This window comes from Nonomuraea sp. KM90 (assembly GCF_052246675.1).
GTDB lineage: Bacteria > Actinomycetota > Actinomycetes > Streptosporangiales > Streptosporangiaceae > Nonomuraea.
This window is the reverse complement of record NZ_JBQQCB010000058.1, coordinates 1-55,910: the sequence shown is the minus strand read 5'-3', so window position 1 is coordinate 55,910 and position 55,910 is coordinate 1. Positions and strand designations below refer to the sequence as shown.

Here is a 55,910-nt window from a genome sequence, read left to right as displayed (position 1 = left end):
GTCGTGACCCTCGCTTTCGACCGGAGGATCTGAATGTCGCTCGTATTGCTGCCCGCCGTGGATGTCGCCGACGGTCAGGCCGTACGCCTGGTGCAGGGCGAGGCCGGGACCGAGACCGGCTACGGCGAGCCCCTGGCCGCCGCGCTGGCCTGGCAGGAGGCGGGTGCCGAGTGGATCCATCTCGTCGATCTGGACGCCGCGTTCGGGCGGGGCGGCAACCGCGACCTGATCGCCGACGTGATCGGCCGGCTGGACGTCAACGTGGAGCTGTCGGGCGGCATCCGCGACGACGACTCCCTGGCCGCGGCCCTGGCCACCGGCTGCCGCCGGGTCAACATCGGCACCGCCGCGCTGGAGCGGCCCGAGTGGTGCCGGAAGATCATCGCCGAGCACGGTGACCGGATCGCGGTCGGGCTCGACGTGCGCGGCACCACGCTGGCCGCCCGCGGCTGGACCCAGGACTCCGGGGACCTGTGGGAGGTCCTCGACCGCCTCGAGTCCGACGGCTGCCCCCGCTACGTGGTCACCGACGTGACCAAGGACGGCATGCTGCAGGGCCCGAACCTCGACCTCTACCGGCAGATCTGCGCCCGCACCGACAAGCCGGTGGTGGCCAGCGGCGGCGTTTCCAGCCTCGATGACCTGCTGTCTCTCTCTTCCCTCGTCCCGGACGGACTGGAAGGCGCCATCGTGGGCAGGGCCCTGTACGCTCACGCGTTCACACTGGAAAACGCGCTGGCCGCGGTACGCGTGTAGCTCTTGCCGGGAGGGGGCGAGATGAGCGTCAGCAGCATCGGTATGGAAAGCACCGGCTACAGGGTGTTTTCGGGCGGCATCTGGGAGGAGAAATACGGCTACGCCCGCGCCGTGGTGGCGGGCGAGCGCGTGATCGTGTCCGGCTGCACGGCCACGGTCGACGGAGAGGTGCGCCATGTCGGCGACGCCTACCAGCAGAGCCTGACCGCGATCGGCATCGCCCTCGAGGCCGTCCTGATGGGCGGCCTGACGAGGGAGGACGTCATCATGGTCCGCTATTACGTGGTGGAGCAGCGCCACTTCGACCCCGTCGGGCGGGCCATCCACGAGGTCTTCTGCAAAGTACGCCCCGCCTGCACCGGGGTCCGGGTGGCCGGGCTGGTCGACCCGAGAATGCTGGTCGAGATCGAAATCGAGGCACTGCGAGCATGACCGTAGCGGTAAGAGTGATCCCCTGTCTCGACGTGGACGCCGGGCGTGTGGTCAAGGGCGTCAACTTCGAGAACCTGCGCGACGCGGGCGACCCGGTGGAGCTGGCCAGGCGCTATGACGAGGAGGGCGCCGACGAGCTGACCTTCCTGGACATCACCGCGTCCTCCGGCGAGCGGGAGACCATGCTCGACGTGGTGCGCAGGACCGCCGAGCAGGTGTTCATCCCGCTCACCGTCGGCGGTGGCGTGCGCGCGGTCGAGGACGTGGACCGGCTGCTGCGCGCCGGCGCCGACAAGGTGTCGCTCAACACGGCCGCCATCGCCCGGCCGGAGCTGCTCACCGAGGCGTCCAGGCGGTTCGGCGCGCAGTGCGTCGTGCTGTCCGTGGACGCCCGGCGGGCACCGGGCACCCCGAGCGGCTTCGAGGTGACCACCCACGGCGGGCGGCGCGGCACCGGGATCGACGCGGTGGAGTGGGCGGCCCGGGGCGAGGAGCTCGGCGTGGGCGAGATCCTGCTCAACTCGATGGACGGCGACGGGACGCTCGACGGCTACGACCTGGAGATGCTGCGCGCGGTCAGGGCGGCCGTGCGCGTGCCGGTGATCGCCAGCGGCGGTGCCGGCCGCCTGGAGGACTTCCCTCCGGCGGTGGCGGCGGGCGCCGACGCCGTCCTGGCGGCCAGCGTGTTCCACTTCGGCACGCTGAAGATCTCCGAGGTCAAGGACACGCTCCGGATGGCGGGCCACCCGGTGCGCTAGCCCGTCAGAACACCCGCAGGTGCTGGAAGAGCTCGTAGGGGACGTCCTTGGCGGCGAACGCGGCCGCCTCGGACCGCTTGACGGCGAGGTACGCGCTGCGCCGCAGCGGCCCCAGCGCCTCCATGAGCACCTCGTCCGCCTCCAGCGCGTCCAGCGCCTCGTCCAGCGAGGCGGGCAGGCGGGGGTAGCGGCCCGGCCGCGTGTCCGGGTCGACGTCCACGGCCTCGCCGGGGTCGAGCTTGCGCCGGATCCCGTCGAGGCCCGCGTGGATGACGGCGCCGAGCGACAGGTAGGGGTTGGCCGAGGAGTCGGAGGGTTTCAGCTCCAGGTTCGGCTCGCCGCTTTCGCCCAGCGGGGAGCACAGGCGGATCGCGGCCTCGCGGTTGTCGGGGCCGTACACCGCGTACGCGCTTGCCCACGTGCGGGGTGCCAGGCGGCGGAAGCTGTTGACGCTGCCGCAGGTCAATGCCGTGAGGGCGGGCAGGTGGGCGATCAGGCCGCCGAGGAAGCCGTCGCGCACCTCGTTCTCCTCGGCGAAGACGTTCTGCGTGTCGTTCCACAGCGACAGGTGCAGGTGGGCGCCGTTGCCGGCCTGGTCGGCCAGCGGTTTGGGGGCCAGCGAGGCCCACATCTGCATGCGCATGGCCACGCCGCGCACGGTCTCGCGGTAGATGACGTGGTTGTCGGCGGCGCGCAGGGCGGGCGCGTGGCGCACGGACAGCTCCTGCTGGCCGGGGCCGAGCTCGGGGTGGTAGTGCTCGACGCGCAGGCCCTGCGTCTCCAGGGCGCGGATCAGCTTGATCGTGTAGTCGTGGGCCGTGTCGAAGCCCGTGCCGGCATAGCAGAGCGAGTCGTCGAGCGGCACCAGCCGGTCGGGCCCTCCGGACGGGTCGGGCAGCCGCCGGCCGAGCGTGAACTCCGGCTCGAACGCGGCCACCACCGAGTAACCCTCGGTCCTCAGCTCCGCGATCGCGTTCTTGAGGAACGTCCGCGAGCACGCCTCCCACGGGGTGCCGTCGGGACGGCACAGGTCCGACAGCATCGCGGCCGCGCCGGGCGCGTGGGGCAACGGCACGTACGTGGCGGGGTCGGGGACGATGCGTACCTCGCCCACCGGACCCATGTGCTCGACGTCCTGGAGCTGGTCGAGCATGTTCATCGCCATCATGGCCACCGTGTGCCCGATGCCCGTGCTGAGCCGTTCGGCCAACCGGGACCGGGACGCCGCCTTCCCACGAATGACGCCACCGTGGTCGGCGTACAGAAAACGGATCAGCTCGATGCCCTCGAGCTCAGCTCGCTCGAGGATGCGCCGCGCGTCGGAACCGAGCTGATTGATCTTGGTGCCGCTGGGGCGATCTCTCATCCTGCCTGCGTAACACGATCTGGCAGCGCGGGGAAGCACCTGACGCAGACAGAACCATCCGTCAGGTCAGAACACTTGAGAAGAACACGGCCAACTGATTGGCTCCCTGAAGGATTCCGTCGAACACACCGTTGACCGCGGCGGCGGCTTGGGCCGGCCGGGTGAACAGGTAGAAGACCACGAACGCGACAGCCACGTAGGTGATCACCTTCTTGACCTGCATGGGGGGCCTCCTGCAGTCCATTCCCAGCCGTATATACCCGGATCTGGGCGATCACTAGGCATCTTGGGAAAGATGTACATGATCCTAACCGGGGGGCTTCTTTCCCATGCCATGGTACGGGCATGAGATTGCTCGCGAGCGCCTGCCGCGCCGGGATTTCCGGCGCGCACGCGGATGGCGGCGGGTGGATGGCCGGCGGATGGCGGGCGGCGGGTCCCGCTAGACGCCGAGCGTGGCCGCGCGCAACGCGCTGACGGCCTCCGGCTCGCCGGTGAGCTCCACCCTGGCGTGCCGCTGCCGGCCGAAGCAGAACATCAGCAGCTCGGCGGCCCTGCCGGTGACCTCCACCCGCGAGCCGCCCCGGGGCCCGCCGAGCGTCACGCCGCCGCCCAGGCGGTGCAGCACCACGCCCACGGGCGACCTGCGCAGCATGAGCCGGGCGCCGGCCGAGACCCGCTTCCAGATGAGCCGCTCGAAGTCGTCGGTCAGCTCGCGCGGCTCCCACGACGGCTGGGCGCGGCGGACGTCCTCGTGGTGCACGAAGTATTCCAGCGTGTTGACGGCCTCGTCGAGCGCGGGCAGCAGGCCGTAGACGCCGCCGGGCTTGCGGACGAGGCCGACCAGCTCGGGGTAGGGGTGGCGGGCCTTGAGGCCGTTCTGCACCGAGGCGGTGTAACCGGCCAGGGGCTTGAGCGCGATGCCGCCCATCGCGTCGGGTCTGCGCTCGCGCAGGACCAGGTGGGCGGCCAGGTCATAGGTGGTCCAGCCCGTGCACAGGGTCGGCGCGTCCGGGCCGAGCCGGTCGAGCAGGTCGCAGAGCGCGGCGCGTTCGCCACGAGCATGAGTCACGTGTTCAACCCTACCGGTGGGAATAACGGGATGATCAGGCGTGATAGTGACATACGTAGAAACGTCAGAGTTGAGAGGATACCTACCGAGTGGCGACCAAGGTCACCTCGGCCGTGATGCGCCAAGGGCTTCGTGTCCTTGGGGTGGCCATTCGTACGGAGAAGGCAGTGTTCGCGCTGGCCGTTCTCGCCAGCGCCGTCTACGGCGGCATGACCGTCGCCTCAGCCTGGGCCCTGGGCTGGGCGACGCAGAACGTGGTGCTGACCTCGTTCGGCGCGGGACAGGTCACGGCGGGCACGATGTGGACGGGCGTGCTGCTGATCCTCGGCACGGCCCTGCTCAAGGCGTTCGGCGTGGCGGGGCGGCGCATCCTGGCCGGCGTCATGCAGTACCGCATGCAGGCCAGGTCGCGCCGGGACGTGACCAAGCAGTATCTCCGGCTGCCGCTGTCGTGGCACCACCGCCATCCGACGGGGCAGCTGCTGTCGAACGCCAGCGCCGACGCCGAGGCCGCCTGGGCGCCGCTCGCGCCGCTGCCGATGGCCGTGGGCGTGATCGTCATGCTGTTCACCGCGGCGATCGCGATGCTGTTCACGGACCTCGTGCTCGCGCTGGTGGGCTTCCTCATCTTCCCGGCCATCGCCGTGCTCAACCTCGTCTACCAGCGCAGGCTCAGCCCGCTCGCCACCCGCGCGCAGCAACTGCGCGCCGAGGTCAGCGAGATCGCGCACGAGAGCTTCGACGGCGCGCTGGTCGTCAAGACGCTCGGCCGTGAGGACCTGGAGACCGACCGGTTCCGGCGCCGCGCCCACGAGCTGCGCGACGCCAACATCGCCGTCGGCCGGGTGCGCGGGCTGTTCGACCCGATGCTGGAGGCGCTGCCCACGCTCGGCGTGCTCGCGGTGCTGGCCGTGGGCGCCGTGCGCCTGACGGCGACCGCGATCGACGCCGGTGACCTGGTGCAGGTCGCCTACCTGTTCACCCTGCTGGCCTTCCCCATCAGGGCGCTGGGCTGGGTGCTGGCCGAGCTGCCGCGCAGCGTCGTCGGGTGGCAGCGGGTCGAGGCCGTGCTGGAGGCGTCCGGCTCCATGGAGTACGGCACCGCCCCCCTCACCTCGACCAGCCCCGCGAAGCTGGAGGTCTCCGGCGTCTCCTACGCCTACGGCGAGGCCGAGGTCCTGCACGACGTCACCTTCGAGGTGGCCGCCGGCCGCACCGTGGCCCTCGTCGGGCCCACCGGCTCCGGCAAGTCCACGCTCGTCCAGCTCCTCGTCCGCCTGGTCGACCCCGACTCCGGCCGGGTCCTGCTCGACGGCGTGGACCTGCGGGAGCTGCCCTACGGCGGGGTGGCCGAGTCGGTGGCGCTGGTGCCGCAGCAGACGTTCCTGTTCGACGACACCGTGGGCGGCAACGTCGCGCTCGGCGCCGACGCCGCCGAGGAGGACGTGTGGGCGGCCCTGCGGCTGGCCCAGGCCGACGGATTCGTCGGCCGCCTTCCCTCCGGCATCGACACCCGCGTCGGCGAGCGCGGCGCCTCCCTGTCCGGCGGCCAGCGCCAGCGCATCGCCCTGGCCCGCGCGGTCGTGCGCCGCCCGCGCCTGCTCATCCTCGACGACGCCACCTCCAGCGTGGACCCCCAGGTCGAGGCCAAGATCCTGTACGGCCTGCGCGACGCCGCCGAGGCGTCCACCGTCGTGGTCGTCGCCTACCGGATGGCCACGATCGCCCTGGCCGACGAGGTGGTCTACCTGGACCGGGGCCGCGTCGTGGACCGGGGGCCGCACGAGGAGCTGATCCGGCGCTGCGCCGGTTACCGGAACCTGGTGACCGCCTACGAGCGCGAGGAGGCCGAGCGGGCCGCCATCGACGTCCCCATCGAGGAAGAAGAGGTCAGCGCATGACGGCGCAGAGCATCCGGCGCGACTCGGACCGTTCCGCGATGGCCACGATCCGCCAGGGGCTCTCGCTCACCCCCGAGTTCCGCAAGGGCCTGGCAGGCACCCTGGCGCTGGCCGTCGTCGCCACCATCGGCAAGATCATCGTACCGATCGCGGTCCAGCAGACGATCGACAGGGGCCTCAAGACCGGCACCCCCGACCTCCCGTACATCACCACCGCCGTCCTGATCTGCGCCGCCGCGGTCGTCCTCACGGCCGTGGCCGCGTACGCCATGAACGTCCGCCTGTACAAGGCCACCGAGTCCTCCCTGGCCACCCTGCGCGTACGCGGCTTCCGGCACGTGCACGACCTGTCGGTGCTCACCCAGAACACCGAGCGCCGCGGCGCCCTGGTCTCCCGCGTCACCAACGACATCGACCAGATCAGCAACTTCATGCAGTGGGGCGGGCTGATGATCATCGTGGCGTTCGGCCAGCTCTTCGTGGCCACCGTCCTGATGTTCGTCTACTCCTGGCAGCTCACCCTGCTGGTCTGGGTCAGCTTCATCCCGCTGATGATCGCCCTGCCGCGCTTCCAGCGGCTGCTGTCGCGCGCCTACACCGTCGTACGCGAGCGCACCGGCGACATGCTGGCCGCGGTCAGCGAGTCCGTCGTCGGCGCCACCGTCATCAGGGCCTACGCCTCCGAGCGCCGCACCGCCGAGCGCATCGACACGGCCGTGGACGCCAACAGGAAGGCCCAGATCAGGGCGCAGACCATCGTCGGCTTCGTCTTCCCGCTGACCGAGATCGTGGCCGCCGTCGCCATCGCCGGCATCGTGCTGCTCGGCGTGCGGCTGGGTCTGTCGGGCGACATCACGCAGGGGCAGCTGGTGGCGTTCCTGTTCCTGGTGACGCTGTTCGTCTCGCCGCTGCAGACCGCCACCGAGGTGCTGAACGAGGCCCAGAACGCGGTCGCCGGCTGGCGCCGCATCCTCGGCGTCATCGACACCCCGCCCGACGTGGCCGACCCCGGCGACAAGGGCGTGGAGCTGCCCCGCGGCCCCATCGAGGTCGCCTTCGAGGACGTGCACTTCTCCTACCCCGGCGGCGTGCCCGTGCTGCGCGAGGTCTCGGTCGAGATCCCGCCCCGCTCCCGCGTCGCCGTGGTGGGGGAGACCGGGTCGGGCAAGACCACGTTCGCCAAGCTCCTGACGCGGCTCATGGACCCCGGCTCGGGGCGCGTCACGGTGGACGGCCACGACCTGCGCGACGTGCGCTTCTCCTCCCTGCGCGAGCGGATCGTGATGGTCCCGCAGGACGGCTTCCTGTTCGACGGGACGCTGGAGGAGAACATCCGCTACGGCAAGCCCTCGGCCACCACCGAGGAGATCAGGCTGGCCCTGACCGAGCTGGGCCTGACCGACTGGCTGGAGGGCCTGCCGGCCGGCCTGGACACGCCGGTCGGGCAGCGCGGCGAGTCGCTGTCGGCGGGCGAGCGCCAGCTCGTCGCCCTGGCCCGCGCCTACCTCGCCGACCCCGACCTGCTCCTGCTGGACGAGGCCACCTCGGCGGTCGACCCGGCCACGGAGGTACGCCTGGCACGCGCCCTGGAAGGCGTCACCCGGGGCCGCACGGCCGTCTCGATCGCGCACCGCCTGTCCACGGCGGAGAACGCCGACGAGGTCCTGGTCTTCGACGCCGGCCGCCTGGTGCAGCGGGGCCCGCACGCCGAGCTGGTCAAGAGCCCGGGCGTGTACGCCGACCTGCACGCCTCGTGGATCTCGGCGCGCTCCTGAGGCTCACTCCCTCAGGGCCGCGAAGGTCACGGTCGTGCCCCGGGGCCCGGACACGATCGTGACCTGATCGCACAACATGCTCGTCAGCCACAACCCCCGCCCGCGGAACTCGAACCCCGCGGGCGGCCGCATGTCGCCCACCCACCCCGCCGGCAGCCCCGGCCCCTCGTCGGTGACCTCGCACCACAGCCGCCCGCCGTGCGACCACAGCCGCAGCCGCCCGTACCCGCCGCCGTGCACGACCGCGTTCGTGACGACCTCGTTGACCGCCAGCACGAAGTCCTCCAGGTTCCGCCCGGCCAGCCCCTCGTACGCGGCGTGCTCGGCGACCGTCCTGCGCAGCATCGTGATGCGGCCGCGCGCGAAGCTCGCGCACAGCACCTGTCTACACATCGCCCACCCGGCGCACCGTGATGTACTCGTCCGCCCTGATCAGCCGGAGCACCCTGGCCATGGTGTCGCGGCACACGACCACGGTGCTCCCGCGCGGCCTGGCCATGGCCGTGACGGTCAGCAGCTGGGCCGAGCCGGCGTCGATGAAGTCGAGGCCGGAGGCGTCGATCACCACCTCACCCGGCTCCTCCTCCAGCCGCCCCAGCAACGAGGCGAACGCCGGGCGGTTGGTGAGGTCGATGTCGCCCCACACCTTCAGCCCCCGGGGCGAGCAGGTGTTGGCGAAGCGCAGCACCGCCTGCTCCGGCGAGATCGGGTGCACCGAGGCGGCCCGCTCGATGGCGTCGCGGGGGAAGAGCCGGCGGTCGTACTGGCACACGGCCGCCAGCCACCGCTCCCCGAACAGCTCGTTGGCCGCCGCCTCGAACGCCGCGTGCCCGGGTACGTCGCCCACCCCCCAGGAGGCGTCGACCAGCGCGTACACGCCGTGCTGCCCGTGCCTGCGGGCCCGGTCGTTGGCGTCGGCCAGCCCCGCGTACACCCGCCCCGGGTCCAAGGAGCCGTTGGTGAAGTGGGTGTCGGCGCAGGCCAGGATCTCCACCTGCCCGGCGGACTCGGCGTCGGCGAACCCCGGCACCAGCGGCGCCAGCCAGTCACGCGTCCGCTCGGGGCTGTCGGCGTGCGTGATGATCACTACTTTGGTACGGCGGCGCAGGCCGTTCATCGTGAACAGCCGTGTGGCCGTCATCCGCTCCCGCTCGTCCTCGAACGGCAGGCAGACGTGATCCCCCAGGTCGGGATCGAGGACAGAGCCCGCGACGTGGACCACGTTGGCGCCCTCCCTAGCACGCGTCAGGTCCGAAATTACTCCTCGCCATGCCATCACGTACCGCATTCTCTGCAAAACCCACCGTGACGAGCCGCAGGGCGGTGTACCTTTTCGGCGGAGCCACCCACGGGAGGGGTCGTGAGGACTATGGGCGTGGACGTGCTGGAGATGTCGCGGCGCCGGCACGGGGAGCTCGTCGTGGTCAGCCTGGCGGGCGAGGTGGACGCGGACAACGTCTCGAAGGTCCGCAGGTGCCTGGACGAGGCGGTGGAGACGCACGGGCCCCGGCTGGTGGTCGATCTCAGCGCGCTGACCTTCATCGACACGACCGGGCTCGGCGTCCTGGTGCGGCAGCTGGCCGCGTTGCGCGACAGGGACGGCACCATGGCGCTGGTCGCGCCCGACGGGCAGGTGCTGCGGCGCCTGCGGCGGACGAACCTGGCGCCGCTGTTCCCCATCTACGACACGCTCTCCCAGGCGCTCGGCTGACCTGGGCGCGCCCATGTGGCGGGGGCACGGGGCGCGGCTGGTTGAATGGCAGCATGTCCCTCGATCCGAAGATCGCCGCCCGGTTGAAGCGCGACTCCGCAGGCCTGGTCCCCGCGATCGCCCAGCAGTACGACACCGGCGAGGTGCTCATGCTGGCCTGGATGAACGACGAGGCCCTGCACCGGACGCTCACCACCGGCCGGGCCACCTACTGGTCCCGCAGCCGCCAGGAGTTCTGGGTCAAGGGCGACACCTCCGGCAACGTCCAGCACGTCAAGGCCGTGGCGCTCGACTGCGACGGCGACACGATCCTGGTCAGGGTCGACCAGAAGGGCGGGGCCTGCCACACGGGAGACCGCACCTGCTTCGACGCCGACCAGCTCGAGCTCCCGCTCGGCTAGGGACGGCGATGGAGACGGCGATGGAGACGGCGACAAGGCCCGCGGCGCGGCGCGGGGAGCTGTGGGGCTGGGTGGTGGCGACCGCCGCGGGCTGCCTGCTCGTGCTGATCGCGGCCGGCCAGTCCTGGGTGCGGGTGCTGCAGGGGCTCGACGCGACCGCGCCCACCGGCGGCGAGCTCAGCCCCGTCCTGACCCCTGTGGCGCTGGCCGGGCTGGCCGGGGTGGTGGCCGTGCTGGCGACCAAGGGCGCGGGCCGCCGCGCCGTCGGCGTGCTGCTCGCCCTGTGCGGGGCCGGCGCCGGTTTGGGGGTCTGGACGGCGCTCGGGGACGACAACGTCAGCGGCTGGCTGCGCGAGCAGAACGTGCTGCGCGGCGCCGCCGAGCTGCCCTGGGAGGTCGTGCCCCTGGGGCCCGTCGTCGCCTCCGCCGGGGCCGTGCTGATGGTCGCCGGGGGAGCGCTCGCGGTCGTGCGCGGGGGCAGGTGGGCCGGCATGTCGGCGCGCTACGACCGGGAGTCGGCTCCGGCCGCCGGAGCGGGGGCGCAGGTCAAGGACGACCGGGCGCTGTGGGACGCGCTCGACCGGGGTGACGACCCCACCGAATCCCGCTGAGACTCGATGGTGACGAATCCTCCACTGTTCTGAATCCTTGTCTGCTTGGCAAACGTTTCCTCAATAAGCTGCCGTTGCAACTCGCCACGAAGATATGAGGAGCCAGCTCATGAGCTACGGGGATCAGGGCGGTAACGGCGGCTATGGCGCGCAGCCTCCCGGAGGCGGATACGGCCAGCAGCCGCCGAGCTACGGCGGCGGCTACGGTCAGCAACCCCAGAGCGGGGGTGGGGGTTACGGCCAGCAGCCGCCGGGTGGCGGGGGCTACGGGCAGCAGCCGCCGAGCAGCGGCGGCTACGGCGAGCAGCCGGGCAGCCAGCCGCAGAACCTCGGCTACGGCCAGATGCCCCCGAGCGGCGGCTACGGTCAGCAGCCGCCCAGTTACGGCGGCTACGCGCAGCAGGGCTACGGGCAGCCGGGTTACGGGCAGCCGGGCTATGGGCAGCAGGGCTACGGCTACGGGCCGCCGCAGCAGCCCCGCTCCACCAACGGCATGGCGGTGGCCTCGCTCGTCCTGGGCATCATCGGCCTGATCTTCTGCGGCGTCACCAGTATCCCGGGCGTGATCCTCGGGCACATCGCGCTCAACCGGATCAAGCGGACCGGCGAGGAGGGTGCGGGCATGGCGGTGGGTGGGCTCGTCACCTCGTACATCACGGTCGTGATCTGGGTGTTGTGCTGGCTGATCTTCGGCGGCTTCTTCCTGACCCTGATGGGTCTGAGCGCCGGGGTGTCGTCCTCGTACGACTACTGACCCGTCAGTAACGTGCCGCGGGCGTAGCCGGGGCGTGACGACCCGCTTGCGTTCCGATTACGAATTGTCCGCAAAATGGACGTTGATCCACGTAGGAGATGGTTTCTCGCTAGGCTGCCGCGCGCAACTCGACTCAAAGATGACGACATGAGGGGTCATTAGCATGAGTTACGGTAACCAGGGCGACGGTGGCTACGGCGCCCAGCCGCCGGGCGGCGGCTACGGTCAGCAGCCCCCGAGCGGTGGCGGCGGCTACGGCGGTGGCTACGGTCAGCAGCCCCCCAGCGGCGGTGGCGGTTATGGTCAGCAGCCCCCGAGCGGCGGTGGCGGTTACGGCCAGCAGCCCCCCAGCGGCGGCGGCTACGGCGGTGGCTACGGTCAGCAGCCCCCGAGCGGTGGTGGCTACGGCGGCGGTTACGGCGGCGCACCCGGCGGCGGGACCCCGCCGGACAACCAGCTCGTCCCCGCCATCCTCACCACCCTGTTCTGCTGCCTCCCGCTGGGCATCGTGTCGATCGTCAAGTCGTCGCAGGTGAACCAGAAGTGGCAGGTCGGCGACTTCGGTGGCGCGCAGCAGGCGGCGGACGAGGCCAAGACCTGGTGGAAGCGCAGCCTGATCATCGGCGCGATCGGTTACGGCCTGATCGTCATCGCCTATGTCCTGTTCTTCGTGATCTTCGCCGCCAGCATGTCCACGTACTCGACGACGTACTAGGCCGTGGGCCGACGACCAGCACGAACCGGAAGGCGGATACTGGGAGCATGAGCATCGCAACGACTGAGCGGCGCGGCCGGCAACGCCTCAAGGGCCTGCTCGCGCCGCTCGGTGTTGCGGCGGCGACAGGCGCCGTCTTCGCGGTCGTCGGCACGGTGGACCCCAACGAGCCCGGGCACTACCCGACCTGCCCGTTCCTGTGGCTCACCGGCCTCTACTGCCCGGGTTGCGGCACGCTGCGCACCATCCACGCGCTGGCCCACCTCGACCCGGTCGCCGCGCTCGGCCTCAACCCCCTCGCCGTGGCCACCGTCCCGTTCCTGCTGTTCTGGTGGGGCAGGTGGGTGGTGCGGGCCTGGCAGGGCAGGCCTAGACGCACGACGCTGGCACATCCGGCGTGGCTCTGGGCGTTCATCGGGGTGGTCATGGTCTACTGGGTCGTCCGTAATCTGCCTTTCGGGGCGTTCCTCGCCCCCTAGGCGGCGTCCACCATGGGGACCGGTGGTGAGGTGACCACACAGGGGCCGATACCATCGCAGGACAAGGCAGAGAGCGGACGCGACGCGAACTCTCCGCCACCCCCAGAAGCCGACCGGAGGGACCCCAAGCGCGTGAGTGAGCGGACGGAAGGGCCGAGTGTCCTCGACGACATCCTCGACGGGGTGCGCGCCGACCTCGCCGCACGTCAGCAGGCCGTCTCCATGGACGAGCTCAAGCAGCGGGCCGAACGGGCGCAGCCGCCCAGAGACGCGATGGCCGCGCTCGGGGGTGACCGGATCTCGGTGATCGCCGAGGTCAAGCGCTCCAGCCCGTCGAAGGGCGCGCTCGCCGCGATCGCCGACCCGGCGGCGCTGGCGGCCGACTACGAGGCGGGTGGCGCCCACGTCATCAGCGTGCTGACCGAGCGGCGCAAGTTCGGCGGCAGCCTCGAAGACCTGGCCGCGGTGCGCGCCCGGGTCGACATCCCGATCCTGCGCAAAGACTTCATCCTCACCTCCTACCAGCTCTGGGAGGCCCGCGCCCACGGCGCGGACCTGGCGCTGCTCATGGTGGTCTGCCTGGAGCAGCCGGCCCTGGTGTCGCTGATCGAGCGGGCCGAGTCGATCGGGCTCACCCCGCTGGTCGAGGTGCACACCGAGGAGGAGCTCGAGCGGGCCGTGGCCGCCGGCGCCCGGGTCATCGGGGTCAACGCGCGCAATCTGAAGACACTCCAGGTCGACCGCGATGTCTTCGCGAAGCTGGCGCCGAAGATCCCCGATAATGTGATCAAGATTGCCGAGTCGGGCGTGCGCGGCCCGCACGACCTGCTCGCCTACGCCCGTGGCGGCGCCGACGCCGTCCTGGTGGGGGAGAGCCTGGTCACCGGCAAGGACCCGCGCAAGGCTGTGGAGGCGTTGGTGACCGCCGGCGCCCATCCGTCGACGCGCCCCGACCACTCAGCAGAGGGATAGCAGTGGCAAACGAAGGCTCCATCCTGACCGCCGCCGACCTGGCGGGCAACGGCGCGGCCGGCGACGACCCCGACGTGCACGGCAAGTTCGGCATCTTCGGCGGGCGCTACGTGCCCGAGGCGCTCATCCCGGCGCTCGACGAGGTGGCCGCGGTCTACGAGAAGGCCAAGAACGACGCGCAGTTCCTGCGCGAGTTCAATCACCTGCTGCGCACCTACGCGGGCCGGCCCACCACGCTGACCGACGTGGCGCGCTTCAGCGAGCAGGCCGGTGGCGCCAGGATCGTGCTCAAGCGGGAAGACCTCACCCACACCGGCGCCCACAAGATCAACAACGTGCTGGGCCAGGCGCTGCTGACCAAGCGGCTGGGCAAGAAGCGCGTGATCGCCGAGACCGGCGCGGGCCAGCACGGCGTGGCCACCGCCACCGCCGCGGCCCTGCTCGGCCTGGAGTGCGTCATCTACATGGGCGCGGTCGACTGCGAGCGCCAGGCCCTCAACGTAGCCAGGATGAAGCTGCTCGGCGCCACCGTGGTGCCGGTGACCAACGGCTCCCAGACGCTGAAGGACGCCATCAACGAGGCCTTCCGCGACTGGGTGACCAACGTCGACAGCACCCACTACCTGTTCGGCACGGTCGCCGGGCCCCACCCGTTCCCCGAGATCGTGCGCGACTTCGCGCGCATCATCGGCGTCGAGGCCCGCCGCCAGATGCTGGAGCTGACCGGCAGCCTGCCCGACGCGGTGTGCGCGGCGGTCGGCGGCGGCAGCAACGCGATCGGCATCTTCCACGCCTTCATCGGCGACAAGGACGTGGCGCTGCACGGTTACGAGGCCGCCGGCCACGGCCTGGAGAGCGGCGAGCACGCGCTCACCCTCACCGCGGGGTCGGTCGGCGTGCTGCACGGCTCGCGCACCTACGTGCTGCAGGACGACGAGGGCCAGACCATCGAGTCCCACTCCATCTCGGCCGGGCTCGACTACCCGGGCGTCGGCCCCGAGCACGCCTGGCTGAAGGACTCCGGCCGGGCCACCTACCACGGCATCACCGACGACCAGGCGATGGCCGCGTTCTCGCTGCTGGCCAGGACAGAGGGCATCATCCCGGCCATCGAGTCCTCCCACGCCCTGGCGGGCGCGCTGGAGCTGGGCCGCGAGCTCGGCCCCGAGGCGACCATCCTGGTCAACCTCTCCGGCCGGGGCGACAAGGACATGGGCACGGCGATGAAATACTTCAACCTCTGACACCGTGGACCGCCGACGGCCTGCGCCGGGCCGGTCGAGCGTCCGCGACACACCTGCGTCCGACCGGCGCGGGGGATTCTGGGGCGGGTGCGCGGCAGGGCATCATGGTGAGACTCGACCTTCGAAACGGACAGACATGACGACTCTTCAGACGGTTTTCGCCAAGGCGAAGGCGGACAACCGGGCCGCGCTCGTCGGCTACCTGCCCGCCGGCTTCCCCACCAAGGAAGGCGCGATCTCCGCCGCCGCGGCCTTGGTGGAGGCCGGCTGCGACGTCATCGAGATCGGCCTGCCCTATTCCGACCCGCTCATGGACGGGCCGACGATCCAGGACGCCGTGCACAGGTCGCTGACCAACGGCACGCGCATCGCCGACGTGTTCCGCACCGTCGAGGGCGTCGCCGCCACCGGCGCCGCCACGCTCGTCATGACGTACTGGAACCCGATCGACAAATACGGCGCCGACCGGTTCGCGCGCGACCTGGCCAGTGCGGGCGGCGTGGGCACGATCACGCCCGATCTGACGCCCGAGGAGTCCGAGCCGTGGCGGGCGGCGTCCGCGGCGGCGGGCATCGACACGGTGTTCCTGGTCGCGCCCAGCTCCACCGAGCAGCGCATCAAGGCGGTCGTCGACTGCTGCACCGGCTTCGTCTACGCGGCCTCCCTGATGGGCGTCACCGGTGCCAGGGAGAGCGTCAACGTCGCCGCCGAGGGCCTGGTCCAGCGCACCCGGGCGCACACCGACCTGCCGGTGTGCGTGGGCCTCGGGGTCGGCACGGGCGCGCAGGCGGCCGAGGTGGCGGCCTACGCCGACGGCGTCATCGTGGGCTCGGCGTTCATCCGCCGCATCCTCGACGCCCCCGACGAGGCCGCGGGCCGGGCGTCCATCGGGGTCCTGGCCAGGGAGATGGCCCAGGGCGTGCGCCGCTAGGCACCGTCGCTCCGGAGCGCGGTTTCCCATGGTGGGGGCCGCGCTTAACGCTTTTTGTCAGGAAAAATGAGGGGATTGTAGAAATCTGACGCGCAAGTCCATGGCGTGCGAGTCCGTCGCGGGTGATGATCGGGGCTCCCGAGCGGTGTGACGCATGACCCCGGAAGGACACCTATGCGTCCCGTAATCCTCGCAGCGGTCCTCGCGCTCGCGGCCACGGCCATGGCCGCCCCGGCAGTCGCGGAAAGGCCGGGCGCCGATCCGCCCTCTTCCGAGCCGGCGCCGACTCCGACGTACGAGCTGCCCTCGCCCGACCCCTCACCCACCGGCCCGCCGCCCCCGAGCCCCACCGCGCAGGACCTGCCGCCGCGGCCCGCGCGCGTGGCCGAGCCGATCGCGATCTCGTCGGCGGACCTGCGCGTGGAGCTGGACCCGGCGTTCCCGCGCGTCCTGGGCTACACCGACCGGGCGAGCGGCGCCACGCTGGGCGGCAGCACGGGGGTGCCCGCCGTCGTGCTCAACGGCCAGTCCAGGGCCGCCGACGTCACGCTGACCGGTAACGACGGCGCCACGGCCCGCTACCGGCTGGCGTTCGGCGACGGGGTCGTGCTGGAGGCCGGCATCGGCGTCAGGGGCAGGGTGACGACGTTCTCGATCGACCGGGTGACCGACACCGAGGCGTTCCGGGTGAACACCATCGACCTGCCGGGGCACGACCTGGTGTCCGTGTCGAGCGCGCAGCCGGGCGCGGCCACCGCGTTCACCCGCCTGGACCCGAACTCGACCCGCACCGCCGACGTCTTCGCCCAGGTCACGGCCGGTACGGCGGCGGACCCGGCGCCGGTCGGGGCGACGTACGCGATCGTCAACACCGACCGGCTGGCCGCCGCCGTCGAGTCGAACTCCACCTACGACCGTCCCTCGGGCGTGACGGACCGCGACGCCGCCCGGCTCTGGCACCAGGCCAGGAAGGACCCCGACGGCACGGTACGGGTGGGCGTCTGGAGCGGCCAGTGGACCCACCGGGCGACGGGCGCGCCGTTCACCGAGGTGCGGCCCTGGGCGAAGGTCGTGCTCACCCCCGACGCCAACGGCGACGGCACGCTCGACTGGCAGGACGGCGCGATCGCGTTCCGGAGCATCGGCGTGCGGCCCCCGGGCGCGGAGCAGACCAAGGACCGGGTGGTGACCCACATCCCGTTCAACTTCTCCAGCCAGGCCACGCACCCGTTCCTGCGCACGCTCGACGACGTCAAGCGCATCTCGCTGGCCACCGACGGGCTCGGGCAGCTGGCGCTGCTCAAGGGCTACCAGTCCGAGGGCCACGACGCCGCGCACCCCGACTACGGCGGCAACTACAACCGCCGCGCCGGCGGCCTGAAGGACCTGAACGCGCTGCTCGACGCCGGCCGGGGGTGGAACGCCACGTTCGGCGTGCACGTCAACGCCACCGAGGCCTACCCCGAGGCCAGGAACTTCGACGAGCAGCTGGTGAACAAGGACGCCAAGGGCTGGAACTGGCTCGACCAGGCGTACCTGATCGACCAGCGCGGCGACCTGACGCGGGGCACCCTCGCGCGCAGGTTCCGGCAGCTGCGCGAGGAGACCGGCAGGAACCTCGCGGTGCTGTACGTGGACGTGTTCCGGCCGTACGGCTGGGTCGCCGACCGCACGCTGGCGGAGCTGCGCGCGCAGGGCTGGCAGGTGACCACCGAGTGGTCGGACAAGCTGGAACGCTCGTCGCTGTGGGCGCACTGGGCCAACGACCTCAACTACGGCGGGGTCACCAACAAGGGCCTGAACTCGCAGATCATCAGATTCGCCCGCAACCACGAGAAGGACGTCTGGAACGCCCATCCCATCCTCGGCAACGCCCGCATCGTCGAGTTCGAGGGCTGGACGGCGGAGAACGACTTCACCGCCTTCTACCGCAACATCTGGGAGCACAACCTGCCGGTCAAGTTCCTGCAGCAGCAGAGAATCATGGACTGGAACGCCGACGAGATCGTGTTCACCGGGGGCGTGCGCGGCACGTACCGGAACGGGAAGCGCGAGCTGTTCGCCGGCGGGCGCAAGGTGCTCGACGGCGGGACGTACCTGCTGCCGTGGAAGGGCAGGCTCTACCACTACAACCCGGCCGGCGGCGAGACGACGTGGGAGGCCGACCGGGCGATGACCGTGTACGCGCTCACCGACCAGGGCCGCGTCCAGGTGGGCACGGTCACGCCGGCCGGCGGCAGGATCACCCTGCGGGCCGAGCCGGGCGTGCCCTACGTGCTCTATCCCGGCAGGGCGCCCCGGCCGGGAGACCCGGATTGGGGCCAGGGGAGCGGCCTGCGCGACCCGGGCTTCAACGGCGACCGCCTCGACGGCTGGAGCGTCAGCGGGCCCGTCAGCGTCGAGCGGGACGAGCTGGGCCGGCGGGTGGCGCTGCTCGGCTCGGGCGCCCGGGCACGGATCGAGCAGCCTTTGCGGGGCCTGCGGCCGGGCCGGACCTACACCGCCTCGGCGTTCGTCGAGGTCGAGCCCGGCAGGACGCGCGCGACCACCCTGGAGGCGGGCGGGCAGGAGGTGACGGTGCTGCGCTCCACGGCCAGGAACTACATCGCCTCCGACGAGAAGCACGACACCTACTTCCAGCGGATGAAGGTGACGTTCACCGCGTCCGGCCGGGCGGCCACGCTGCGGATCACGGCAGCGGAGACGGATGGGGACACGGATGGGGACACGGATGGGGACACGGGCGGGGACACGGGTGGGGACGTGCGGGTGGACGACGTGCGCGTGTTCGAGCGGGAGCCGGTTGGCGCGGTGGAGACGTTCGAGTCGGTGGAGCCCGGGTGGGGGCCGTTCGTGAAGGGGGACGCGGGCGGGTCGTTCGACGCGCGTACGCACCTGTCCGAGCGGCACGAGCCGTACACGCAGGCCGGGTGGAACGGCAAGACGGTGGACGACGTGCTGAACGGCGACTGGTCGCTGAAGGCGCACGAGGAGCGGCAGGGCCTGATCTACCGGACGCTGCCGCACACGGCGCGGTTCGAGCCGGGGCACGCCTACGAGGTGTCGTTCAGCTACCAGAACGCGCTGGCCGGCACCTACCAGTGGGTCACCGGCTACGACCAGGGCGGCGCCGCCGTCGAGACCCGGCGCACGCCGATCCCCGAGCGGCGCGCCACCACCCGGTTCACCGAGCGGGTCGTGGCCGGGTGCGGCGACGTCTGGGTCGGGCTGCGCTCGCTGCGGCCCGAGCTGGCGGGGGCCGACTTCGTCCTCGACGACTTCGCCGTCACCGACCTCGGCGCCACGCCGGAGGGACAGGCGTGCGGGTCGCTGGACCTGGTGCCCGCCTCGGAGGCGTTCGAGCAGGGGGCGGCCAACGAGGTCACCACCACCTTCACGAACCTGGAGGAGGTGGCGGTCCAGGACGTGGCGGTGCGGCTGGAGGTGCCGGAGGGGTGGACCGTGGAGGGCGACGGCGGTGGTTCCGTGGAGCCCGGCGGGAAGCTGACCACGACGTGGCGGGTGACGCCGCCCGCCGACGCGCCGTACGGCACGTACGAGCTGGCCGCCACCGCCGGCTACACCGTCGGCGGGGCGGCCAGGACGCTGACCGCCACGACGTCCGTGCGCACGCTGCCGCCCCCGCCCGCCGCCGACGCGTACGCGAGCGACCTGGAGTGGGTCGTGGCCGACAACGGCTGGGGCCCGGTGGAGCGCGACCGGTCCAACGGCGACACCGGCCCGGCCGACGGCGGGCCCATCGTGATCGGCGGGCGGGCGTTCGACAAGGGGCTCGGCACACATGCGCCGGCCAAAGTGCGTTTCTACCTGGGCGGGCGGTGTACGAACTTCACGGCCTTCGTCGGTGTTGACGACGTGCAGGCGACGCGGGGGTCCGTGGAGTTCGCCGTGGTGGCCGACGGCGCGGAGCGGGCGCGCAGCCCGGTGCTGCGGGCCGCCGACGCGGCGTACGAGCTGAGCGCCGACCTGACCGGCGCCCGGTACGTGGACCTCGTGGCCGGCGACGCGGGGGACGGCAACGGCAACGACCACGCGGACTGGGGCGGGGCCCGGCTCAGCTGTGCCTGAGCTCGGCGTACAGCGGGGACCAGCGGCTGTACACGCCGGTGGGCACCAGGTAGACGTTGATGACGACCTGCATCAGCAGCAGCCAGACGACATACTGGGCGGTGTTGACGCCGGGCACGGCGTCCACCGGCAGGGTGTAGGCGATCACGACCCGCACCACCGCGTCCACCAGCAGGCCGACGCCGTAGATGACGCTCACCACGCGCCAGATGCGGCGGAAGGCCGGCAGCCGCTCCCACAGCACGTCCCACGACTCCCGGTTGGGCCCGATCCGGCCCTCCAGCAGGAAGCGGGTGAACACGAACGCCAGCGGCCGCTCGCCGCGCGCGCTGGCCAGGAACCACAGGCCCGCGACCGCCGTGAACCAGCCGTCCTTGGCCAGCAGTAACCGGGCGTCTTGGACGAGCACGGAGGTGGCGGCGCTGGCCAGCATCATCACCGTCATGTACAGGCCCAGCCGGTCCGGTCTGCGGCCGCGTACGAGGTCGGAGAGCACGCCGAGGCCCGGGATGAACGAGCTGACCACCAGCGCGGTGTGGAACTCGACTCCGGCGGCGCGCAGCACGTAGTAGAGGCCCATCGGCAGCCCGATGTCGATCGCCAGCGTGGCCAGCCCTCTCAGCCGGGTGCTCATGCGCGCGTCGCCCTGGCGAACAGTCCGGCCAGCTCCTCGGCGTACTCGTCGAGGTCGGCGCCGGGGTCGGCCTCCAGCAGGAACGGCAGCCCGTCCAGCGAGCGCTGGACCGCCATGGCCATCACCCGGGTGTTGAACCGCCTGAACTCCCCGCTTTCCTGCCCCCAGGCCAGCAGCCGCTCGATGTGCGACAGAGCCGACAGGTTGGTGGCCGCGTCCTGCGCCGACGAGCCGCCCTCCGGCCGGAAGTTGAGGAAGATCTCCGTGGCCGCGCGCATCTCGGCACGGTGGTCCCTGATGTACTCCACCAGCGACCGGATGTAGGTCTCCAGCGCCGCCCCGGGCGTCGTCCGCGCGCTCACCCGCCGGCTCATGAACGCCGACAGGTCCCCGTAGATCGAGGTGATGGCATGACCCATCAGGTCGTCCTTGCCGTCGAAGTGGTACGAGATCAGCCGCGTGCTGCTGAGCCCGGCCCGCTCGGCTATCCGGGCGAAGGACGCCTGGTGGTAGCCGAGCTCGGCGATCGTCGCGATGGTCGCGGCCACGATCTGTGCCCGCCGGGCGGCAGTCGTAACCGACTCGTCCCTTTTTACTTGCATAAGTAATTTTTAACTTAAGCGAGTAAAAGTGGCAACTCTCCCAGCTCGGCGACGGAATCCTGCCTTAGCTGATGCTTATCCCAGGCGTGATCGGATGAGATCCCGGTACTGTGCGCCTCCCGGCGCAGAGACAGAGGAGAACACTCGTGACCGCGTCACAATCGTCACTGAAGGCGACGTCGGCGATACCCTGGGTGACGACCGCCGCCCGGCTCGTCCTGGGCGGGGTGCTGATCGTGGCGGGCGCGCTCAAGATCGGCAACCCGGCCGACTCGGTCGTGGCGGTCAAGGCTTACCAGTTGCTGCCCGAATCGATCGCCGTCGCGGTGGGCTACGCCCTGCCGATCCTGGAGATCGTGGTCGGCGTGCTGCTGGTCGTCGGTCTGCTGACCAGGGTGGCCGCGGTGATCGCGGGGCTGCTCATGTTCGCGTTCGTGTTCGGCATCGCCTGGGCGTGGGCGAACGGGTTGCGGATCGACTGCGGCTGCTTCGGCGGCGGCGGCCAGCTGGGGAAGGGACAGGAGCCGACCTACCTGCTCGACATCCTGCGCGACTTCGGCCTCGTGCTGCTCGGCGCCTGGGCCGCGCGTTTCCCGCCGGGCCGCTTCGCGCTCGACGGAGCCCTCGGCCTCGGGGGCGACACTGGAGATGAGGAGGAGGACGACTGATGAGCAAGGGCGAACGTACGAAGACGAAGTCTCAGACGGCGCGCGAGAAGATCAAGGAGCAGCAGGCCGCCGCACGGGCCCGCGACAAGCGCAAGCGCGTGGTGACCTACGTGACCGCCGGCGTGGTCGCGCTGGCCGCGGTCGGGGCGGGCTGGTGGTATGCCGCCAGCACCTCGCGCCCGGAGGAGGCCACCACGGCCCTCGCGCCGATCGCCGTGCAGCCCGACGGCACCGCCGTGATGGCCAAGGCCGGCGTCACCGCGCCCGTCGTGGACATCTACGAGGACTTCCAGTGCCCGGCCTGCAAGGAGCTGGAGCGGGTCAGCGGCCAGACCTTCAAGAACCTCGCCGCCGAGGGCAAGGCCAAGGTCGTCTTCCACCCGATCACGATCTTCTCGCAGGAGCCTACCAAGTCCAACTCCGTACGCGCGGGCGCGGCGAGCCGGTGCGTCGCGGACGGCAAGCAGTGGCTGGCCTTCCACGACCTGCTCTTCGAGAACCAGCCCTCGGAGACCGCGGAGGGCTTCCTGCCCGACCAGCTCAAGCAGTGGGGCAAGGAGGCCGGGGTGACCGCTCCGGGCTTCGACGAGTGCGTCACGTCGCAGAAGCACGCTCAGGCGCAGCTGGCGTACAGCAAGAAGGTCAGCGAAGAGCAGAAGCTCACCCACACGCCGACGGTGAAACTGAACGGTACAGAAATCGACAATCAGGTACTGTTCAGCCCGTCGCAACTGCGCGATGAGATTACGGAGGCGGCTAAGTAGGCTCGCTTCCGCTACCCTCACCTGACATGCCCCTTGCCTCGATTCCCAGCCCTGCCGAAGGGGTCTGGTATCTCGGAATCATCCCGATCCGGGCTTATGCGCTATGCATCGTGCTCGGCGTCATCGTCGCCGTCTGGCTGAGCGAGCGGCGCTGGCGCGCTCGCGGTGGCCAGAAGGGGACGATCATTGACATCGCGGTCCCCGCGGTCATCTTCGGCCTGATCGGCGGCCGCCTCTACCACGTCATCACCGACTGGCAGACCTACTTCGGCGACCGCGCGATCAAGGAGCCCTACAAGGCGCTGTACATCTGGGAGGGCGGCCTCGGCATCTGGGGCGCGATCTCGCTCGGCGCCGTCGGCGTGTGGCTGTACGTGCGCAAGCGCGGCATCTCCATGAGCGCCATGGCCGACACGGTCGCGCCCGGCATCGCCTTCGCGCAGGCCATCGGCCGCTGGGGCAACTGGTTCAACCAGGAGCTGTACGGTTCGCCGACCACGCTGCCCTGGGGCCTGGAGATCGACGTCGACCACGGCGGCGAGCCCGGCGTCCTCTACCACCCGACGTTCCTGTACGAGTCGCTCTGGGACGTGGCGCTGGGCTTCGCGCTCATCTTCCTCGGCCGCCGCCTCACGCTGCGCCACGGACGGCTGTTCGCCCTCTACGTCGCGGGCTACACGCTCGGCCGCTTCTGGATCGAGGGGCTGCGCATCGACCCGGTGGGCGGCGTCGACCACGCGGTGGAGTTCCTCGGGCTGCGGATCAACCAGTGGACCTCGATCGTGCTGTTCGTCGGCGCGCTGGTGTTCTTCTGGGCGACCCGGAACAAGACGGGCGTGGAGGTCGTGGTGCCGCCGTCGGAGGGCGAACCCGGCACGGAGGTGGTCGACCCGGCGCACTCGTCCGGCCAGGCCGACCCCGGCACGGGCGAGTCCTCGGACGACGCCTCGCCGGAGAAGGCGTCACCGGACACCGGGGAGGGCCCGGCTTCCGAACCCGGGGCCCCCGAACCTGGGGAGCCGAAGGGCGAGACCTCCGAGGCGGAGGCCCTGGAGGTCGAGAAGCCGGCGGCCGAGGAGCAGAAGGCCGCCTCCGGGGACTCCGCGGACTCCGGGGACTCCGGGGACTCCGACGAGCCCGCGGAGCTTTCCGACCCCGAACCCGTGACGAAGGAGAAGAACACGCGATGAGCGGTCGCGCGGAGGCCCACCACCGTCATCGTGACGTCACCGGGGGCTGGTTGCGGCCATCGGTGTTCGGCGCGATGGACGGCCTGGTGTCGAACTTCGCGCTGATCGCGGGCGTCGCGGGTGGCACCGCCAACACCAGGGTCGTCGCGCTGGGCGGCGTCGCCGGGCTCGCCGCCGGGGCGCTGTCCATGGCGGGCGGCGAGTACGTCTCGGTGGCCAGCCAGCGCGAGCTCGCCCAGGCAGAGATCGCCGTCGAGCGGCGCGAGCTGGCCCGCCATCCGGAGGACGAGCAGGCGGAGCTGGCCCAGACCTTCGTCGACAAGGGTGTGACGCCCGACCTGGCCGCCGAGGTGGCCAGGCAGATCTCCCGGAACCCTGAGCGGGCGCTGGAGGTCCACTCGCGCAACGAGCTCGGGGTCGTCCCGGGCGAGTTGCCGTCGCCGACGGTGGCCGCGGTCTCGTCGTTCCTGTCGTTCGCGGTCGGGGCGGTGCTGCCGCTGGTGCCGTACCTGTTCGGGGCCCGGGAGCTGGTGGTGTCGGCCGCGGTCTCGTGCGTGGCGCTGTTCGTGGCGGGCGCGCTGGTCTCGGCCGTGACGGCGCGTAGCTGGTGGTACTCAGGAGTGCGCCAGCTCGTGGTGGGGGCGGTGGCGGCGGCGGTCACGTTCGCCGTCGGGAACCTGATCGGGGCGGCGGGGCTGTGATGGCCCGGAGAAGAGCCACGCCCGGCTCCAACGGCGGGCGCACTGGCGGGAACACGGACGCGACCGGCCGCGGCCGAGGCAGCCACGCGGCCCCCGGCACCGACGGTGGTGCCCGGGGGGCGGATGGCGCCGGTTGGCAGGCCGAGGGCAGGGAAGCCGCCGGTTGGCAGCCCACGGGCAGGGACGGCGGCGGTTGGCAGGCCGAGGGCAGGGACGGCGGCGGTCAGGCTGCCGGGACCGATGGCGGTGGCTGGCCCTCGCAGGCCGGCCGATCCTCCGCTGGTGCCGATGACGGCGGCCGGGCCGGCCGGCGTGCCGCCGGCAGCGGCCGGTCCGCCGCAGGCGCCGACGCCGGTGGCTGGCAGCCCGCCGGCGCGCAGTCCGCAGGCGTACAGTCCGGGGGCGTGCAGTCCGGGGGCGTGCAGTCCGGGGGCGCGGATGGCGTCGGCTGGCAGTCCGCCGGCGCTGACGGCGGCAATTGGGCTCTGGGCGGTTCCGAGGACGGCGGCCGGTCCGGTGCGGGTGCCGCCCGGGAAACGGCCGGTGCGGAACAGCCGGCGGCCGGCGGAGAGCGGGCCAGGCGATCGACGGGCAGCCGTAGCAGCCGGAGGGCGGCCCGCGCCCGCGGCAGCCGGTCCGCGGAGCCGGTGGGCAGCGGTGACTGGCAAGCCGCCGGGTCGGTCAGCGGCGATTGGCAGGCGGCCGGGCCGGAGGCTGGTGGCCAGCAAGCGGGCGGCCAGCAGGCGGGCGGGCTTGAGGACCATGGTCGGCGGGCGGAAGGGCGTGGCCGGAAGCCGGAGGACTCCCGTAAACGGGGCCGGAAGGCGTTCGGCGGCGGGCGGCGTTCGACGGAGGACTCCGACGCGGGCGAGTGGCCCGCCGGTGAGCTCGGCCTGGGGGTCGACAACGGGCGAGGCGGGGGTGACGCCGACGAAGGCGGGCAGTGGGCGGCGACGGCCGCGTCGCGCAAGCGGCGCCGTACCCCCCGCTCCGACTGGCAGTTCCCGGTGCTCACCGACTGGGGCTTCCGGCCCGACCAGCAACGGCTGCTCGTCATCATCACCAGCGTCGTCGCCGCGATCGCCGCCGTCGTGGGGTTGGTGGCGGTCGTGGGCTCGCTCGGCACCTACACGCCCGAGCGGGAGGCCAGCGCCGCCGTGCTCGGTCCCAACGCGGCCGTGCCCCAGGTGTTCCGCGGCTGGGGCTCGCCCAAGCTGTTCGACCCCGTGACCGAACGGACCAAGGACGGCAAGGCGCTGACCGAGAAAGAGGTGTTCGGCCAGAGCGAGCTGGCCGTCTCCAAGAAGCTCAAGCTCAAGCTCGTCGCCAAGCAGCTCGACGCCGACTGCTCGGCGGCGTTGTGGGGTGGGGTCCTCCTCGAGCAGGTGTCGGACGCCGGATGCACCCAGGCCGCCCGTGGCCTGTACGCCAGCTCCGACGGCCGCTACATCGGCCAGTACACGCTACTCAACCTCAAGGACGGCCAGTCGGCCGCCGAGCTGGTCGAGTCATTGAAGACGCTTTACCGAGGCGGATGGGCGCGGCCCTTGTCCTCCACCAAGGCCGCCTTCCCGGCCGGTGGCTACTCGGAGGCGGGCGGTTACGCCCTCGGCCACTACGTCGGGCTGGTGTGGCTCGGCAAGGTCGACGGCACCGAGCCCACGGCCAGGGACGACTTCGTCTCCCTCACGCTGGCCCTGCGCGGGGCGGAGAAGGCCGTCTACCGCCGCGTCGTCTCGATCACGGGGCCGTCGTCCTGATGTCCCGGCGCGTGCTTCTCCCGATCGTGTTCGCCGGCGTGGCGGTCATCGCCGTGGCGGGCTGGTTGTGGCTGCGCGGCGAGGATCCCCGCCCGGCCGCCTTCCACGCCGAGCCCACCTCCGCCTTCTACGCGGCCATCGAAACCCGCCAGAACGACGCCGCCCCGCTGACCCTGCAAGAGGTCTTCACCCCGGCGGCCCGGAGCCTGGGCAGCCTGACCCTGGAGGCGACGCGCGAGTTCACCGAGTGCGACGAGGTGCTCTGGGGCGCCACGGCGGCCGGCTGCACGCAGGCGCTCCAGGCGACGTACAGGGGCGGCTCCATGGTGGGCCAGTTCGTCATCTTCAACCTCGGCGACGGGCGGGCGGCCGACGCGCTGGTGGCGGCCCTGCGCAAGGACGGGTTCGTACGGCAGGAGGTCGCGTTCGACCCCACCGGGAGCCGCGCCCAGGCCCGCGCCATGGGGCACTACGTGACGGTGAGCTGGGTCGGAGGGCCCGCACCCGCGCAGGACCTGGTCACCGCGCTCGTCTCGCTGGACGGCCTCGGCCGGGTGGTCCAGGGCCGCATCGTCGCCGCAACCTGACCGCACACCAACCGGCCCCGATCGTCAGCGGGGTCGCCTGGCGTGCTCGGGTGTCCGTGCGCAGGGGTGTGCGCGGGGGCGGTCCGGTCGCCCGGCGCGGCGAGGCGTGGGGCGGTGCCGCTCGGGGTCGAGTGTGGCAGTGAGCGTCACGCATCCCTGTGGGGTCGCCGGGCGCGGGACCCGGTTCGGTGGTCCGGTCTGGTGGTGGGTGGGTGCCGGGTCAGGAGGTGGCGGTGGTCAGGGCTGTGACTGTGGTGGTGACGGCGGCCGGGAGGGCGGACAGGTGGTGGAGCGGGGTCTCCAGCGGGGTCAGGTCGTCCGACCAGTCGGCGGCCTCGCGGATCAGGGAGCGGGCCTCGTTCTTCGTCAGCGTCGTGCCCTGGGCGCGGGCCACCGCGATGAGCGCCTCCCGCCACGTGTTCGCCAGCTTGGCGTGCCCGTTGTCCAGGATCCTGCGCAGCACCGAGTCCGCCTCGCCCGCCGGCGGCGGCAGGCGTACGGCGTCCAGCAGGCCGTCGCCCGCCTCGCTCAGCGTGTAGACGGCCGACAGCACCTCGGGCAGCGGGGGCGGTGAGCCGGGGCACAGCACGCGTACGTGCGCGGCGCGCGTGGCCAGGAGCAGGCGCGGCAGCGCCGCCTCCAGGCCCGCCGGCACGGCCACGGCCACCCGCTCCGGCGCGGCCGCGTACGGCTTCGCGAGCCACGTCGAGAGCCTGACCCGGGGCTGGGCGAGCTCCTTGGGCCAGTCGCCCACCAGCAGGTCGGGCCCGAACCCCGAAAGGGCCTCCTCGGAGGCCGAGGGCGCGCTCACCGCGCTCACCGCGCTCTCCGCGCTCTCCACGGCCTGCGGGCCCTGGGTGTAGATGGCGGTGGCCTGGCGGCTCAGCCGGGACTGAACGGCCGGGCGGGTCTTGGTGGTGGGCCGCAGGATGTACAGGTCGGCGGCCGAACCGATGGCCTCTGCCCCGAAATAGCGGTTGAAATCGGGATAGATGGCCTCGTAGGCGAGGTTGAGCTCCGAAAGCTCCTGCTGGACCTTGAGCGCCAGCATGGGGGTCCGCTCGCTCGCCCCGTACGCCAGCAGCACCCGCCCCTCGTCCTTCAGCCCCTCCACGGCCCGCGCCACGAACAGCCCCGTCCCCTCCGGCGTGTACGGCGGGTCGGTGAGCGCCAGGTCGTGGTCCCTGGCGGAGGCGGGCAGGCCGAGCCGCAGGTCGGCCCAGCGGGTGCGGACGCCCAGCCCCTGGTCGTCGATGTAGGCCAGGATGCGCTCGTCGACGTCGACCACCGTGACGTCGGTGCCGGGGTGGACCAGCTTGACGGCCAGCGAGGTCAGGTCGTGGTCGCCCACGCACAGCAGGCGGGCGCCGGGCAGCCAGAAACGGGCGCCGAGCAGCAGCGCCCGGCGCAGCACGGTCTCCGGCGTGGCCGTGACGTGGTCGAGCACGTGGCGGGCGCGCGGGGCCTTGGCGACGAGGGCGGTGAGGCGGTCGAGCACGTGGGCGTAGTGGGGGAGCAGGTGGGCCACCGGGTCCTCCGGCGGCGGGGCCAGGGCGAGCAGGTCCTGATAGGCGGGGGTGTCGGCGAGCGGGACCCGCAGCCGGTCACCGTCGCGCTCGAGGACGAGCTCGCGCAGCAGGGCCTCGACGGTACGCCTGGACGTGGCGGTCTCCCTGACCAGGCCGGCCAGGGTCCACCACTGGCCGTCGCAGACCAGGGTCAGGGCGTGCCGCAACCGCCTGCTGTCTGCCCCGGCCTCGGCGAGCAACCGTTCGACCCCGTCGCGCTCCATGGGCAAACCCTATCGGGACCCTGCCGGCATCCGGAGGACTCGCTCCCGGTACCGCATTTCCGTCGTCTGGATCGGGAATTTCGCCGGCCAGGTCCGGGGTTTGGGATAGGGAGTTCGGATGTTGGGACCACGCGAATGTTCGCAATGCGGACGCGGCGGGCACCATTCCGGCAGGGTGGGGTAACCTCTACCCACGATATGCAGCAGGGCCAACGTCGTCCCCGCCTGTAGAGCAGTTTGAGACAGACGAAGACGACGGGAGGGATTCAATGCCTGCTGCCCACCTCGGGTTCCCCGAGCCCCAGGGCCTGTACCACCCCGCCAACGAGCACGATGCCTGCGGTGTCGCCATGGTCGCCGACGTCGCGGGGCGCCGTGATCATGGCATCGTGGTCAAGGCGCTGACGGCGCTGTGCAATCTCGATCACCGGGGGGCCAAGGGTAGCGAGCCGGACACCGGCGACGGAGCCGGGATCCTGACGCAGATTCCCGACGGGTTCTACCGCGCGAGCGTGCCGTTCGCGCTGCCCTCCGCCGGTGCGTACGCGACCGGCATCGCCTTCCTGCCCTTCGACGGTGAGGCCAGGAGCGTGGCCACCCGGCTGATCGAGGAGATCGCGGCCGAGGAGGGCCTGACCGTGCTCGGCTGGCGGGAGCTGCCGGTCGACCGCGACCTGCCGGGGCCCAGCGCCCGGGCCGTGATGCCGCACTTCGCCCAGCTCTTCGTCGCCGCCCCCGACGGGCGTGAGGGGCTGGAGCTCGACCGGCTCGCGTTCTGCCTGCGCAAGCGGGCCGAGCACGAGGCCGACGTCTACTTCCCGTCGCTGTCCGCCCGGACGATCGTCTACAAGGGCATGCTCACGCCCGAGCAGGTCGAGCCGTTCTTCCCCGACCTGAGCGACGAGCGTTACGAGAGCGCCATCGCGCTGGTGCACTCGCGCTTCTCCACCAACACCTTCCCGAGCTGGCCGCTGGCCCACCCCTACCGCTACATCGCGCACAACGGCGAGATCAACACGGTCAAGGGCAACCGCAACTGGATGCGGGCTCGCGAGGCGATGCTGGAGTCCGCCCACATTCCAGGCGATATTTCGCGACTTTTCCCCATCTGCGACCCGGACGGCAGCGACACCGCCAGCTTCGACGAGGCCCTCGAGCTGCTGCACATCGGCGGCCGCAGCCTCCCGCACGCCGTGCTCATGATGATCCCCGAGGCGTGGGAGAACCACACCGAGATGGACGCGGCGCGCCGGGCCTTCTACGAGTTCCACTCCTCGATGATGGAGGCGTGGGACGGCCCGGCCTCGATCACGTTCACCGACGGCACCCTGGCCGGCGCCGTGCTCGACCGCAACGGCCTGCGCCCCGGCCGCTTCTGGGTGACCGCCGACGGCCTGGTCGTGCTGGCCTCCGAGGCCGGCGTGCTCGACTTCAAGCCCGAGGACGTGGTCCGCAAGGGCCGCCTGCAGCCGGGCCGCATGTTCCTCATCGACACCGCCCGCGGCAAGATCATCGAAGACGACGAGATCAAGGCCGAGCTCGCCGCCGAGCTGCCGTACGCCGACTGGCTGCACGCCGGTCTCGTCCGCTTCGAGGAGCTGCCGGCCCGCCAGCGCGAGATCCCCACGCACGAGGCGCTCGTCAAGCGGCAGCAGACCTTCGGCTACACCGAGGAAGAGCTGCGCATCATCCTGTCGCCGATGGCGAAGAGCGGTGCCGAGCCGATCGGCTCCATGGGCACCGACACGCCCGTCGCCGTGCTGAGCGAGAAGCCCCGGCTCCTGTTCGACTACTTCACCCAGCTGTTCGCGCAGGTCACGAACCCGCCGCTGGACGCCATCCGGGAAGAGCTGGTCACCTCCCTGGCCAGCACCATCGGACCCGAGGGCAACCTGCTGGACCCGGGGCCGAGCTCCTGCCGCCAGCTCGTGCTGCCGTACCCGGTGATCGACAACGACGAGCTCGCCAAGATCATCCACATCAACGACGAGCACGACCTGCCCGGCTTCCACCCGTACGTCATCAGCGGCCTGTACGAGGTCGCCGGCGGCGGCGAGGCGCTGCTGCGGCGGCTGCAGGAGATCAGGACCGAGGCGTCCCAGGCGATCGCGGACGGCGCGCGCATCATCGTGCTGTCCGACCGCGGCTCCTCCGACACCCTCGCCCCGATCCCGTCGCTGCTGCTGACCGGCGCGGTGCACCACCACCTGATCCAGGAGAAGACCCGCACCAAGATCGGCCTGGTCATCGAGACCGGCGAGGCCCGCGAGTGCCACCACATGGCGCTGCTGATCGGCTACGGCGCCGCCGCGATCAACCCCTACCTCGCGATCGAGACCATCGAGGACCTGGTCGACACCGGCGCACTGCCGATCGACAAGCGCAAGGCCGTGCGCAACCTGATCAAGGCGTACGGCAAGGGCGTCATCAAGGTCATGTCCAAGATGGGCGTGTCCACGGTGGCCTCCTACACCGGCGCGCAGATCTTCGAGGCGCTCGGCCTGAGCCAGGAGGTCATCGACGCCTGCTTCACCGGCACCACCTCCCGCCTGGGCGGCGTCGGCTTCGACGTGCTGGCCGAAGAGGTCAGGCAGCGTCACCAGCACGCCTACCCGCGCGTGGAGAACGCCCACCGCAAGCTCCAGGTCGGCGGCGAATACCAGTGGCGGCGCGAGGGCGAGCCGCACCTGTTCAACCCCGAGACCGTCTTCAAGCTGCAGCACGCCACCAGGACCCGCCGCTACGAGATCTTCAAGGAGTACACGAACCTCGTCGACTCCCAGGCGGAGCGGCTGATGACCCTGCGCGGCCTGTTCAAGCTGCGCAAGGGGAGCCCGATCCCGATCGAGGAGGTCGAGCCGGTCTCCGAGATCGTCAAGCGGTTCTCCACGGGCGCGATGTCGTACGGCTCCATCTCGATGGAGGCGCACGAGACGCTCGCCATCGCGATGAACCAGCTCGGCGGCAAGTCCAACACCGGCGAGGGCGGCGAGGACCCCGAGCGCCTGTACGACCCGGCCCGCCGGTCGGCGATCAAGCAGGTGGCCTCCGGCCGGTTCGGCGTCACCTCCGAATACCTGGTGAACGCGGCCGACCTGCAGATCAAGATGGCCCAGGGCGCCAAGCCCGGCGAGGGCGGCCAGCTGCCCGGCCACAAGGTCTACCCGTGGATCGCCAAGACCCGGCACTCCACGCCCGGCGTCGGCCTCATCTCGCCGCCGCCGCACCACGACATCTACTCGATCGAGGACCTGGCCCAGCTCATCCACGACCTGAAGAACTCCAACCCGGAGGCCAGGGTCCACGTGAAGCTGGTCGCCGAGGTCGGCGTCGGCACGGTCGCGGCGGGCGTGTCCAAGGCGCACGCCGACGTGGTGCTCATCTCCGGGCACGACGGCGGCACCGGCGCGTCGCCGCTGACGTCGCTCAAGCACGCGGGCGCCCCGTGGGAGCTCGGCCTGGCCGAGACCCAGCAGACGCTGCTGCTCAACGACCTGCGCGACCGCATCGTCGTCCAGGTCGACGGCCAGCTCAAGACCGGCCGCGACGTCGTCATCGCGGCGCTGCTCGGCGCCGAGGAGTACGGCTTCGCCACCGCCCCGCTGGTCGTCTCCGGCTGCGTGATGATGCGGGTCTGCCACCTCGACACCTGCCCGGTGGGCGTGGCCACGCAGAACCCCGAGCTGCGCAAGCGGTTCACCGGCAAGCCCGAGTTCGTGGTCAACTTCTTCGAGTTCATCGCCGAGGAGATCCGCGAATACCTGGCCGAGCTGGGCTTCCGCTCGCTCGACGAGGCGATCGGCCACGTCGAGATGCTCGACATGACGGCGGCCGAGGACCACTGGAAGGCCAGCGGCCTCGACCTGTCGCCGGTCCTGCACCAGCCCGAGCTGCCCGCGGGCACCGCGCTGCGCCGGATCGTCGGGCAGGACCACGGGCTGGAGCAGGCGCTGGACAACACGCTCATCCAGCTCGCCGAGGGCGCCATCAAGGACGGCACCCCGGTCACGCTCGAGCTGCCCATCCGCAACGTGAACCGCACGGTCGGCACCATGCTCGGCTACCAGGTCACCAAGCGCCACGGCGGCAAGGGCCTGCCGGAGAACACGATCGACATCTCGTTCACCGGCTCGGCGGGCAACTCGTTCGGCGCCTTCGTGCCGCGCGGGATCACGCTGCGGCTGACCGGCGACGCCAACGACTACCTCGGCAAGGGCCTGTCCGGCGGGCGGATCACCGTCCGGCCGCACGAGGAGGCCCCGCTCGACGGCCACATCATCTCCGGCAACGTCGCCCTGTACGGCGCCACGTCCGGCGAGGTGTTCATCCGCGGCGTCGTGGGCGAGCGGTTCTGCGTGCGCAACTCCGGCGCCACGGCGGTCGTCGAGGGCGTGGGCGACCACGGCTGCGAGTACATGACCGGCGGCAAGGCCGTCGTGCTCGGCCCGACCGGGCGCAACTTCGCGGCCGGCATGTCGGGCGGCATCGCGTACCTGCTGGACCTCAAGCCCGAGCGGGTCAACCGCGAGATGGTCGCCATCGAGGCGCTCACCGAGGAGGACACCGAGTTCCTCAAGGAGACGGTCGAGAAGCACTTCGCGGAGACCGGCTCGCCGGTCGCCAAGCAGCTGCTGGCCGACTGGGACGAGGCGCTCGGCCGGTTCGGCAAGATCATGCCGACCGACTACAAGAGGGTGATGGAGGCCGCCGAGGCCGCCCGCGCCGAAGGCAGGGACATCGACGAGGCGGTCATGGCCGCCGCGGTTCAGGGTTAAGGGAGGCGTACCGAATGGCTGACCCGAAGGGTTTTCTCACGCACGACCGGGAGCTGCCGGCGCGCCGCCCCGTGGACGTCCGCATCAGCGACTGGCGCGAGGTCTACCAGGACTTCTCGCAGGAGAAGCTGACCAAGCAGGCGGCCCGCTGCATGGACTGCGGCATCCCGTTCTGCCACAACGGCTGCCCGCTGGGCAACCTCATCCCCGAGTGGAACGACCTGGTCCACCGCACCGACTGGCGCGAGGCCATCGAGCGCCTGCACGCCACGAACAACTTCCCGGAGTTCACCGGCAGGCTCTGCCCGGCTCCGTGCGAGGCGGCGTGCGTGCTGGGCATCAACTCCGACCCGGTGGCGATCAAGCGGGTCGAGGTCGAGATCATCGACCGGGCGTTCGCCGAGGGCTGGGTGACCCCGCAGCCCCCGGCCGTCAAGACCGGCAAGAGGGTCGCGGTCGTCGGCTCCGGCCCCGCCGGGCTCGCCGCCGCCCAGCAGCTCACCAGGGCCGGGCACGACGTGGTGGTGTTCGAGCGGGCCGACCGGATCGGCGGACTGCTGCGCTACGGCATCCCCGAGTTCAAGATGGAGAAGCGGCACATCGAGCGCCGCCTGGAGCAGATGCGGGCCGAGGGCACCGAGTTCCGCACCGGCGTGAACGTCGGCGTGGACATCACCGCCGCCGAGCTGCGCGAGCAGTTCGACGCCGTGGTGCTGTCCGGCGGCGCCACCCAGTGGCGCGACCTGCCGGTGACCGGGCGCGAGCTCAAGGGCGTCCACCAGGCGATGGAATACCTGCCGCTGTCCAACAAGGTCCAGGAGGGCGACTTCCCCAAGCCGCCCATCTCGGCCGAGGGCAAGCACGTGGTGGTGATCGGCGGCGGTGACACCGGCGCCGACTGCATCGGCACGGCCATCCGGCAGGGCGCCAAGTCCGTCGCCCAGCTCGAGATCATGCCGCAGCCGCCGGCCTCGCGGCCCGGCAGCCAGCCGTGGCCGACGTTCCCCATCCTGTTCAAGATGGAGAGCGCCCACGAGGAGCTGGCCGAGGGCGGGGGAGAGCGGGTGTACGCGGTCTCCACCACCGAGTTCGTCGGCGACGACGACGGCAACGTGCGCGCGCTGCGGCTGGTCGAGGTCGAGGGGCCGCAGGCCGGGTTCAAGCCGATCCCGGGCACCGAGCGGGAGATCCCGGCCGAGCTGGTCACGCTGTCCATGGGCTTCCTCGGGCCGGAGAAGGGCGCGCTGCTGCAGGACCTGGCCGAGGTCGCCGGTGACGGCTTCTACGACGCCAGGGGCAACGTGGCCCGCGACAAGACGTACATGTCCAAGGTCGACGGCGTCTTCGTGGCCGGCGACATGGGCCGCGGGCAGTCGCTCATCGTGTGGGCCATCGCCGAGGGGCGGGCCGCCGCCTCCGGGGTGGACCGGTTCCTGACCGGCGACACGGCGCTGCCGTACCCGATCCTGCCGACGGCCCGGCCGCTGGTCTGAGCCGTCCCCGACGGGGCCGTCCCGTACGGCCCCGGCAACGGCGTGCGCCGGCTCGGCAGGCGCGGGCGATGGCGTCCCGGACGCGCAGCCGGGCCCGCTCGTCCTCGATCAGCCGAAGCGGACCCCCACCATGGGTACGCTTCGCCCACCATCGACCGAAATTTCACCACTAAGTTGCATCACTGGTTGACTGTCGGGAAGATTCAGGTTCTGCGGCGAGTCGGTGAGATGGGGGAACAATGCGGCGGGTCGCCTCTGGCTTGACGGCGCTGGCCGCCCTGCTCGCGGCCGGTGCCTGCTCGCCCGCCGCGCCCCGCGAGCCCACCGCCCCGCAGGCCGAATACCTCGTCTTCTACGCCGGCGGGAAGCAGCGCGCGGCCGAGGCCGCCGTCGAGCGCGCCGGCGGCACCACGGTCTCGGTGGACACCCGGCTCGGGTACCTCATGGCCAGCGGCGACGGCGACGGGTTCGAGGAGGCCGTGGGCGAGGACAGGGCCGTCGTCGGCGTCTCGCCGGACCGCCGCATCGGCTTCGCCACCGCCCGCCGTACCGCCGGAGCCTTCCCCGACGCGGACTCGTTCACCAAGAGCAGGGGCGAGCCGCTCGCCGGCCGCCAGTGGGACATGCGGATGATCGGCGCCGACCGCGCCAACGCGAAGGCCCCCGGCACCAAGCAGGTCCTCGTCGGCGTCATCGACACCGGCGTCGACGGCAAGCACCCCGACCTCGCCGCCAACTTCAACCGCGAGCTCAGCCGCAACTTCGTCACCGACAAGCCCAAGGACGAGTACGGCGAGACGCTCGACGGCCCCTGCGAGGCCGCAAACTGCAAGGACGCCGTGGACGTGGACGACGACGGCCACGGCACCCACGTGGCCAGCACCATCGCCTCACCCGTGAACGGCAAGGGCATCGCCGGGGTCGCGCCCGCCGTCCAGATCGTGAACCTCCGGGCCGGCCAGGACTCCGGGTTCTTCTTCCTCAAGCCCAGCCTCGACGCCCTCACCTACGCCGGCGACATCGGCGTGGACGTCGTGAACATGAGCTACTTCGTCGACCCCTGGCTGTTCAACTGCGCCTCCAACCAGTCCGACACCAAGAAGCAGCAGCTCGAGCAGCGCGCCATCATCACCGGCATGCAGCGCGCCCTCGACTACGCCCGCCAGAAGGGCGTCACGCTCGTCTCCGCCCTCGGCAACGGCTCGACCGACCTCGGCCGCCCGCAGGTCGACAAGCAGAGCCCCGGCTACCCCAAGGGCGACGAGAAGGAGCGCCGGATCGACAACTCCTGCATCAACGTGCCCGCCGAGTCCGGCGGCGTCATCTCCGTCTCCGCCCTCGGACCCTCCGGCCGCAAGGCCATCTACAGCGACTACGGCGTGGAGCAGACCGACGTGTCGGCGCCCGGCGGCGACGTGCTCGACGGGCAGGGCACCAAGGCCACCAGGTCCATCCTGGCCGCCGCCCCCGAGCACGTGCTGCGCGCCGCGGGGCGCATCGACGCCTCCGGCGAGCCCAAGGGCGCGGACGTCGTCAAGGACTGCACCGGCGGCACCTGCGCCTACTACCAGTACCTCGAAGGCACCTCCATGGCCTCGCCGCACGCCGCCGGCGTCGCCGCGATCCTCGTCAGCCGCTTCGGCAAGCCCGGCAAGGGCAGGCTCGACCTCGCCCCCGCCACCGTGGAGGAACTGCTCTACAAGACCGCCGCGCAGAAGGCGTGCCCCTCGCCCCGCCAGTACGTCTACAAGGCGTTCGGCCAGACCGAGACGCACGACTGCGAGGGCGGGACCGCCGACAACGGCTTCTACGGCCACGGCATCGTGGACGCCTGGAAGGCGGCCACCGTCGAGCCTTGAGAGCTTCTGAGGTACGGACCCGAGATCCGGGAGGCGGGGGCCACCGGGCGGTGAGGTGTGGACGCCGGGGCCGCGGCTCCCTACCGTCAAGTCATGATGTATCGCCTTCTCGCGGACGCCGCGATGGTGGTGCACTTCACCTTTCTCGTCTACATGGCCGTGGGCGGGTTCGTCGCATGGCGCTGGCGGCGTACTATCTGGGCGCACCTCGCAGTCGCCGCATGGGGGGTGCTCTCGATCCTGACCGGCGTCGAATGCCCGCTGACCCTCGTCGAGGACTGGGCGCGCCGCCACGCCGGACAGGAGGCACTGCCCGCAAGCGGCTTCATCGACCACTACATCGAAGGCGTGATCTACCCGGAGCAGTACACGAACTTGGCGAGACTGGGGGTCGCCGTTCTCGTTCTGTTCTCCTACGCCGGGTACGTTCTCCGTCGTCAATGACTGCCAAGTGGTCTGTACCAATTAAGGTAGGACTCGTGACTCGTCGTGCGAAAATCGTCTGCACCCTAGGCCCCGCCACTTCCTCCAAAGAACGCCTCCGCGAGTTGATCGCCGCAGGCATGGACGTGGCACGGTTCAACCTCAGCCATGGCAATCATGACATGCACAGAGAGGTCTACGACCGGGTCAAGGAGGTGGCGGCCGACCTCGGCCGCGGCGTAGGCGTGCTCGCCGACCTGCAAGGTCCCAAGATCCGGGTCGGCACCTTCGAAGAAGGCCCCGTCCGGCTGGGCTTCGGTGACGTCTTCGCCATCACCACCGAAGACGTGCCGGGCGACCGCGAGCAGGTCTCCACCACCTACAAGGGCCTGCCCAACGACGTCCGCCCCGGTGACACGATCATGGTCGACGACGGCCGCCTCGTGCTCGAGGCCACCCGCGTCGAGGGCGACCGCGTCATCACCCGCGTCGTCATCGGCGGCATGATCTCCGACAACAAGGGCCTCAACCTGCCGGGCATCAACGTCAGCGCCCCCGCGCTCACCGACAAGGACGAGGCCGACCTGCGCTGGGCGCTGCGCACCGGCTTCGACATGATCGCCCTGTCGTTCGTCCGCCGCCCGTCCGACGCCGACGTGGTGCGCAACATCATGGAGCAGGAGGCCGTACGCCTCCCGCTGCTCGCCAAGATCGAGAAGCCGCAGGCCGTCGACCGCCTGCCCGACATCGTCGAGGCCTTCGACGGCATCATGGTGGCCCGCGGCGACCTCGGCGTCGAGCTGCCGCTGGAGCAGGTCCCGATCGTGCAGCGGCGCATCATCGAGCTGTGCCGCGAGAAGGCCCGCCCGGTCATCGTCGCCACCCAGATGCTCGACTCGATGATGAACTCCCCGCGCCCCACCCGCGCCGAGGCCTCCGACGTGGCCTACGCGGTCATGGACGGCGCCGACGCCGTCATGCTGTCCGGCGAGACCTCGGTCGGCAACTACCCGATCGAGGCCGTCTCCACGATGGACCGCATCGCCTGCGCCGCGGAGAAGGCCTCCCTGCACGCCACGCACACGCTGGAGCGCATGCCGGAGACCACCGGCGGCGCCATCGCCCGCGCCGCGGCCGAGGTCGGGGCCATCGTGGGGGCCAAGGCGCTGGTGGCGTTCACCATGTCGGGTGAGACGGCGCGGCGGCTGGCCCGCTACCGCTCGCCGATCCCGCTGCTGGCCTTCACCTCCGCGCCCCACGTGCGCGGGCAGCTCTCGCTGACGTGGGGGGTGGAGACGTTCCACGTGCCGTTCGTGCACCACACGGACGACATGGTGCGGCAGGTGGAGGCGTCGCTGCTGTCGCTGGGGAGGCTGGAGAAGGGTGACAAGGTGGTCATCGTGGCCGGCTCCCCTCCCGGCACCCCCGGCTCCACCAACGCCCTGCGCGTCCACACCATCGGCTCCGCCGTCAGCCACGCGCACTGACCTTCTCCACCGCCGAGGCCGCTGACCCAGGTCAGCGGCCTTTCCGTTCACGCTCCGCCGTGGCCTGCCACCCGCCGCACTTCGGCTGCTGGCCCTCCAGGAAACGGCCGCTGACCCTTCATCGGCTCAGCGCCGTTACGGAGCGCGCTGTGGGCCCCCGACGTGGTGCATGGAGCCCTGACGCGATCCAAAGGGCCGCCGGGCCACCCGCACCGACCCGGGTCAGTCGTTGGCGTGCAGGGCGGCGTTGAGTTCGATGCCGCCGCCCTTGCGCGGCACCGCCTCCACCGCGCCCGACTGCGAGTTGCGCCGCAGCAGGATGCCGTCCGACCCCGACAGCTCGGCCGCCTTGACCACCGTGCCGTCCGGCAGGGCGACCTTGGTGCCCGCCGTCACGTACAGACCGGCCTCCACCACGCAGTCGTCGCCCAGCGAGATGCCCAGGCCCGAGTTCGCGCCCAGCAGGCAGCGCTCGCCCACCGAGATGACCTGCTTGCCGCCGCCCGACAGCGTCCCCATGATCGAGGCGCCACCTCCGACGTCGGAGCCGTCGCCGACGACCACACCGGCCGAGATGCGGCCCTCGACCATGGACGCGCCGAGCGTGCCCGCGTTGAAGTTCACGAACCCCTCGTGCATGACCGTGGTGCCGCCGGCCAGGTGCGCCCCCAGCCGTACGCGGTCGGCGTCGGCGATCCGCACCCCCGAGGGCAGCACGTAGTCGACCATGCGCGGGAACTTGTCCACCCCGTACACCGTCACCGGCCCCTTCGCCCGCAGCCGCAGCCGCGTACGCTCGAAGTCCGGCACCGGGCACGGCCCGAAGTTGGTCCACACCACGTTGGCCAGCAGGCCGAAGATCCCGTCCAGGTTGACCCCGTTCGGCCGGACCAGGCGGGCGGAGATCAGGTGCAGGCGCAGATAGACGTCATGCGTGTCGGCCGGCGGCTCGGAGAGCTTGGCGATGCCGGTGCGCACCGCCACCACGTCCACGCCCCGCGCCGGATCGGGGCCGATCAGCCCGGCCAGCTCGCCGGCCTCCTCGGCGGACAGCCGCCGCGTGCCCGACTCGGGCGCGTCGCCCAGCTCGGGGGCGGGGAACCAGGTGTCGAGTACGGTGCCGTCGGCGGCGATGGTCGCGAGGCCGGTGCCGACGGCGCCGGTCGAAGTGGGATCGATAGCAGTCACGGGCCAAAACTACCGTTTCGCAGATCAGCCGAGGGCGCCCAGGTCGGCCGAGAGCCAGCGTTCCGGCCGCATCCTGAAGGTCACGAGCACGTTCAGATCCGAGCCCTGGACGTACCCCGACACGGCGTCGGGCGGCAGGTAGCGGGCCGAGATCCGGGTCAGGTCCTCCATCGTCGTCGGCCCGGAGTGCACGAGCGGCCCCTCCACCGAGACGTACCGGTAGGTCGGGCTGACCCGCTGCACCATCATCGAGAACCGGCCGGCCTTCGAGATCAACCTGGCCTTCAGCGAGTCGCCGTCCGTCAGGAACCGGATCTCGCCGCCGGGACTGTAGTCGTACCAGACGGGCACCGTCAGCGGCGCCCGCCCGTCACCCGCCTCCACGGCCAGGCTCGCGATGTGCGGCTCCGCCAGGAACGCCTCCCGCACCGTCACGCTCAACGGCATCCCGCCCCACCCCCCGTATTCATCGATCTTGAACGGGCTATTCCCTGTGGGAGCGATCCCGAAAAGTCCCCCACCCCATCCATCGCCGGTCCCAGGACCGCAGTGGCGGCCAGGCGGACGTCATTCCGGAGCGCAGGGCAGCGGCGCCCGGCCCCTCCGTCACCCCGGCGCGTGCGCCAGGCGCCCGGCCACCTCCGTCACCCCCGCGCGTGCTTGAGGCGCCCGGCCACCTCCGTCGCTGTGCGCACGAACGCGGCCAGCGCGCGCGACCGCGTCTCCTCCGCCCACGCCAGCACCACCGTCGTCGGCTCCGCGTCCAGGACCGGAACGCACGCCAGATCGCGCCGTATCTGTCCCCTGACCGACTCCGGCGCCACCACGATCATCCGCCCCAGGGCCACGAGCTGCATCAACATCGCCGGATCGGTGACCTCTGGATGCCGCCCCGGCCAGCGGGGCGTCGGGTCGGCGTCGAGGTCGGCCAGGCACACGGAGGCCCGCCCCGCCAGCGGGTGCCCCATGGGCATGACGGCCACGGTGCCCTCCACCCGCAGCGGCTCGCTGTCGAACCCCGTCAGGTCCTCGTACGGAACGTGCAGGAACGCCACGTCCGCCGTGCCGTCACGGACCAGCTGGGCCCGCTGCGCCACCCCGCACAGCGCCAGCTCCACGTCCACCGCGTCGGGACGGGAACCGTAGGCGGTCAGGATGTCCGGCAGCAGCCCCCCGTCGCCGCCCGGCTTGAGCGCCACCACCAGCCGGGGCGAGTCCAGCCCGGCCCGCCGCGTACGCGCCGTCGCGGCGGCCACCGCGTCGAGCACCTTCGCCGCCTCCCGGGCCAGCACCTCACCCGCCGGCGTCAGCGACACCCCACGGCTGGACCGCTCGAACAACCGCACGCCCAGCCGCCGCTCCAGCTGCTGGATCGCCCGGGACAGCGGCGGCTGCGCCATGCCCAGCCGCGCGGCCGCCCGCCCGAAGTGCAGCTCCTCCGCGACGGCGGCGAAATAGGCCAGCTCGCGCGTCTCCATACCTCCAGGGTATTGCCCATGACCCACCCGGTGTTGGCCCCCGGCCCGGCCGCGATGATGTGCTTCCTGACATGACCGAGAACACCACCACCGCCCTGGTGACCGGGGCGAACAAGGGCATCGGGTACGAGGTGGCCGCCGGGCTCGCGGCCCGGGGCATGACCGTCCTGCTCGGCTCCCGCGACCGCGCCCGCGGCGAGGAGGCCGCCGGCCGCCTGCGCGCGACCGGGGCCGACGTGCGCCCGATCGTCCTCGACGTCACCGACCCCGACACCGTCCAGGCCGCCGCCGGCTCCCTCACCCGCCTCGACGTGCTCGTCAACAACGCCGGCATCTCCGGCCCCATAGGCCCGCAGCCCAGCGCCACGGACGCGCGCACGATGCGCGCGGTCCTCGAGACGAACGTCATCGGCGTCCTCACCGTCACCAACGCCATGCTCCCCCTCCTCAGACGCTCACCCGCGGCCCGCATCGTGAACGTCTCCAGCGGCGTCGGCTCCCTGACCCACCACACCGACCCCGCCCACTACATGTCCGGCCTGCCCGCCTCCGCGACCTACCCGCCGTCGAAGACCGCGCTCAACTCCCTGACCGTCCAGTACGCCAAGGAGCTCCACAAGGACGGCATCCTCGTCAACGCCGCCGCCCCCGGCGCCTGCGCCACCGACTTCACCAAGGACCTCCCCTTCCGCATCACCCGCACGGCGGCGGACGGGGCCGCGATCATCATCGAACTGGCCACCCTCGGCCCGGACGGCCCGACGGGCGGCTTCTTCGACGACGCCGGAACGGTGCCCTGGTAGCTCCCGGGCGATCCCGGGGGTCAGTATTTGGGTCCGACGTGGCGGTCGAGCAACGCGACGGCCTCCCGCCTGGCGACGGACAGCTCGTTGCGGTTGTTGAACCGCCAGGCCACGCCGAGCAGGTCGAGCGCCGCGCAGCAGAGGGCCAGGATGTCGCGGGACTCGTTCTTGAAGTGGTAGCGCGGATATTCGTACCAGCGGACGCCACCGGAGAGCTCGTGGCGAACGCGGTTGAGCCCGCGATAGCCGTCCGAATGGATGAGGCCCCTGACGAACGGTCCCGGATGCGCCGAGACGATCTCGCGCTCGTGCTTCCTGCCGGGCCCGTGTTGGGGGAACAGGCAGGGCCAGTGCTTCCAGAGGCTCTTGACCTCGGTGCAGCCGTTGCGCCGACGGCGGCTCACCGCCGAGGCGGGCATGACCCGTGCCATCGTGGCGGTGGCCTCCTCGATGAGTCCGGGCCAGCGGTCGTCGCAGGAGATGGAGAGCCGGTGCACCTCCTTGCCGCAGTGCACGATGTGGCCGTCTCCCAGGTAGAGGCCGAGGAGGTGGGCGTAGCTCTCGGCCGGCGCGGGAGGACAGGGGAGCGTCGAGCAACGCGGGCAGAGGGAAGGCGGGGACGCGGCGCCCGTCGGCCGGCTCCGCCATTTCCGGATGATCGACGCGCTGACGCCGGTCTGGCGGCTCGCCTCGCTGACGCTGAGCCCGGAATCCAGTAGACGGAGCGCTCGGTGGCGCACAGCTACGTCATACATGCGGAGAGTGCGCATCCGGGTACGACAAAACCGCCCGGTCGAGTGCCTGGGCGGTCGAGTCAGTGCCCCGGGTGGGATTCGAACCCACACTGAATGGATTTTGAGGCCATCGACTCTGCCGATTGGTCTACCGGGGCGACAAATGTCCGGTCTGTGATCTCGCAGCATAACGCCCCGAGCCCCACCGGCGTGGATCTAATCTACCGGACGTCTGTACTCTTCTGCTCGTGAGTACGCAGCGGCGAGTAGTGATCGCGGAAGACGAGGCCCTGATCCGCCTCGACCTCAAGGAGATGCTCCAGGAGGACGGCTACGTCGTCGTGGGCGAGGCCGGTGACGGTGAGCAGGCGATCCGGCTGGCCGCCGAGCTGAGGCCCGATCTCGTCATCCTGGACGTGAAGATGCCCGTGCTCGACGGCATCTCGGCGGCCGAGCGGATCGTGTCCGAGCGGATCGCCCCCTGCCTCATTCTGACCGCCTTCTCCCAGCGGGATCTGGTGGAGCGGGCGAGGGACGCGGGGGCGATGGCCTACCTGGTCAAGCCGTTCACGAAGGCGGATCTGGTGCCGGCGATCGAGATGGCGGTCAGCCGGCACGAGGAGATGGTGGCGCTGGCGGCCGAGGTGTCGAGCCTGTCGGAGCGGCTGGAGACCAGGAAGCTGGTGGAGCGGGCCAAGGGGCAGTTGATGGCGCAGCACGGCTGGAGCGAGCCGCAGGCGTTCCGGTGGATCCAGAAGGCGTCGATGGATCGGCGGCTGAGCATGCGTGAGGTTGCTCAGATCGTTATAGATGACACGGCCGAGCGATCCTGAAAAAGCCCTATATCAGGTGATTTGACCCGTTGGGTTGTGGTGCGGTCACGACTGGGCATCCAACCGGCTTCGGGTGCTTTCGCGGGGCGGCGTCCCGGCGCGTAACTGATGGGCGGACGGAAGGTCCGCTCGTTACGAACGGAGACGCTTTCGATGATCCGCAATTCGCGCGCCCCGCTCGCCGCCCCGGCACTGGTCGCCGCGGTGTGCCTGGCGCTGGCCGCCTGCTCCTCCGGTGGCGGCACGACCGCGGGGCCCGAGGCCACGGGCTCGGCGTCCGTGGCGCCCTCCTCGGCCGCTCCCAAGGGGGACGGCACGCTGGCCATCGGTACGGTGCTGCCGCAGACGGGCTCGCTCGCGTACCTGGGCCCGCCCATGTTCGGGGGCGTCAACCTGGCGCTCAAGGAGATCAACGAGGCCGGCGGGGTGCTGGGCAAGCCGGTCACGAAGGTCGACACCGACTCGGGTGACACGACCACGAACATCGCCTCGCAGTCGGTGGACAAGCTGCTGGCGCAGAAGATGGACGCCATCGTGGGGGCGGCCTCGTCGTCGGTGTCGGAGTCGGTGATCGACAAGATCACGGGGGCGGGGGTCGTGCAGTTCTCGCCGGCCAACACCTCCGACAAGTTCACCACGATCAACGATCGGGGGCTCTACTTCCGCACCGCGCCGCCGGACAAGCTGCAGGGGCGGGTCCTGGGTGACCTGGTGGTCTCCGATGGCAACGACACCATCGGGATCCTGGCCATGCAGGACTCCTACGGTTCCGGCCTGGCGGACCAGGTGAGCGAGACAGCGGAGGCGGGCGGCGCGACGGTCGTGCAGCGGGTGGACTACGACCCGAAGGCGGCCGACTTCTCGGCCGACGTCGCCAAGATCAAGTCCGCGAACCCGAAGGGGATCGTGCTGATCGGGTTCGAGGAGACGGCGAAGGTCGTGCAGGAGCTGGTCAAGCAGGGCCTGACGAGCGACAAGCACAAGTGGTACATGGTGGACGGCAACATGTCGAACACCAACTTCGCCAGGGCGCCGAAGGGCACGCTGGAGGGCGTCAAGGGCACGCTGCCGGGGGCGGCGGCGCCGGAGGCGTTCCAGAAGCGGCTGCTGACGGTCGACCCGGAGCTGGCCGAGTACACCTACGCGGCGGAGTCGTACGACGCCGTGACGCTCATCGCGCTGGCGGCGGAGTCGGCCAAGGACGACTCGGGCGCCTCGATCGCCGGGAAGCTGGCCGAGGTGAGCAAGGGCGGCGAGAAGTGCACCCGCTACAAGGAGTGCGTCGACCTGCTGAAGGCCGGCGAGGACATCGACTACGAGGGTGTCAGCGGCCCGGTGGACTTCAACGACGTGGGTGACCCGTCGGTCGCGACGATCGGTGTCTATCAGTACGGCGCCGACAACCGGTTCAACGCCGCCAAGGCGATCGAATATCGCAAGGGCAACATCGCCGGCTGAGCCGCCGAGCCACCAAGCCGCCGAGCGACTGAGCAGCCGAGCCCGCTGAACCGGCGCAACCCGGCGGACCATCTCGTTCATGCCCTGATCCGGAAATTTCGGATCAGGGCATCTCATATCAGGGGGTGTCCGTAACTCTCATGAAACATGCCATTACTATGGGTGTTTGGGACATTACGAATCAGCATAAAAGCCGCGTAAGAACTCCCCCCGACGTCGCCGGACAGGCATGCTGAGCTCGGAAAACCCGGCGAAGGTGATCGTTCCTTCGCTGCGATAGGGGGAGTCTCTTATATGAACCGCATTGCTCCAACGGGGCGCATTCTGGCCGTCGCGGCCGCGGCGAGCCTGGCACTGACGGCGTGTGGCGGCGGCGGTGGCGACACCGCCGAGCAGCAGCCCAGCTCCGCGGCGCCGTCGACCGCGGCCTCGTCGGCGCCGGCGGCGAAGGGGGACGGCACGCTGACCCTCGGTACGGTGCTGCCCCAGACCGGTTCGCTGGCGTTCCTCGGCCCGCCCGAGTTCGCCGGCGTCGACCAGGCCGTCAAGGAGATCAACGAGGCCGGAGGCGTGCTCGGCAAGCCGGTCGCCACGATCCACACCGACTCGGGCGACACGACCACCAACATCGCCTCGCAGTCGGTGGACAAGCTGGTGGCGCAGAAGGCCGACGCCATCGTCGGCGCCGCCTCGTCGTCGGTGTCGGAGTCGATCATCGACAAGGTGACGGGCGCGGGCCTGGTGCAGTTCTCGCCGGCCAACACCTCCGACAAGTTCAGCACGATCGCCGACCAGGGCCTGTACTTCCGTACCGCGCCGCCGGACAAGCTGCAGGGCCGCGTGCTCGGTGACCTGATCGTGGCCGACGGCAACGACACGATCGGCATCATGGCGATGCAGGACTCGTACGGCTCCGGCCTGGCCGACCAGATCACCAAGACGGCCGAGGAGGCCGGCGCGAGCGTCGTGGAGCGGGTGGACTACGACCCGAAGGCGGCCGAGTTCTCCGCCGACGTCGCCAAGATCAAGGCCAAGAACCCGAAGGCGATCGTGCTGGTCGGCTTCGAGGAGACCTCCAAGGTCGTGGCCGAGCTGGTCAAGCAGGGCCTGGGCGCCGACAAGGTCAAGTGGTACATGGTGGACGGCAACATGTCGAACACCAACTACCTGAAGATGCCCAAGGGCACGCTCAAGGGCGTCAAGGGCACCATCCCGGGTGCCGAGGCGCCGGACGAGTTCAGGAAGAAGCTCGTCGCGCTCAACCCCAAGCTCGACGACTTCACCTACGCCGCCGAGTCGTACGACGCCGCGAACCTGATCGCCCTGGCCGCCGAGGCCGCCAAGGACGACACCGGCAGGTCGATCGCCGCCAAGCTGCCCGAGGTGAGCAAGGGCGGCGAGAAGTGCAAGACCTTCAAGGAGTGCGTCGACCTGCTGAAGGCCGGCAAGGACATCGACTACGACGGCATCAGCGGGCCGATCGAGTTCAACGACGCGGGTGACCCGGCCGTGGCGACGATCGGCGTCTACGAGTACGCCGACGACAACAAGTACCCCGGCAAGGCGCTGGAGTACCGCACCGGCAAGATCGAGGGCTGACCCTCTCAGCCGCCCAGCCCGCAGGCCCGCAGCGCGTAGTCGATGAGGCGGTCCTGCACCGGCTTGGGCGGCGTCACGATCACCACGCGCTCCTCGCCCCCGTCGATGGCGGCCCGTACGGGGAACAGGAAGGCCTTCTTGGCCTCGGCGAACGCGTGCGGGTCGCAGCGGCCGGGGGTGAGCTCAACAGGCACCTCCAGCCGCTGCGACCCGGCCTCCAGCACCCCCAGCGGCTTGCTCTTCGCCGTCGCGATGTAGTGGGTGGTGCCGCCGATGTCGTTCAGGGCGACCGTCCCCTGCCCGCGCCGGGTGACCACCAGGTCGCCCCGCATGACCTTGCCCGACTCCCGCCAGTCGGGGCCGAACTCGATGGTCGCGGCCTGCTTGATGAGGAACTCCGAGCATTCGTCGCGCAGCAGCCTGGCCAGCAGCGGGTCGGGGTGCGGCACCTCGAAGACCACCTTGCGCGGCTGCTCGGAGCCGGTGCGGACGTGGGCCACGACGGTGGCGGGCTGGACCTCGGGCAGGCCCTGGGGGGAGCAGTTGGCGGCGCCGTACGGGATGGGCAGGTCCGTGCGCTCGGTCTTGCCGATGACGGCGCCGGCCCGCCGCGCCGGCAGCGTCTTGAATGACGGCGTGACAAGCTGGACGTCAGCGAAATAAACAGGCGTTTCACTAGTATTTCGGACAGCCACTTGGAGCGCGTGCACGGGCTCGTCGGAACGCCATTGCGCCAGCGAGACGGATACTCCCGCAGGTGGCCCAGTGATCGGTGCGGCGGCCGGTGCGGCGGTCGGCGGGGAGGCCGGCTCCGGTGAACCGCACCCGGCGAGAAGGACGGCGATCGCGAGAGGGAGCGTAATGCGCTTCACCCGTCGCACATTAAGTGTCCTTGCGCAGGTCCCGTAAGTTGAGGAGTGATTACGACTCCGCATCCAAGTGCCGACAGTTCCCCAGCGCATCTGGTTGGAACATGCTGCAGTTTTGTACGTTTCCGTCATTCGATCGGGAACGCTCGGCGGTGCTGACGGATCCCGGCCTGGAAATGAAGGAGACACTTCATGATCCGCATTGCTCCCGTGGGGCGGGCGCTGGCTGTCGTGGCTGCCACGAGCCTCGCCCTGACAGCCTGCGGTGGTGGCGGCGGCGACACCGCCACGCAGACGTCCCAGACTGCCGCGCCGGCCTCATCCGCGCCCGCGGCCAAGGGGGACGGCACGCTCACCCTCGGCACGCTGCTGCCCCAGACCGGTTCGCTGGCATTCCTCGGCCCGCCCGAGTTCGCGGGTGTGGATCTCGCTCTCAAGGAGATCAACGAGGCTGGCGGCGTGCTCGGCAAGCCCGTGACGAAGATCGACACGGACTCGGGTGACACCACCACCAACATCGCCTCGCAGTCGGTGGACAAGCTGCTGGCGCAGAAGGCCGACGCCATCATCGGCGCCGCCTCCTCGTCGGTGTCGGAGTCGGTGATCGACAAGATCACCGGTGCGGGCGTGGTGCACTTCTCGCCGGCCAACACCTCCGACAAGTTCACCACCATCGCCGACCAGGGCCTGTACTTCCGTACGTCGCCGCCGGACAAGCTGCAGGGCCGCGTGCTCGGTGACCTGATCGTGGCCGACGGCAACGACACGGTCGGCATCATGGCGATGCAGGACTCCTACGGCACCGGCCTGGCCGACCAGGTCCAGAAGACCGTCACCGACGGCGGCGCCGAAGTCGTCGAGCGCGTCGACTACGACCCGAAGGCGGCCGACTTCTCCGCCGACGTCGCCAAGATCAAGGCGAAGAACCCCAAGGGCATCGTCCTCATCGGCTTCGAGGAGACTGCCAAGGTCGTGCAGGAGCTGGTCAAGCAGGGCATGCCGGCCAGCAAGCACAAGTGGTACATGGTGGACGGCAACACGTCCAACACGAACTACGTGAAGATGCCCAAGGGCACCCTGGAAGGCGTCAAGGGCACCATCCCCGGCGCGGCCGCTCCTGAGGACTTCCAGAAGAAGCTCCTCGAGGTCAACCCCAAGCTCGAGGACTTCAGCTACGCCCCCGAGTCCTACGACGCCGCCAACCTGATCGCCCTGGCCGCCGAGGCCGCCAAGAGCGACGCGGGCACCGACGTCGCGACCAAGCTGATGGAGGTCAGCAAGGGCGGCGAGAAGTGCAAGAGCTTCAAGGAGTGCGTCGACCTGCTGAAGGCCGGCAAGGACATCGACTACGAGGGCGTCAGCGGCCCGGTCGAGTTCAACGAGGCCGGTGACCCGGCCGTCGCCACCATCGGCATCTACCAGTACGGCGACGACAACAAGTACGCCACCAAGGCGCTTGAGTACCGCACCGGCAACATCGCCGGCTGATCATCGCCCGTAGCGTGGGAAGGGCCCGGTCATCCCGACCGGGCCCTTGCTGTTGCCCGGCCCTGTTCGCACCCGGCCACGATCTGGTCGGCCGCCGCCCGGTACTGCTTCAGCAGCGCCACCTGCCGATCCCGTGGCACGTCGTTCCTGGACAGGCCCGCGGTGGCCCTCCTGACGGTCTCTACGGCCCCGCTGAGCGAGGCGGGCAACCGGGGACCGAACTGCAGTGTGATGCCGCGTACCTCAGCCAGGCGGCCGATGAGGGCATCCTCGAAGTTCTGCCGCTCCTCCTGGCCCTTGGGCTCCAGCATGAGGCCCGCGTACCCGATGGAGGAGACCACGCGGGCGCACGGGCTGTCGGTGGGGTCGCCACCGGTGCTGTACTGCTCCGCCGAGGACGTGTCGTCCTGGCAGCCGACGAGCAGGGCGGGCAGGATGAGCGCGACTGTCGCCAAACGTTTCACAACGCTCATTAAAAAACGGGGAAGGGGCCCCGTGGGAGCCCCTTCCCCGTCTCGCTCGTCCCGTCATGCCCTCGCGAGGGTCCCGAGGTAGAGCTCGATGACCTTGGGGTCGTTGGCGAGCTGCTGCCCGGTGCCGGTGTAGGCGTTGCGGCCCTGGTCGAGGACGTAGCCGCGGTGGCAGATCTGCAGGCAGCGCCGCGCGTTCTGCTCCACCATGATCACGGTCACGCCGGCCTTGTTGATCTGCTGGGCCTGGATGAACACCAGGTCCTGCAGCTTCGGCGACAGGCCGGCCGACGGCTCGTCCAGCAGCAGCACCGAGGGCTCGGTCATGAGGGCCCTGGCCATCGCCACCATCTGCCGCTCACCGCCGGACAGGGAGCCGGCGCGCTGCTTGCGCCGCTCCTTGAGCGCGGGGAACAGCTCGGCCACGAACTCGAAGCGCTCCTTGAACTTCCCCGGCACCTGGAAGGCGCCCATCTCGAGGTTCTCCTCGATGGTGAGGCTGGGGAAGACGTTGTTCGTCTGGGGCACGTAGCCGACGCCACGCGAGACCAGCGAGTGGGCCTTCATGTTCGTGATGTTCTCGCCCTTGAGCAGGACGGTGCCGCTGCGGATGTTGACCAGCCCGAACATGGCCTTGAGCAGGGTCGACTTACCGGCGCCGTTGGGGCCGATGATGCCGATCAGCTCGCCTTCCTTCACGTACAGGTCGGAGCCGTTGAGGATGTTCACGCCCGGCAGGTAGCCCGCGATCAGCTCGTCGCACCGCAGCACCGCGCTCTCGGCGCCCTCCAGGTGGGCGCTGCGGTCGGTGATGGCGGCCTGGGACAGCTCGGGTGACTGGGCCGGCTCTTCGGCGTTCACTTCGTCTCCTCTTCGATCTCGGCCTCCAGAGCCGCCTCGGCCTCGTGTAGCTGGGCCTCCAGCTCGCTCTCGGACAGCGGCGCGTCGTGGTGGGCGCCCAGGTAGGCGTCGATCACGCGCTCGTCCGACATGATCGTCGAGGGCGGGCCCTCGGCGATGACCGCGCCCTGCGCCATGACGATCACCCAGTCGCTGATGTCGCGGACCATGTCCATGTCGTGCTCCACGAACAGCACCGTCATGCCCTGCTCGCGCAGGTCCTTGACGTGGCCGAGCAGCGACTGCGTCAGCGCCGGGTTCACGCCGGCCATGGGCTCGTCGAGCATGACGAGCTCGGGCTGGACCATGAGCGCACGGGCCATCTCCAGCAGCTTGCGCTGGCCGCCGGACAGCGACCCGGCGAAGTCGTCGCGCTTGGCGTCGAGCTTGAAGCGGACGAGCAGTTCCTCGGCCCGCTCGGTGATCTCGTCCTCCTGGCCGCGCCAGAAGCCGGGCACGAGGGCCCGCCAGAAGGTCTCGCCCTTCTGCTTCTGGGCGCCCAGGCGCATGTTCTCCAGCACGGTCAGCCGGGACAGCGCCTTGGTGAGCTGGAAGGTGCGCACCATGCCGCTCCTGACGACCTTGTGCGCGGGCACGCCGTTCATGGAGCGCCCGTTGAACGACCACGAGCCGGCGTCGGCCGTGTCGAACCCGGTGAGCTGGTTGAAGAACGTGGTCTTGCCCGCCCCGTTGGGGCCGATCAGCGCGGTGATGGAGCCGCGCTGGATCTCGACGTGGTCCACGTCGACGGCGGTCAGGCCGCCGAAGCGGCGGACGACCTTGTCCACGACGAGGATCGGGTCCGGCTTGGGCACGCCCGGCTCGCGCGGCATGTCCTTGAACGCGGCCAGCGCCGTGGCCTTGGGGCTGGTGGTCAGCGTGTCATCGCGCATCGATGGCGATCTCCCTCTTGTCCCCGAAGATGCCCTGTGGCCGGATGACTAGCAACAGGATGAAGCCTAGTCCAACCAGGGCGTACCTGATCGGGCCCACCTGGATGCTGGTCATGAAGGGGATGTACCCGTGGGCCACGAGCTCCGCGAGCGTGTTGCCGACGAAGACGAACAGCACCCAGAAGATCATCGCGCCGACGACCGGCCCGAAGACGCGGGCCGCGCCGCCGAGGATGACGATGGTGTAGGCGAAGAACGTCATCTCGGTGCCGAACACGTCGGGCTGCACGGCGCCGTTGTAGAGGCCGTAGAAGAAGCCGCCGAAGGAGCCGATGACGCCGCCCAGGAGCAGCGACTGCATCTTGTAGGAGAAGACGTTCTTGCCCAGGGCGCGCACGGCGTCCTCGTCCTCGCGGATGGCCTTGAGCACGCGGCCCCACGGGCTCTTCATCAGCAGGTAGACCACGGCGCAGCTGAGCAGCAGGACGGCCCAGCCGACCGTGAGGAACCACATCACGCGCTCGTCGAAGCCGAACGGGCCGATGCCGTAGTGGCCGGGCGGGTAGGGGTTCATCGCGTAGAAGTCGCCGTTGAAGCCGCGCCGGCCGTCCGAGCCGCCGAAGGTGTCCTTGAAGTACACCGAGCGGAAGACGAGCCGGACGATCTCGGCCGCGGCGATGGTGACGATCGCCAGATAGTCGGCGCGCAGTTGCAGCGTCGGGAGGCCCAGCAGGAGCGCCAGCACCACCACGGCCCCCAGGCCGACCAGGATGCCGATCCAGAACGGCAGGTTCAGGACGGTGACCGCGACGGCCAGGCCGTACCCGGCCACGGCCATGAACGCCGCCTGGCCGAAGTTGAGCAGGCCGGTGTAGCCGAAGTGGATGTTGACGCCGATCGCGGCCAGGCCGTACACCACGGTCTCCCAGCCGATGGCGGCGTGGACGGTGGTGGTGAGAATCGTGAGCCAGTCCATGGTTACCCCCGTCACCCGATCCGCTCGCGGCGGCCCAGGATGCCCTGCGGCCGGAAGAGAAGCACGATGATCAGCACGGCCAGCGCCCCGACGGACTTCAGCTCCGGCGGCACCCACAGGGTGGACACCTGGATGAAGATGCCCACCACCAGCGAGCCGACCAGGGCCCCGAAGGCCGTGCCAAGCCCGCCGAGGGTGACACCCGCGAAGATGAGCAGCAGGATGTCCTGGCCCATGGTGAACTTCAGCGACTGCGACAGGCCGAGCATGATGCCCGCCAGCGCGGCGATCGCGGAGCCCGCGGCCCAGATGATGCGGATGACCCGGTCGACGTTGATGCCGGAGGAGGCGGCCAGGGCCGGGTTGTCGGCCACCGCCCGCGCCGCCTTGCCGGTGCGGGTCTTCATCAGGGCGATGCCCACGACGACGAGGACGAGGAGCTCGATGCCGATCGCCCAGAAGTTCTTCGGTGCGGCGCTGATCGGGCCGACCGTGATGCCGGCCTGGGTGTTGTAGTCGACGAAGCTCTCGTTCTGCGCGCCGAAGAAGAACTGGATGAGGTTGCGCAGGAGGATCGCCAGACCGATCGAGATGATCATCATGGCGATCGTGCCGGTGCCGCGCTTGCGCAACTGGCCCCAGAACAGGCGGTCCTGGCCGTATCCCAGCGCGCCCGCCACTATCACGGCGATGATCGCGGCCGGGATGAGCTGGATGCCGAATCCGACGTTGAAGGCATAGGCGATCACCGCGCCCAGCGTGATCAGCTCACCGTGGGCGAAGTTGGTCAGGCCGGTCGTCCCGTAGATGAGCGACAGGCCGAGCGCGCCCAGAGCGATGATCAGACCGAGGTTGACGCCCTCGAAGGTCAGCTGGGCGGCCTGCTCCCAGAACGTGGTCTGGCCGCTGGTGTCCTCCTGGGCCTGGCCGGGGGCCGCCTTGAGCTGCAGGGCGAAGAGGACCGTGGAGCAGTTGCCCTCGTACACGGTCGGGGTGCGGACGTTGTTGCCGCCGCGCACTTCGGCATTCTGCGGAAGGGTGCTGACATCCAGGGTGACCTTGAACTTACCTGGATTGTCGACCTGGACGTCCCACGTGCCCTGTGCGTTACTTGTGACCTCCTTGACGGGTTGTCCGCCCTCGGTGGTCACGGCGATTTTGGCGCCGTTCACTGGCTGGCCTTGGAGTTTGAGTGTTCCCCTCAATCCCTGGCAGTCGGCGGGACCCGCGTGAGCGGGGCCTGCCAGCAGGAAGATGAGTCCACCCAGGAAGGCCGTGAACGCGATCACGGCTCTGCGCAATGGTGCTCCTCAAGTAGGTCAAGGTGGGGTTGTGCCCCTCCTTCTCGACACGCGCGCATCGCAGGCACAACTGGGATGCAATGGCGGGAGCTTATTCTGGCGACGCCCGGTTCAGTATCGTTCGTCACCAATTAGTGACATGTGCGTGTCACTCATGTGAGGAAACAACGACCCTGGTCAGGGGCTAAATCGGGCTAGACGCCTGGCGTTCGAGGGAACGGATCGGTAACGATCTCCGGAAAACGCTGGACGAGCCCGCGGGGACGGCCTTTGGGGCCATGTAGGGCTTCCCCGGCCGTACGCGGGAACACCGCGCATACGTGGGGCCGAACACGTTTTCTACTGGGCCTCCCCGCGGGCTCTGTTCGGTCAACCGTAGCGACCCGCGGGGGCGCTGCGCAAAGGGTCCCCGAAAGTGACGGAAGGGTCAGCGGTCGCGCAGCATGCAGGTGAGGCGCGAGGTGCACACCCGCCGCCCCTCCTCGTCGGTGATCTCGATCTCGTACGTCGCCAGGGTGCGGCCGCCATGAGACCTGGTCGCGACGCCCGTGACGTACCCCGAGGTCGCCGAGCGGTGATGGGTGGCGTTGATCTCGATGCCCACGGCGATCCGGTCCGGCCCGGCGTGGATCGCCGCCCCCACCGATCCCAGCGTCTCGGCGAGCACCACCGAGGCCCCGCCGTGCAGCAGCCCGTACGGCTGCGTGTTGCCCTCGACCGGCATGCGGCCCACGACCCTTTCGGCCCCGGCCTCGAGGAACTCGATGCCCATCCGGTCGGCGAGCGTGTTCTTGTGCAGTTCGCCGAACAGGGACGCGTCTATAGGATTGGTCTGCGTCAAAGGGACGCCTCCACTCTTCCGAGCTCAGGTTTTCTGTCGCTGACGCAGACTAGGCTGCGTACGTGCCGAAGAGTGAAGTGACCCCCAGCCGCCCGTGCCTGCTGCTGCTTGACGGGCATTCCCTGGCTTATCGCGCGTTCTACGCGCTCAAGGACGCCAACCTGATGACCACCGACGGTCAGCACACCGAGGCGGTCTACGGGTTCACCTCGATGCTGACCAACATCCTGCGCGACGAGCAGCCGACGCACGTGGCAGTGGCCTTCGACCGGTCCGAGCCGACGTTCCGCCATGAGGAATACGCCGACTACAAGGCCAACAGGAGCGAGACCCCGGAGGACTTCCGCGGTCAGATGCAGCTCATCTTCGAGCTGCTCGACACGCTGCGCATCCCGCGCCTGTCCAAGGCGGGCTTCGAGGCCGACGACCTCATCGCCACCCTGGCCACCCGCGCCGACGAGCAGGGGATGAACGTCCTGATCGTCACCGGCGACCGCGACGCGCTGCAGCTGGTCAACGAGCACGTCACCGTCCTGATGACACGGCGCGGCATCAGCGACATGACCCGGTTCACGCCCGAGGCGGTCGAGGAGAAATACGGCCTGACCCCGGCGCAATACCCCGACTTCGCCGCCCTGCGCGGCGACCCCAGCGACAACCTGCTCAGCATCCCCAGCGTGGGGGAGAAGACCGCGGCCAAGTGGGTGCGCGAGTTCGGCTCGCTGACCGCGCTCGTCGACCGGGTCGACGAGGTCAAGGGGAAGGTCGGCGACAAGCTGCGCGAGCACGTCGCCCAGGTGCTGATGAACCGCCGGCTCACCCAGCTGCTCCGCGACGTCCCCCTCGACGTCGATCTCGGCGACCTCCAGCAGGGCACCTGGGAGCGCGAGGAGATCAACAAGCTGTTCGACACCCTGCAGATCCGCGGCGAGCTGCGCGAGCGGGTGTTCAAGGTGCTCGGCACCGGCGAGCAGGAGCCCGAGCAGGGCTTCGAGGTCGAGACCGTGCTGCTCGGCCCCGACCGGGTGGCCGGCTGGCTGTCGGCGCTGCCCGAGGGCCGCGCCGGGCTCGCCTTCAAGGGCGCCTACGGCAGCGGCACCGGCCGCATCGACGCCATCGCCATCGCCTCGCCCGACGGCACCGCCGCCCACATCGACCCCGTCAAGCTCACCGAGGCCGACGAGGCGGCCCTGCGGGCCTGGCTGGGCGACGACACCAGGCCCAAGGCCGTCCACGACGCCAAGGGGCCCATCCTGGCCCTCTGGGCGCAGGGCATGGAGCTACGCGGCCTGAGCTGCGACACCGCCCTGGCCGCCTACCTGGCGATGCCGGGCCAGCGCACCTTCGCCCTCGAAGACCTCGCCCGGCGCTACCTCC

52 protein-coding genes and 1 tRNA gene (1 of these 53 running past the window's edge) are annotated in these 55,910 nt (G+C 70.6%); 33 read left to right on the top strand and 20 right to left on the bottom strand.

The annotated features are described in order from the left end of the window. The 4 genes in view from ACTWPW_RS38440 to hisF are tightly spaced (at most 21 nt apart) and all read left to right on the top strand, a layout consistent with a single transcriptional unit that may run on beyond the window. A protein-coding gene (locus tag ACTWPW_RS38440; RefSeq protein ID WP_364118492.1) for a hypothetical protein crosses the window boundary here: on the top strand, positions 1-33 show its 3' portion. The gene continues 297 nt to the left of window position 1, outside the view; the window shows 33 of its 330 coding nt (coding positions 298-330); its start codon lies off the left edge, out of view; its stop codon occupies positions 31-33. After that, the gene (gene priA / locus ACTWPW_RS38435; protein ID WP_375109293.1) at positions 34-756 is read left to right on the top strand and encodes a bifunctional 1-(5-phosphoribosyl)-5-((5-phosphoribosylamino)methylideneamino)imidazole-4-carboxamide isomerase/phosphoribosylanthranilate isomerase PriA; all 723 of its coding nucleotides are present in this window, start codon (positions 34-36) and stop codon (positions 754-756) included. A 21-nt stretch (positions 757-777) separates the two neighbouring features. Beyond that, positions 778-1,188 (top strand): Rid family hydrolase, encoded by a 411-nt coding sequence (locus ACTWPW_RS38430; protein WP_375109294.1) that lies wholly within the window; start codon positions 778-780, stop codon positions 1,186-1,188. After that, a complete protein-coding gene (gene hisF / locus ACTWPW_RS38425; RefSeq protein WP_375109295.1) occupies positions 1,185-1,946 on the top strand; it encodes an imidazole glycerol phosphate synthase subunit HisF in 762 nt (253 codons plus the stop codon). The genes ACTWPW_RS38430 and hisF overlap by 4 nt, the downstream gene beginning before the upstream one ends. 4 nt (positions 1,947-1,950) lie before the next feature. Here hisF and ACTWPW_RS38420 read toward each other — a convergent pair whose 3' ends face one another. From ACTWPW_RS38420 to ACTWPW_RS38410, 3 genes are all read right to left on the bottom strand, one after another. Next, positions 1,951-3,312 (bottom strand): glutamine synthetase family protein, encoded by a 1,362-nt coding sequence (locus ACTWPW_RS38420; protein WP_375109296.1) that lies wholly within the window; start codon positions 3,310-3,312, stop codon positions 1,951-1,953. Positions 3,313-3,373: 61 nt separating this feature from the next. Beyond that, entirely contained in the window at positions 3,374-3,535 is a 162-nt protein-coding gene (locus tag ACTWPW_RS38415; protein WP_168019289.1) for a hypothetical protein, read from the bottom strand. Between the two features lie 219 nt (positions 3,536-3,754). After that, a complete protein-coding gene (locus tag ACTWPW_RS38410) occupies positions 3,755-4,384 on the bottom strand; it encodes a TIGR03085 family metal-binding protein (RefSeq protein ID WP_375109297.1) in 630 nt (209 codons plus the stop codon). 116 nt (positions 4,385-4,500) lie between these two features. Here ACTWPW_RS38410 and ACTWPW_RS38405 point away from each other — a divergent pair, with 116 nt between their 5' ends. Next, the gene (locus tag ACTWPW_RS38405; RefSeq protein WP_443171549.1) at positions 4,501-6,285 is read left to right on the top strand and encodes an ABC transporter ATP-binding protein; all 1,785 of its coding nucleotides are present in this window, start codon (positions 4,501-4,503) and stop codon (positions 6,283-6,285) included. After that, positions 6,282-8,060 carry an ABC transporter ATP-binding protein gene (locus ACTWPW_RS38400; protein ID WP_443171543.1) on the top strand — a complete coding sequence of 593 codons (1,779 nt, stop codon included), beginning with the start codon at positions 6,282-6,284 and terminating at the stop codon, positions 8,058-8,060. The genes ACTWPW_RS38405 and ACTWPW_RS38400 overlap by 4 nt, the downstream gene beginning before the upstream one ends. Positions 8,061-8,063: 3 nt before the next feature. Here the strand turns inward: ACTWPW_RS38400 and ACTWPW_RS38395 are convergent, their stop codons facing one another. Both ACTWPW_RS38395 and ACTWPW_RS38390 read right to left on the bottom strand, forming a co-directional pair. Then, complete coding sequence (locus ACTWPW_RS38395; RefSeq protein WP_375109299.1) at positions 8,064-8,453, bottom strand: ATP-binding protein; 390 nt, start codon at positions 8,451-8,453, stop codon at positions 8,064-8,066. After that, on the bottom strand, positions 8,446-9,282 hold the full coding sequence (locus ACTWPW_RS38390) for an MEDS domain-containing protein (RefSeq protein WP_443171542.1): 837 nt from the start codon (positions 9,280-9,282) through the stop codon (positions 8,446-8,448). The genes ACTWPW_RS38395 and ACTWPW_RS38390 overlap by 8 nt, the downstream gene beginning before the upstream one ends. Before the next feature lie 147 nt (positions 9,283-9,429). Here ACTWPW_RS38390 and ACTWPW_RS38385 point away from each other — a divergent pair, with 147 nt between their 5' ends. The 10 genes from ACTWPW_RS38385 (at position 9,430) to ACTWPW_RS38340 (ending at position 19,967) form a co-directional block, all read left to right on the top strand. Next, entirely contained in the window at positions 9,430-9,771 is a 342-nt protein-coding gene (locus ACTWPW_RS38385; RefSeq protein WP_375109526.1) for an STAS domain-containing protein, read from the top strand. A gap of 53 nt (positions 9,772-9,824) precedes the next feature. Beyond that, positions 9,825-10,172, top strand: coding sequence for a phosphoribosyl-AMP cyclohydrolase (hisI, locus tag ACTWPW_RS38380; RefSeq protein WP_375109301.1), 348 nt, complete (start codon positions 9,825-9,827; stop codon positions 10,170-10,172). 20 nt (positions 10,173-10,192) lie between these two features. After that, on the top strand, positions 10,193-10,783 hold the full coding sequence (locus ACTWPW_RS38375; protein ID WP_443171541.1) for a Trp biosynthesis-associated membrane protein: 591 nt from the start codon (positions 10,193-10,195) through the stop codon (positions 10,781-10,783). A 109-nt stretch (positions 10,784-10,892) separates the two neighbouring features. Beyond that, positions 10,893-11,537 carry a DUF4190 domain-containing protein gene (locus ACTWPW_RS38370; RefSeq protein ID WP_443171540.1) on the top strand — a complete coding sequence of 215 codons (645 nt, stop codon included), beginning with the start codon at positions 10,893-10,895 and terminating at the stop codon, positions 11,535-11,537. Positions 11,538-11,700: 163 nt separating this feature from the next. Continuing rightward, a complete protein-coding gene (locus ACTWPW_RS38365; protein WP_375109304.1) occupies positions 11,701-12,252 on the top strand; it encodes a CD225/dispanin family protein in 552 nt (183 codons plus the stop codon). Between the two features lie 47 nt (positions 12,253-12,299). Then, positions 12,300-12,731, top strand: a complete 432-nt coding sequence (locus ACTWPW_RS38360) for a DUF2752 domain-containing protein (RefSeq protein ID WP_364118518.1) — start codon at positions 12,300-12,302, stop codon at positions 12,729-12,731. A 132-nt stretch (positions 12,732-12,863) separates the two neighbouring features. Continuing rightward, positions 12,864-13,703 carry an indole-3-glycerol phosphate synthase TrpC gene (trpC, locus tag ACTWPW_RS38355; RefSeq protein WP_375109305.1) on the top strand — a complete coding sequence of 280 codons (840 nt, stop codon included), beginning with the start codon at positions 12,864-12,866 and terminating at the stop codon, positions 13,701-13,703. A gap of 20 nt (positions 13,704-13,723) precedes the next feature. Beyond that, on the top strand, positions 13,724-14,947 hold the full coding sequence (trpB, locus tag ACTWPW_RS38350) for a tryptophan synthase subunit beta (RefSeq protein WP_375109527.1): 1,224 nt from the start codon (positions 13,724-13,726) through the stop codon (positions 14,945-14,947). 136 nt (positions 14,948-15,083) lie between these two features. Further along, positions 15,084-15,878 carry a tryptophan synthase subunit alpha gene (gene trpA, locus ACTWPW_RS38345; protein WP_375109306.1) on the top strand — a complete coding sequence of 265 codons (795 nt, stop codon included), beginning with the start codon at positions 15,084-15,086 and terminating at the stop codon, positions 15,876-15,878. 174 nt (positions 15,879-16,052) lie between these two features. Beyond that, complete coding sequence (locus ACTWPW_RS38340; protein WP_443171539.1) at positions 16,053-19,967, top strand: endo-alpha-N-acetylgalactosaminidase family protein; 3,915 nt, start codon at positions 16,053-16,055, stop codon at positions 19,965-19,967. Here ACTWPW_RS38340 and ACTWPW_RS38335 read toward each other — a convergent pair. After that, positions 19,954-20,601: a VC0807 family protein gene (locus ACTWPW_RS38335; protein ID WP_375109308.1), complete on the bottom strand. Its 648-nt coding sequence runs from the start codon at positions 20,599-20,601 to the stop codon at positions 19,954-19,956. The two genes, ACTWPW_RS38340 and ACTWPW_RS38335, sit on opposite strands and share 14 nt — an antisense overlap. Next, positions 20,598-21,203: a TetR/AcrR family transcriptional regulator gene (locus tag ACTWPW_RS38330; RefSeq protein ID WP_375109309.1), complete on the bottom strand. Its 606-nt coding sequence runs from the start codon at positions 21,201-21,203 to the stop codon at positions 20,598-20,600. Before ACTWPW_RS38330 ends, ACTWPW_RS38335 begins: the two co-directional genes overlap by 4 nt. A 146-nt stretch (positions 21,204-21,349) precedes the next feature. Between ACTWPW_RS38330 and ACTWPW_RS38325 the strand changes: the two genes are divergently transcribed. The 6 genes from ACTWPW_RS38325 to ACTWPW_RS38300 all read left to right on the top strand — a co-directional run bounded on the left by ACTWPW_RS38325 (position 21,350) and on the right by ACTWPW_RS38300 (position 26,873). Further along, entirely contained in the window at positions 21,350-21,871 is a 522-nt protein-coding gene (locus ACTWPW_RS38325) for a MauE/DoxX family redox-associated membrane protein (protein WP_375109310.1), read from the top strand. Further along, complete coding sequence (locus ACTWPW_RS38320) at positions 21,871-22,635, top strand: DsbA family protein (RefSeq protein WP_375109311.1); 765 nt, start codon at positions 21,871-21,873, stop codon at positions 22,633-22,635. The genes ACTWPW_RS38325 and ACTWPW_RS38320 overlap by 1 nt, the downstream gene beginning before the upstream one ends. 26 nt (positions 22,636-22,661) lie before the next feature. Next, entirely contained in the window at positions 22,662-23,825 is a 1,164-nt protein-coding gene (gene lgt, locus ACTWPW_RS38315; RefSeq protein WP_443171538.1) for a prolipoprotein diacylglyceryl transferase, read from the top strand. Then, on the top strand, positions 23,822-24,526 hold the full coding sequence (locus ACTWPW_RS38310) for a VIT1/CCC1 transporter family protein (protein ID WP_443171537.1): 705 nt from the start codon (positions 23,822-23,824) through the stop codon (positions 24,524-24,526). The genes lgt and ACTWPW_RS38310 overlap by 4 nt, the downstream gene beginning before the upstream one ends. A 404-nt stretch (positions 24,527-24,930) precedes the next feature. After that, complete coding sequence (locus tag ACTWPW_RS38305; protein WP_443171536.1) at positions 24,931-26,286, top strand: hypothetical protein; 1,356 nt, start codon at positions 24,931-24,933, stop codon at positions 26,284-26,286. Between the two features lie 11 nt (positions 26,287-26,297). Beyond that, positions 26,298-26,873 carry a hypothetical protein gene (locus ACTWPW_RS38300; protein WP_443171535.1) on the top strand — a complete coding sequence of 192 codons (576 nt, stop codon included), beginning with the start codon at positions 26,298-26,300 and terminating at the stop codon, positions 26,871-26,873. Positions 26,874-27,093: 220 nt separating this feature from the next. Here the strand turns inward: ACTWPW_RS38300 and ACTWPW_RS38295 are convergent, their stop codons facing one another. After that, entirely contained in the window at positions 27,094-28,665 is a 1,572-nt protein-coding gene (locus tag ACTWPW_RS38295; RefSeq protein ID WP_443171534.1) for a bis-aminopropyl spermidine synthase family protein, read from the bottom strand. 269 nt (positions 28,666-28,934) lie between these two features. Here ACTWPW_RS38295 and gltB point away from each other — a divergent pair, with 269 nt between their 5' ends. From gltB to pyk, 5 genes are all read left to right on the top strand, one after another. After that, complete coding sequence (gene gltB / locus ACTWPW_RS38290) at positions 28,935-33,440, top strand: glutamate synthase large subunit (protein ID WP_443171533.1); 4,506 nt, start codon at positions 28,935-28,937, stop codon at positions 33,438-33,440. Between the two features lie 14 nt (positions 33,441-33,454). Beyond that, positions 33,455-34,933, top strand: coding sequence for a glutamate synthase subunit beta (locus ACTWPW_RS38285; RefSeq protein ID WP_375109318.1), 1,479 nt, complete (start codon positions 33,455-33,457; stop codon positions 34,931-34,933). 239 nt (positions 34,934-35,172) lie between these two features. Continuing rightward, on the top strand, positions 35,173-36,792 hold the full coding sequence (locus tag ACTWPW_RS38280; protein ID WP_443171532.1) for a S8 family peptidase: 1,620 nt from the start codon (positions 35,173-35,175) through the stop codon (positions 36,790-36,792). A gap of 93 nt (positions 36,793-36,885) precedes the next feature. Next, a complete protein-coding gene (locus ACTWPW_RS38275; RefSeq protein WP_364118547.1) occupies positions 36,886-37,236 on the top strand; it encodes a DUF2784 domain-containing protein in 351 nt (116 codons plus the stop codon). A 35-nt stretch (positions 37,237-37,271) separates the two neighbouring features. Then, entirely contained in the window at positions 37,272-38,702 is a 1,431-nt protein-coding gene (gene pyk / locus ACTWPW_RS38270; RefSeq protein WP_443171531.1) for a pyruvate kinase, read from the top strand. A gap of 222 nt (positions 38,703-38,924) precedes the next feature. Here the strand turns inward: pyk and dapD are convergent, their stop codons facing one another. The 3 genes from dapD to ACTWPW_RS38255 all read right to left on the bottom strand — a co-directional run bounded on the left by dapD (position 38,925) and on the right by ACTWPW_RS38255 (position 41,368). Next, on the bottom strand, positions 38,925-39,890 hold the full coding sequence (gene dapD / locus ACTWPW_RS38265) for a 2,3,4,5-tetrahydropyridine-2,6-dicarboxylate N-succinyltransferase (RefSeq protein WP_375109320.1): 966 nt from the start codon (positions 39,888-39,890) through the stop codon (positions 38,925-38,927). Positions 39,891-39,914: 24 nt separating this feature from the next. Beyond that, positions 39,915-40,337, bottom strand: coding sequence for a pyridoxamine 5'-phosphate oxidase family protein (locus tag ACTWPW_RS38260; RefSeq protein WP_443171530.1), 423 nt, complete (start codon positions 40,335-40,337; stop codon positions 39,915-39,917). A 197-nt stretch (positions 40,338-40,534) separates the two neighbouring features. After that, the gene (locus ACTWPW_RS38255) at positions 40,535-41,368 is read right to left on the bottom strand and encodes a LysR family transcriptional regulator (protein WP_443171529.1); all 834 of its coding nucleotides are present in this window, start codon (positions 41,366-41,368) and stop codon (positions 40,535-40,537) included. A 71-nt stretch (positions 41,369-41,439) separates the two neighbouring features. Between ACTWPW_RS38255 and ACTWPW_RS38250 the strand changes: the two genes are divergently transcribed. Continuing rightward, positions 41,440-42,171: an SDR family oxidoreductase gene (locus ACTWPW_RS38250; protein ID WP_443171528.1), complete on the top strand. Its 732-nt coding sequence runs from the start codon at positions 41,440-41,442 to the stop codon at positions 42,169-42,171. A 20-nt stretch (positions 42,172-42,191) separates the two neighbouring features. Here ACTWPW_RS38250 and ACTWPW_RS38245 read toward each other — a convergent pair whose 3' ends face one another. Together ACTWPW_RS38245 and ACTWPW_RS38240 are read right to left on the bottom strand one after the other, a co-directional pair. Further along, complete coding sequence (locus ACTWPW_RS38245; RefSeq protein ID WP_443171527.1) at positions 42,192-42,941, bottom strand: helix-turn-helix domain-containing protein; 750 nt, start codon at positions 42,939-42,941, stop codon at positions 42,192-42,194. A 48-nt stretch (positions 42,942-42,989) separates the two neighbouring features. After that, positions 42,990-43,063 (bottom strand) — tRNA-Leu (locus ACTWPW_RS38240). A 90-nt stretch (positions 43,064-43,153) separates the two neighbouring features. Between ACTWPW_RS38240 and ACTWPW_RS38235 the strand changes: the two genes are divergently transcribed. The 3 genes from ACTWPW_RS38235 to ACTWPW_RS38225 all read left to right on the top strand — a co-directional run bounded on the left by ACTWPW_RS38235 (position 43,154) and on the right by ACTWPW_RS38225 (position 46,795). Beyond that, entirely contained in the window at positions 43,154-43,738 is a 585-nt protein-coding gene (locus tag ACTWPW_RS38235) for an ANTAR domain-containing response regulator (RefSeq protein ID WP_364118559.1), read from the top strand. Between the two features lie 153 nt (positions 43,739-43,891). Continuing rightward, a complete protein-coding gene (locus ACTWPW_RS38230) occupies positions 43,892-45,196 on the top strand; it encodes an ABC transporter substrate-binding protein (RefSeq protein ID WP_375109325.1) in 1,305 nt (434 codons plus the stop codon). 294 nt (positions 45,197-45,490) lie between these two features. Continuing rightward, positions 45,491-46,795 carry an ABC transporter substrate-binding protein gene (locus ACTWPW_RS38225; RefSeq protein WP_364118562.1) on the top strand — a complete coding sequence of 435 codons (1,305 nt, stop codon included), beginning with the start codon at positions 45,491-45,493 and terminating at the stop codon, positions 46,793-46,795. A gap of 5 nt (positions 46,796-46,800) precedes the next feature. On the opposite strand, the gene ACTWPW_RS38220 is transcribed toward ACTWPW_RS38225, so the two are convergent. Then, positions 46,801-47,490 carry a hypothetical protein gene (locus ACTWPW_RS38220; protein WP_443171526.1) on the bottom strand — a complete coding sequence of 230 codons (690 nt, stop codon included), beginning with the start codon at positions 47,488-47,490 and terminating at the stop codon, positions 46,801-46,803. A gap of 366 nt (positions 47,491-47,856) precedes the next feature. Between ACTWPW_RS38220 and ACTWPW_RS38215 the strand changes: the two genes are divergently transcribed. Next, on the top strand, positions 47,857-49,152 hold the full coding sequence (locus ACTWPW_RS38215) for an ABC transporter substrate-binding protein (protein WP_364118566.1): 1,296 nt from the start codon (positions 47,857-47,859) through the stop codon (positions 49,150-49,152). Positions 49,153-49,181: 29 nt separating this feature from the next. On the opposite strand, the gene ACTWPW_RS38210 is transcribed toward ACTWPW_RS38215, so the two are convergent. From ACTWPW_RS38210 to ACTWPW_RS38185, 6 genes are all read right to left on the bottom strand, one after another. Next, positions 49,182-49,616, bottom strand: coding sequence for a hypothetical protein (locus ACTWPW_RS38210; protein WP_443171525.1), 435 nt, complete (start codon positions 49,614-49,616; stop codon positions 49,182-49,184). 63 nt (positions 49,617-49,679) lie between these two features. Then, positions 49,680-50,483 carry an ABC transporter ATP-binding protein gene (locus ACTWPW_RS38205; RefSeq protein WP_375109328.1) on the bottom strand — a complete coding sequence of 268 codons (804 nt, stop codon included), beginning with the start codon at positions 50,481-50,483 and terminating at the stop codon, positions 49,680-49,682. Beyond that, on the bottom strand, positions 50,480-51,355 hold the full coding sequence (locus ACTWPW_RS38200; protein ID WP_375109528.1) for an ABC transporter ATP-binding protein: 876 nt from the start codon (positions 51,353-51,355) through the stop codon (positions 50,480-50,482). The genes ACTWPW_RS38205 and ACTWPW_RS38200 overlap by 4 nt, the downstream gene beginning before the upstream one ends. A gap of 49 nt (positions 51,356-51,404) precedes the next feature. Then, positions 51,405-52,391: a branched-chain amino acid ABC transporter permease gene (locus ACTWPW_RS38195; protein ID WP_375109329.1), complete on the bottom strand. Its 987-nt coding sequence runs from the start codon at positions 52,389-52,391 to the stop codon at positions 51,405-51,407. An 11-nt stretch (positions 52,392-52,402) separates the two neighbouring features. Next, positions 52,403-53,563, bottom strand: a complete 1,161-nt coding sequence (locus ACTWPW_RS38190) for a branched-chain amino acid ABC transporter permease (RefSeq protein WP_443171524.1) — start codon at positions 53,561-53,563, stop codon at positions 52,403-52,405. A 556-nt stretch (positions 53,564-54,119) separates the two neighbouring features. After that, positions 54,120-54,464: a PaaI family thioesterase gene (locus ACTWPW_RS38185; protein WP_375109529.1), complete on the bottom strand. Its 345-nt coding sequence runs from the start codon at positions 54,462-54,464 to the stop codon at positions 54,120-54,122. Between the two features lie 131 nt (positions 54,465-54,595). Here ACTWPW_RS38185 and ACTWPW_RS38180 point away from each other — a divergent pair. Beyond that, on the top strand, positions 54,596-55,910 hold a 1,315-nt coding region (locus ACTWPW_RS38180), incomplete at its 3' end, for a 5'-3' exonuclease H3TH domain-containing protein (RefSeq protein ID WP_443171523.1).

Coding starts and splice junctions, on each gene's coding strand:
- ACTWPW_RS38405 (WP_443171549.1), top strand. CDS start 4,501: ATGCGCCAAGGGCTTCGTGTCCTTGGGGTGGCCATTCGTACGGAGAAG.
- ACTWPW_RS38285 (WP_375109318.1), top strand. CDS start 33,455: ATGGCTGACCCGAAGGGTTTTCTCACGCACGACCGGGAGCTGCCGGCG.
- ACTWPW_RS38375 (WP_443171541.1), top strand. CDS start 10,193: ATGGAGACGGCGACAAGGCCCGCGGCGCGGCGCGGGGAGCTGTGGGGC.
- ACTWPW_RS38340 (WP_443171539.1), top strand. CDS start 16,053: ATGCGTCCCGTAATCCTCGCAGCGGTCCTCGCGCTCGCGGCCACGGCC.
- gltB (WP_443171533.1), top strand. CDS start 28,935: ATGCCTGCTGCCCACCTCGGGTTCCCCGAGCCCCAGGGCCTGTACCAC.
- ACTWPW_RS38330 (WP_375109309.1), bottom strand. CDS start 21,203: ATGCAAGTAAAAAGGGACGAGTCGGTTACGACTGCCGCCCGGCGGGCA.
- ACTWPW_RS38360 (WP_364118518.1), top strand. CDS start 12,300: ATGAGCATCGCAACGACTGAGCGGCGCGGCCGGCAACGCCTCAAGGGC.
- ACTWPW_RS38430 (WP_375109294.1), top strand. CDS start 778: ATGAGCGTCAGCAGCATCGGTATGGAAAGCACCGGCTACAGGGTGTTT.
- lgt (WP_443171538.1), top strand. CDS start 22,662: ATGCCCCTTGCCTCGATTCCCAGCCCTGCCGAAGGGGTCTGGTATCTC.
- ACTWPW_RS38230 (WP_375109325.1), top strand. CDS start 43,892: ATGATCCGCAATTCGCGCGCCCCGCTCGCCGCCCCGGCACTGGTCGCC.
- ACTWPW_RS38275 (WP_364118547.1), top strand. CDS start 36,886: ATGATGTATCGCCTTCTCGCGGACGCCGCGATGGTGGTGCACTTCACC.
- ACTWPW_RS38320 (WP_375109311.1), top strand. CDS start 21,871: ATGAGCAAGGGCGAACGTACGAAGACGAAGTCTCAGACGGCGCGCGAG.
- ACTWPW_RS38395 (WP_375109299.1), bottom strand. CDS start 8,453: ATGTGTAGACAGGTGCTGTGCGCGAGCTTCGCGCGCGGCCGCATCACG.
- ACTWPW_RS38225 (WP_364118562.1), top strand. CDS start 45,491: ATGAACCGCATTGCTCCAACGGGGCGCATTCTGGCCGTCGCGGCCGCG.
- hisF (WP_375109295.1), top strand. CDS start 1,185: ATGACCGTAGCGGTAAGAGTGATCCCCTGTCTCGACGTGGACGCCGGG.
- priA (WP_375109293.1), top strand. CDS start 34: ATGTCGCTCGTATTGCTGCCCGCCGTGGATGTCGCCGACGGTCAGGCC.
- ACTWPW_RS38400 (WP_443171543.1), top strand. CDS start 6,282: ATGACGGCGCAGAGCATCCGGCGCGACTCGGACCGTTCCGCGATGGCC.
- ACTWPW_RS38280 (WP_443171532.1), top strand. CDS start 35,173: ATGCGGCGGGTCGCCTCTGGCTTGACGGCGCTGGCCGCCCTGCTCGCG.
- ACTWPW_RS38215 (WP_364118566.1), top strand. CDS start 47,857: ATGATCCGCATTGCTCCCGTGGGGCGGGCGCTGGCTGTCGTGGCTGCC.
- ACTWPW_RS38420 (WP_375109296.1), bottom strand. CDS start 3,312: ATGAGAGATCGCCCCAGCGGCACCAAGATCAATCAGCTCGGTTCCGAC.
- ACTWPW_RS38415 (WP_168019289.1), bottom strand. CDS start 3,535: ATGCAGGTCAAGAAGGTGATCACCTACGTGGCTGTCGCGTTCGTGGTC.
- ACTWPW_RS38200 (WP_375109528.1), bottom strand. CDS start 51,355: ATGCCGCGCGAGCCGGGCGTGCCCAAGCCGGACCCGATCCTCGTCGTG.
- trpA (WP_375109306.1), top strand. CDS start 15,084: ATGACGACTCTTCAGACGGTTTTCGCCAAGGCGAAGGCGGACAACCGG.
- ACTWPW_RS38250 (WP_443171528.1), top strand. CDS start 41,440: ATGACCGAGAACACCACCACCGCCCTGGTGACCGGGGCGAACAAGGGC.
- ACTWPW_RS38295 (WP_443171534.1), bottom strand. CDS start 28,665: ATGGAGCGCGACGGGGTCGAACGGTTGCTCGCCGAGGCCGGGGCAGAC.
- ACTWPW_RS38370 (WP_443171540.1), top strand. CDS start 10,893: ATGAGCTACGGGGATCAGGGCGGTAACGGCGGCTATGGCGCGCAGCCT.
- ACTWPW_RS38335 (WP_375109308.1), bottom strand. CDS start 20,601: ATGAGCACCCGGCTGAGAGGGCTGGCCACGCTGGCGATCGACATCGGG.
- ACTWPW_RS38310 (WP_443171537.1), top strand. CDS start 23,822: ATGAGCGGTCGCGCGGAGGCCCACCACCGTCATCGTGACGTCACCGGG.
- ACTWPW_RS38260 (WP_443171530.1), bottom strand. CDS start 40,337: ATGCCGTTGAGCGTGACGGTGCGGGAGGCGTTCCTGGCGGAGCCGCAC.
- ACTWPW_RS38245 (WP_443171527.1), bottom strand. CDS start 42,941: ATGCGCACTCTCCGCATGTATGACGTAGCTGTGCGCCACCGAGCGCTC.
- ACTWPW_RS38195 (WP_375109329.1), bottom strand. CDS start 52,391: ATGGACTGGCTCACGATTCTCACCACCACCGTCCACGCCGCCATCGGC.
- ACTWPW_RS38365 (WP_375109304.1), top strand. CDS start 11,701: ATGAGTTACGGTAACCAGGGCGACGGTGGCTACGGCGCCCAGCCGCCG.
- ACTWPW_RS38185 (WP_375109529.1), bottom strand. CDS start 54,464: ATGGGCATCGAGTTCCTCGAGGCCGGGGCCGAAAGGGTCGTGGGCCGC.
- ACTWPW_RS38255 (WP_443171529.1), bottom strand. CDS start 41,368: ATGGAGACGCGCGAGCTGGCCTATTTCGCCGCCGTCGCGGAGGAGCTG.
- hisI (WP_375109301.1), top strand. CDS start 9,825: ATGTCCCTCGATCCGAAGATCGCCGCCCGGTTGAAGCGCGACTCCGCA.
- ACTWPW_RS38385 (WP_375109526.1), top strand. CDS start 9,430: ATGGGCGTGGACGTGCTGGAGATGTCGCGGCGCCGGCACGGGGAGCTC.